49 protein-coding genes, 4 pseudogenes and 1 riboswitch (1 of these 54 running past the window's edge) are annotated in these 57,671 nt (G+C 35.6%); of the genes and pseudogenes, 45 read left to right on the forward strand and 8 right to left on the reverse strand.

Annotated features, from left to right (window positions below):
• From ACFCYJ_RS11095 to ACFCYJ_RS11135, 9 genes are all read left to right on the forward strand, one after another.
• Positions 1–447, forward strand: a 447-nt coding sequence (locus tag ACFCYJ_RS11095; RefSeq protein WP_376074040.1) for a hypothetical protein, incomplete at its 5' end; no start/stop codon positions are given.
• A gap of 347 nt (positions 448–794) precedes the next feature.
• Positions 795–1,055, forward strand: coding sequence for a helix-turn-helix domain-containing protein (locus ACFCYJ_RS11100; RefSeq protein ID WP_376074041.1), 261 nt, complete (start codon positions 795–797; stop codon positions 1,053–1,055).
• A gap of 206 nt (positions 1,056–1,261) precedes the next feature.
• Complete coding sequence (locus tag ACFCYJ_RS11105; protein WP_376074042.1) at positions 1,262–1,924, forward strand: RHS repeat-associated core domain-containing protein; 663 nt, start codon at positions 1,262–1,264, stop codon at positions 1,922–1,924.
• A gap of 973 nt (positions 1,925–2,897) precedes the next feature.
• Positions 2,898–3,053, forward strand: a complete 156-nt coding sequence (locus tag ACFCYJ_RS11110) for a hypothetical protein (protein ID WP_376074043.1) — start codon at positions 2,898–2,900, stop codon at positions 3,051–3,053.
• Positions 3,054–3,237: 184 nt separating this feature from the next.
• Positions 3,238–8,754, forward strand: a complete 5,517-nt coding sequence (locus tag ACFCYJ_RS11115; RefSeq protein WP_376074044.1) for a DUF6531 domain-containing protein — start codon at positions 3,238–3,240, stop codon at positions 8,752–8,754.
• Positions 8,755–8,758: 4 nt separating this feature from the next.
• On the forward strand, positions 8,759–9,415 hold the full coding sequence (locus ACFCYJ_RS11120) for a DUF1963 domain-containing protein (RefSeq protein ID WP_376074045.1): 657 nt from the start codon (positions 8,759–8,761) through the stop codon (positions 9,413–9,415).
• Positions 9,416–9,642: 227 nt separating this feature from the next.
• Positions 9,643–11,757 (forward strand): DUF4329 domain-containing protein, encoded by a 2,115-nt coding sequence (locus tag ACFCYJ_RS11125; RefSeq protein ID WP_376074046.1) that lies wholly within the window; start codon positions 9,643–9,645, stop codon positions 11,755–11,757.
• Between the two features lie 127 nt (positions 11,758–11,884).
• On the forward strand, positions 11,885–12,535 hold the full coding sequence (locus ACFCYJ_RS11130; protein ID WP_376074047.1) for a hypothetical protein: 651 nt from the start codon (positions 11,885–11,887) through the stop codon (positions 12,533–12,535).
• 360 nt (positions 12,536–12,895) lie between these two features.
• Positions 12,896–13,042, forward strand: a complete 147-nt coding sequence (locus tag ACFCYJ_RS11135) for a hypothetical protein (RefSeq protein WP_376074048.1) — start codon at positions 12,896–12,898, stop codon at positions 13,040–13,042.
• 136 nt (positions 13,043–13,178) lie between these two features.
• On the opposite strand, the gene ACFCYJ_RS11140 is transcribed toward ACFCYJ_RS11135, so the two are convergent.
• Both ACFCYJ_RS11140 and ACFCYJ_RS11145 read right to left on the reverse strand, forming a co-directional pair.
• Positions 13,179–13,892: a YwqG family protein gene (locus ACFCYJ_RS11140; RefSeq protein WP_376074049.1), complete on the reverse strand. Its 714-nt coding sequence runs from the start codon at positions 13,890–13,892 to the stop codon at positions 13,179–13,181.
• A gap of 196 nt (positions 13,893–14,088) precedes the next feature.
• Positions 14,089–15,321 (reverse strand): DUF418 domain-containing protein, encoded by a 1,233-nt coding sequence (locus ACFCYJ_RS11145; RefSeq protein ID WP_376074050.1) that lies wholly within the window; start codon positions 15,319–15,321, stop codon positions 14,089–14,091.
• A 327-nt stretch (positions 15,322–15,648) separates the two neighbouring features.
• Here ACFCYJ_RS11145 and ACFCYJ_RS11150 point away from each other — a divergent pair, with 327 nt between their 5' ends.
• The 18 genes from ACFCYJ_RS11150 to ACFCYJ_RS11235 all read left to right on the forward strand — a co-directional run bounded on the left by ACFCYJ_RS11150 (position 15,649) and on the right by ACFCYJ_RS11235 (position 30,802).
• On the forward strand, positions 15,649–16,074 hold the full coding sequence (locus ACFCYJ_RS11150) for a hypothetical protein (RefSeq protein ID WP_376074051.1): 426 nt from the start codon (positions 15,649–15,651) through the stop codon (positions 16,072–16,074).
• Between the two features lie 62 nt (positions 16,075–16,136).
• Positions 16,137–16,538, forward strand: coding sequence for a hypothetical protein (locus tag ACFCYJ_RS11155; RefSeq protein WP_376074052.1), 402 nt, complete (start codon positions 16,137–16,139; stop codon positions 16,536–16,538).
• A 68-nt stretch (positions 16,539–16,606) separates the two neighbouring features.
• Positions 16,607–16,975, forward strand: coding sequence for an SMI1/KNR4 family protein (locus ACFCYJ_RS11160; RefSeq protein ID WP_376074053.1), 369 nt, complete (start codon positions 16,607–16,609; stop codon positions 16,973–16,975).
• 218 nt (positions 16,976–17,193) lie between these two features.
• On the forward strand, positions 17,194–17,634 hold the full coding sequence (locus ACFCYJ_RS11165; protein ID WP_376074054.1) for a hypothetical protein: 441 nt from the start codon (positions 17,194–17,196) through the stop codon (positions 17,632–17,634).
• 79 nt (positions 17,635–17,713) lie between these two features.
• Complete coding sequence (locus tag ACFCYJ_RS11170) at positions 17,714–18,181, forward strand: hypothetical protein (RefSeq protein WP_376074055.1); 468 nt, start codon at positions 17,714–17,716, stop codon at positions 18,179–18,181.
• Positions 18,182–18,276: 95 nt separating this feature from the next.
• Entirely contained in the window at positions 18,277–18,567 is a 291-nt protein-coding gene (locus ACFCYJ_RS11175; protein WP_376074056.1) for a hypothetical protein, read from the forward strand.
• Between the two features lie 153 nt (positions 18,568–18,720).
• Positions 18,721–19,101: a hypothetical protein gene (locus ACFCYJ_RS11180; RefSeq protein WP_376074057.1), complete on the forward strand. Its 381-nt coding sequence runs from the start codon at positions 18,721–18,723 to the stop codon at positions 19,099–19,101.
• Positions 19,102–19,138: 37 nt separating this feature from the next.
• Positions 19,139–19,708 carry a suppressor of fused domain protein gene (locus tag ACFCYJ_RS11185; RefSeq protein ID WP_376074058.1) on the forward strand — a complete coding sequence of 190 codons (570 nt, stop codon included), beginning with the start codon at positions 19,139–19,141 and terminating at the stop codon, positions 19,706–19,708.
• A 201-nt stretch (positions 19,709–19,909) separates the two neighbouring features.
• Entirely contained in the window at positions 19,910–20,557 is a 648-nt protein-coding gene (locus ACFCYJ_RS11190) for an SMI1/KNR4 family protein (protein WP_376074059.1), read from the forward strand.
• Positions 20,558–20,874: 317 nt separating this feature from the next.
• Positions 20,875–21,036, forward strand: coding sequence for a competence pheromone ComX (gene comX, locus ACFCYJ_RS11195; RefSeq protein WP_376074060.1), 162 nt, complete (start codon positions 20,875–20,877; stop codon positions 21,034–21,036).
• Positions 21,027–23,363: an ATP-binding protein gene (locus ACFCYJ_RS11200; RefSeq protein ID WP_376074061.1), complete on the forward strand. Its 2,337-nt coding sequence runs from the start codon at positions 21,027–21,029 to the stop codon at positions 23,361–23,363. The genes comX and ACFCYJ_RS11200 overlap by 10 nt, the downstream gene beginning before the upstream one ends.
• A 182-nt stretch (positions 23,364–23,545) precedes the next feature.
• Positions 23,546–24,238 carry an endonuclease V gene (locus tag ACFCYJ_RS11205; protein WP_376074062.1) on the forward strand — a complete coding sequence of 231 codons (693 nt, stop codon included), beginning with the start codon at positions 23,546–23,548 and terminating at the stop codon, positions 24,236–24,238.
• A 28-nt stretch (positions 24,239–24,266) separates the two neighbouring features.
• Positions 24,267–25,565, forward strand: a complete 1,299-nt coding sequence (locus ACFCYJ_RS11210) for a serine hydrolase domain-containing protein (RefSeq protein ID WP_376074063.1) — start codon at positions 24,267–24,269, stop codon at positions 25,563–25,565.
• 638 nt (positions 25,566–26,203) lie between these two features.
• The gene (locus ACFCYJ_RS11215) at positions 26,204–29,074 is read left to right on the forward strand and encodes a hypothetical protein (protein WP_376074064.1); all 2,871 of its coding nucleotides are present in this window, start codon (positions 26,204–26,206) and stop codon (positions 29,072–29,074) included.
• A gap of 89 nt (positions 29,075–29,163) precedes the next feature.
• Entirely contained in the window at positions 29,164–29,418 is a 255-nt protein-coding gene (locus tag ACFCYJ_RS11220) for a hypothetical protein (RefSeq protein WP_376074065.1), read from the forward strand.
• A gap of 142 nt (positions 29,419–29,560) precedes the next feature.
• A complete protein-coding gene (locus ACFCYJ_RS11225; protein WP_376074066.1) occupies positions 29,561–29,812 on the forward strand; it encodes a hypothetical protein in 252 nt (83 codons plus the stop codon).
• A 13-nt stretch (positions 29,813–29,825) separates the two neighbouring features.
• Positions 29,826–30,305 carry a PH domain-containing protein gene (locus ACFCYJ_RS11230; protein ID WP_376074067.1) on the forward strand — a complete coding sequence of 160 codons (480 nt, stop codon included), beginning with the start codon at positions 29,826–29,828 and terminating at the stop codon, positions 30,303–30,305.
• A gap of 140 nt (positions 30,306–30,445) precedes the next feature.
• The gene (locus tag ACFCYJ_RS11235) at positions 30,446–30,802 is read left to right on the forward strand and encodes a YhjD family protein (protein ID WP_483869479.1); all 357 of its coding nucleotides are present in this window, start codon (positions 30,446–30,448) and stop codon (positions 30,800–30,802) included.
• Positions 30,803–30,827: 25 nt separating this feature from the next.
• Here ACFCYJ_RS11235 and ACFCYJ_RS11240 read toward each other — a convergent pair whose 3' ends face one another.
• Together ACFCYJ_RS11240 and ACFCYJ_RS11245 are read right to left on the reverse strand one after the other, a co-directional pair.
• On the reverse strand, positions 30,828–31,871 hold the full coding sequence (locus tag ACFCYJ_RS11240) for an Ig-like domain-containing protein (RefSeq protein ID WP_376074069.1): 1,044 nt from the start codon (positions 31,869–31,871) through the stop codon (positions 30,828–30,830).
• A gap of 143 nt (positions 31,872–32,014) precedes the next feature.
• Positions 32,015–32,527 carry a hypothetical protein gene (locus ACFCYJ_RS11245; protein ID WP_376074070.1) on the reverse strand — a complete coding sequence of 171 codons (513 nt, stop codon included), beginning with the start codon at positions 32,525–32,527 and terminating at the stop codon, positions 32,015–32,017.
• A gap of 95 nt (positions 32,528–32,622) precedes the next feature.
• Between ACFCYJ_RS11245 and ACFCYJ_RS11250 the strand changes: the two are divergent.
• Both ACFCYJ_RS11250 and ACFCYJ_RS11255 read left to right on the forward strand, forming a co-directional pair.
• Positions 32,623–33,165: pseudogene (locus ACFCYJ_RS11250) on the forward strand (zinc-binding metallopeptidase family protein); the annotation flags it as partial.
• 271 nt (positions 33,166–33,436) lie between these two features.
• Entirely contained in the window at positions 33,437–34,408 is a 972-nt protein-coding gene (locus ACFCYJ_RS11255; protein ID WP_376074071.1) for a glutaminase, read from the forward strand.
• A 192-nt stretch (positions 34,409–34,600) separates the two neighbouring features.
• Here ACFCYJ_RS11255 and ACFCYJ_RS11260 read toward each other — a convergent pair whose 3' ends face one another.
• Complete coding sequence (locus tag ACFCYJ_RS11260) at positions 34,601–35,953, reverse strand: amino acid permease (protein WP_376074072.1); 1,353 nt, start codon at positions 35,951–35,953, stop codon at positions 34,601–34,603.
• 162 nt (positions 35,954–36,115) lie between these two features.
• A riboswitch (glycine riboswitch) is annotated at positions 36,116–36,192 on the reverse strand.
• A 560-nt stretch (positions 36,193–36,752) separates the two neighbouring features.
• On the reverse strand, positions 36,753–37,136 hold the full coding sequence (locus tag ACFCYJ_RS11265; protein WP_376074129.1) for a rhodanese-like domain-containing protein: 384 nt from the start codon (positions 37,134–37,136) through the stop codon (positions 36,753–36,755).
• 564 nt (positions 37,137–37,700) lie between these two features.
• On the opposite strand from ACFCYJ_RS11265, the gene ACFCYJ_RS11270 reads away from it, so the two are divergent.
• From ACFCYJ_RS11270 to ACFCYJ_RS11325, 12 genes and pseudogenes are all read left to right on the forward strand, one after another.
• Positions 37,701–38,531: a lipoate--protein ligase family protein gene (locus tag ACFCYJ_RS11270; RefSeq protein WP_323647118.1), complete on the forward strand. Its 831-nt coding sequence runs from the start codon at positions 37,701–37,703 to the stop codon at positions 38,529–38,531.
• Between the two features lie 399 nt (positions 38,532–38,930).
• Positions 38,931–39,725 (forward strand): annotated as a pseudogene (locus ACFCYJ_RS11275) (ribonucleotide reductase N-terminal alpha domain-containing protein); the annotation flags it as partial.
• A 93-nt stretch (positions 39,726–39,818) separates the two neighbouring features.
• Positions 39,819–40,700 carry an endonuclease domain-containing protein gene (locus ACFCYJ_RS11280; RefSeq protein ID WP_376074073.1) on the forward strand — a complete coding sequence of 294 codons (882 nt, stop codon included), beginning with the start codon at positions 39,819–39,821 and terminating at the stop codon, positions 40,698–40,700.
• Positions 40,701–40,906: 206 nt separating this feature from the next.
• Positions 40,907–41,581: pseudogene (locus ACFCYJ_RS11285) on the forward strand (hypothetical protein); the annotation flags it as partial.
• 200 nt (positions 41,582–41,781) lie between these two features.
• Positions 41,782–42,738 carry a restriction endonuclease gene (locus tag ACFCYJ_RS11290; RefSeq protein WP_376074074.1) on the forward strand — a complete coding sequence of 319 codons (957 nt, stop codon included), beginning with the start codon at positions 41,782–41,784 and terminating at the stop codon, positions 42,736–42,738.
• A gap of 39 nt (positions 42,739–42,777) precedes the next feature.
• Positions 42,778–43,905, forward strand: a pseudogene (locus ACFCYJ_RS11295) (vitamin B12-dependent ribonucleotide reductase); the annotation flags it as partial.
• A 104-nt stretch (positions 43,906–44,009) separates the two neighbouring features.
• Positions 44,010–44,735, forward strand: a complete 726-nt coding sequence (locus tag ACFCYJ_RS11300; RefSeq protein WP_376074075.1) for a MutS-related protein — start codon at positions 44,010–44,012, stop codon at positions 44,733–44,735.
• A gap of 274 nt (positions 44,736–45,009) precedes the next feature.
• Positions 45,010–45,687, forward strand: coding sequence for a response regulator transcription factor (locus ACFCYJ_RS11305; protein ID WP_283871620.1), 678 nt, complete (start codon positions 45,010–45,012; stop codon positions 45,685–45,687).
• Positions 45,684–46,688 carry a sensor histidine kinase gene (locus ACFCYJ_RS11310; protein ID WP_376074076.1) on the forward strand — a complete coding sequence of 335 codons (1,005 nt, stop codon included), beginning with the start codon at positions 45,684–45,686 and terminating at the stop codon, positions 46,686–46,688. The genes ACFCYJ_RS11305 and ACFCYJ_RS11310 overlap by 4 nt, the downstream gene beginning before the upstream one ends.
• 83 nt (positions 46,689–46,771) lie before the next feature.
• Positions 46,772–47,494 (forward strand): ABC transporter ATP-binding protein, encoded by a 723-nt coding sequence (locus tag ACFCYJ_RS11315; RefSeq protein ID WP_483869480.1) that lies wholly within the window; start codon positions 46,772–46,774, stop codon positions 47,492–47,494.
• A complete protein-coding gene (locus ACFCYJ_RS11320) occupies positions 47,491–48,240 on the forward strand; it encodes an ABC transporter permease (RefSeq protein ID WP_376074078.1) in 750 nt (249 codons plus the stop codon). Before ACFCYJ_RS11315 ends, ACFCYJ_RS11320 begins: the two co-directional genes overlap by 4 nt.
• 86 nt (positions 48,241–48,326) lie before the next feature.
• The gene (locus tag ACFCYJ_RS11325; RefSeq protein WP_376074079.1) at positions 48,327–48,995 is read left to right on the forward strand and encodes an ABC transporter permease; all 669 of its coding nucleotides are present in this window, start codon (positions 48,327–48,329) and stop codon (positions 48,993–48,995) included.
• A gap of 1,279 nt (positions 48,996–50,274) precedes the next feature.
• Here the strand turns inward: ACFCYJ_RS11325 and ppsA are convergent.
• A complete protein-coding gene (ppsA, locus tag ACFCYJ_RS11330) occupies positions 50,275–52,875 on the reverse strand; it encodes a phosphoenolpyruvate synthase (protein ID WP_376074080.1) in 2,601 nt (866 codons plus the stop codon).
• A gap of 873 nt (positions 52,876–53,748) precedes the next feature.
• Between ppsA and ACFCYJ_RS11335 the strand changes: the two genes are divergently transcribed.
• Positions 53,749–54,654, forward strand: a complete 906-nt coding sequence (locus ACFCYJ_RS11335) for an NAD(P)H-dependent flavin oxidoreductase (RefSeq protein WP_376074081.1) — start codon at positions 53,749–53,751, stop codon at positions 54,652–54,654.
• Between the two features lie 56 nt (positions 54,655–54,710).
• Here the strand turns inward: ACFCYJ_RS11335 and ACFCYJ_RS11340 are convergent, their stop codons facing one another.
• Positions 54,711–55,682, reverse strand: coding sequence for a DUF1385 domain-containing protein (locus tag ACFCYJ_RS11340; protein ID WP_376074082.1), 972 nt, complete (start codon positions 55,680–55,682; stop codon positions 54,711–54,713).
• 131 nt (positions 55,683–55,813) lie between these two features.
• Between ACFCYJ_RS11340 and ACFCYJ_RS11345 the strand changes: the two genes are divergently transcribed.
• The 3 genes in view from ACFCYJ_RS11345 to ACFCYJ_RS11355 are tightly spaced (at most 60 nt apart) and all read left to right on the forward strand, a layout consistent with a single transcriptional unit that may run on beyond the window.
• On the forward strand, positions 55,814–56,239 hold the full coding sequence (locus tag ACFCYJ_RS11345; RefSeq protein ID WP_376074083.1) for a hypothetical protein: 426 nt from the start codon (positions 55,814–55,816) through the stop codon (positions 56,237–56,239).
• A 60-nt stretch (positions 56,240–56,299) separates the two neighbouring features.
• Entirely contained in the window at positions 56,300–56,734 is a 435-nt protein-coding gene (gene aroQ, locus ACFCYJ_RS11350) for a type II 3-dehydroquinate dehydratase (RefSeq protein WP_376074084.1), read from the forward strand.
• A gap of 2 nt (positions 56,735–56,736) precedes the next feature.
• Positions 56,737–57,671: the 5' portion of a M24 family metallopeptidase gene (locus tag ACFCYJ_RS11355; RefSeq protein WP_376074085.1), read on the forward strand. It continues 127 nt past the right edge of the window; 935 of the gene's 1,062 nt are visible here — the first part of the coding sequence; it begins with the start codon at positions 56,737–56,739; its stop codon lies beyond the right edge, outside the window.

Genomic DNA, 57,671 nt, shown 5'->3' on the forward strand with positions numbered 1-57,671 from the left:
CAGATATCTAAAGGTTGCATTATTCCAATATACGAAATTCCTGAACTTGATGATCACTATCAAATATTAATTAACTCTAATCAGGATAATTCTTTGATCCCTAAAGAAAATCACATCTTTATAACAAATCCATTTCCTCTACATGTTACTAGCGGAAATATTATTATATCAGATATTTCTGCTATAATTGATTGGGATAAAAATTATTACTTAAACTATGAAGAGATAAAAGATGAAAGCTACGACAATTGTAATAGTGTCCAGATGTCAAAGAACTATTACTCAGTTAGAATAACAGGTTACTGTGGGAATAATTTGAAATCAAATATAGAGTTTGGCTATATTTTAAATTTTAGTGCTACTGAAAAGCTACCACATTTTGATTTTACAAAGAGTATCGATGAATATAATTTTGTAGTTGACCCTGAGAATCGAATGATTGAATGATACTACTTTTTTGATTAGGGAATATAAAGTGGAAAGATAAAGGGAGTAATGTTTGTTAAAGAGGGAAGTACCCAAACAAGCGGAATTCATCGAAATGTGGAGTATTATTTAATAGACAATTCACTGTGATTTAAGATTAGTATTTATAATCAACTTTCTCTAAAAAAGGAATTTGATACATTACCTTACAGTACGAAGTTGAAACAGTTCAGTACTACAGCCTATTCTGTATATTTACTTGGCGTTAAAAGATTATTTATAGATACAAAAACATATGTAAAGAGGACGTCATGGTCCTGAACCCCTAAAGTTAGAGTCAAAAATCTAACTTTAGGGGTGTTTTTTATATGGTGAAATACAGTGAAGAATTCAAAATAAATGTGGTTAATGAATATTTGAAAGGTCCATTAGGTTATAAATTATTAGCGAAAAAATATGAAATTCCAAATAAGTCACAAATTGAGCGTTGGGTACGTACCTATAAAGAATTTGGAGAAGTTGAATTACGTAGAAAAGTAACAAAACAGGCTTACTCTGTTCAATTCAAGCGCAATGTATTACAGTTTATTAAACAAACAGGTGCTTCTTATCAAGATACAGCGATTTAATTTAACATGAATAATCCAGCGTTAATAGCGAACTGGAACAGTAAATTTTTGAAGGAAGGCAACCAAACACAATATCTCGTGAAGAACAGCTAGAACGTGAAAATGAGCTTCTCCGAAATGATTACGTTGGTACACCTATAGAAGCCTATAATGAAAATGGGGATAAAGTTTGGTCAGCAGAGCTCGGTATTTATGGTCGAGTAAAAGTGTTCGCTGATAATAAAAAAATAAGTGGCTATTCTTGTAAAGAAGAATTCGCAATTGACTTTATTCCATTTAGGTATCCAGGGCAATATCACGATATAGAAACTGGGTTATATTATAATAGATTTCGTTATTTTTCACCAGATGAGGGGATATATACGCAAGTCGATCCGTTGGATTGGCTGGTGAAAATCCGACGCTTTGGTGATCCTAATACATGGATAGATCCTATGGGGTTATCGCAAACTTATTGGTTAGAAAAGGCAATGCGAGCGGATGGAAGACCAATAACTCCTGGTAAGACTGCTCACCATAAAGTTCCTTTAAAAAGTAATGCTAAGTTAAATGGTGTTAAATATGGGGAACTTTCGCGGGACTTATTAGAAAGACATGGTTTAAATCCTGATATAGCTAAAAATGGAGCAAGACTATTGGGAACAGCACGATCTCAAAGAAGCTTATCAGTTCATCCAGGGAGAGATACAGCAAGAACACTTGGAAATTATCACGCAGGAAAACATATTCATAGTCCTCAAAACGATAAATATATTTATCAAATTTTAAGGAAGGCAGAAAAGAAAGGGTTAGATGTAGGAAGCGTTCTTTCTGATATAGGTAGAAGAATGGAAGAGGGAAGTTGGAAAAACACTGTGAAATGTCATTAGTTTAAATGGAGGGGTAGAATGAATTCAACATTACTTGAAATTCGAGGCGTATCTTTATAGTAAAAATATGAAAACACATGTATATGGTATTATTCCATGTACATGTGTTTTTTCTTGTTTTGAAGTTACTGTATCGTTACTTATTTCGGAACGATACAGTAACAATTATTAAATTATGTATAAATGCGAGTGTTAACAAAGTGAAAGCTAGTTATTTGATCACTTTAAACTCGGCAAGCGAGTGATTTTATTCATACTTAAACAAGTAAAATTGTACATAATGGTTTTTACATTTATATACATACTTTAAATTTTATTACCATTAACAGTAGCATACCTTCACCATCGTAGAAACATATTTTTACAACTATAACTCTTCTCTCCAACACGAATGCAATCTTAGTTTGACGCTAATTACATTTCATGTACCAAAGGATTAAAGTTTCACTTTATCCATTTCTCCCACAGTATATCTAACTACTAAAATTCAAATTTATCTAATATACAGGATTTTTTGTCTATTCTGAATAATAGTTCGTATGGATGTTGACTTTTTATCTATGGTTTATTAGCATATTTATGAAGAAAATAACCAATTAATGGTTTTAATTCCATATGTAATTAATTTAGGGATATTACTGAATTAATAAATTCAATAACAAAATGAGCGATAGTATTTAATAGGAATGCAAAAAATACAAGTTTATTAGATAAAAAGAATGAAAGGATAGAACATAATGAATTTCATGGATGAAGAGTTATCGAGATGACGAAACATGAAAAAGAGAAGAAACGAATAAAGAACATCGAACCCCAATTATTACATATGAGTTTACAGAAATGAGTTTTTATGAGGATTTAAATCCGGATGTATACCTTCAACATTTGACGTGTTTGGAACCTGAATAATGAATAAAAAATATCCATCTAGTCGTAGATACGATTATATCTATACAAACGAAAAATCTACGTCGTGTTGAAAATCACGGAACAACAGATAAAAGCAGAAGTAAAAGATTTCACACAGTCCATGATGAATATATTTCAAAAAACACAGCCAACTGCGAAAATGTTGGATATTGGCATTAATGAAATTAACGGTGTACAAATTGGTTATTTGATTTCATAACGCCAGTACTAGATAACAAGATTTATAATTTAATGTTTTTGTTTTAGGTAGGCGAGAAATGACGATGGGCTCGGTTAATTGTGTGAAAAAAGAGATGAATATTTGGAACCCCATTGCTTAAGGCATGTTGGAATTTAACTTACAAGGTTTTTAAAAGACGAGGTTGATTGAAAGGAGGTAAGTAATGAAATCGCTAGAAGAAAAGGAAGTACACATGGTTAGTACGTATGAGGATCTTGTGCTCGAATGGCCATATCCACTTATTCATTTAGAAAAGCTAACTATTAAACATAAGGGCAATGACCATGCGAGATTGCACTTTACGGGAATGATCGCTGAAGAGCAAGCGCAAAAGTATATTCAGCGCGTCAATCATACAGATGAAGTTATTGTGAAATTTGGACGAGACAGTGCCATATTGTTCTCAGGAAGAATTGAAAATGCGGAGTTGCAGGCATCACAAGGGGTGCACTATGTCTCCGTTGAGGCTGTATCATTTACAGCGAATATGGATATTGCAAAGCGCTCACGTTCTTTTCAAGATGCGAACATGACGTACGTGCAGTTAATAAAAAACATCGTGAGCGCCTATCCTAATGGGGATTACATCGACCAAGCTTCTAACGGTCAAGCCATTGGTAGTATTGCGATTCAATACTTAGAAACAGATTGGGAATTCATTAAAAGAATGGCCTCCCGTTTGCACGCTGTTGTTTTTCCTGATTTAAAAGGAAAAGGTGCTCGATTTTGGCTTGGTACACCTCAAAGTAGGAAAAGCATAACGATCGACCATCTGCCTTCTATAGTACGAATGGACGTTGATGCGTACCGGCTGATTACTGAAAACGATGGTACGGATGTGAGTGAGGCAGATTATACTTTTTGTGAGTTTGAAAGCACGGAGGCCCATGAGTTGGGCACGTTGGTGCAATTCAAGGGGAATTCCTATATCGTAACGGCTAGGGAAACCCATCTTGATGATGGCGTGTTGAAGTTCCAATATACTGCCCAACCAGAGAAAAGTATTCGTCAGCGGTTAGTACGTAATTTAGATCTCATTGGTGCAGCGTTTACAGGAAAGATCATTGATGTTACGCAAAACACCGTTAAAATTCATTTAGATATAGATAAAAGTCAGGATCAAGGAAAAGCGCATTGGTTTGCTTATTCAGCAGATGCCAATGGTGTTATGTATTTAATGCCTCAAATAGGTGCGCGTGCTCAATTGCATTTTCCAAGTGCAGTTGAAGAAGAAGCCATCGTAATCAGTTCGGTGCGTGTTAATCCTGCCACACCAGAGGGTGGACAAAAGCAGACGAAGAAAATGGCGGACACTACCGTTAAGTCATTGGCGACTAATGTTGGGAAAGATGTGACATTAGGTGTTGGAGATATTACTTTTAGTGCAGTAGATGGCGTATTGGACTTAAAGATGGATGATGGAGATGGTGTAACATTTCAAAGTAACAGTACCATCATGCTAGCGGCGGATGAAACACTCGAAATTAGTGGGATGAAAGAGCTAGCCGTAGAGGCGGAAGAATGGATTGCGATATCAGCGAAGGAGCAAAGTCATGTGATTATGGCCGCTGACACACAATTAATTAGTACGCTCATTGATCAAGAAGGTATAGAGAAGAAGAGCCAACCACCGAAATTAAATGAAGAAGCGATTGAAGCTACGACGAAAGTTGACTTAATCTTCCCGCAAAAGGCAGAAGAGAAGAAAGAGAAGAAAGGCTGGTTTAGTAGTTTAGTAGATGGCGTAAGTGCAGCATTGGATGTTGCTGGATTTATTCCTGTCATCGGTACATTTGCAGATATTGCGAATGCAGGAATTAGCTTGGCAAGAGGGAATTACATGGATGCAGCCATGAACATAGTAGGTGCGGTCCCAGTAGTTGGTGATGCAGCAAAGACAGCTTACAAGGTCAATAAAGCGTCAAAACTTGTAAAAACTGCTGATAAGGTAATGGATGCATCAAAAGCAGTAGCAAAAGGGATGAAGGCAGCTTATCCGAAAGTATCTAAAACCTTAGATGCAGTAAAGGGACTAGCGGAACTAGCTAACAAAGCATCTAAGGCTGTGAAGACGGCCGCAGATAAAGTCATTTCGTCGATGGATGAATTGCTCGCTGCATCGAAGGCAGTAGACGGAATGAAAGCTATGGCCAAAGCTGGGCTAACAAAATTTAATCATGGGGTATTAAAGAAATTTAATTGTACACAAGGTTTAAGTGAAAAATTCTGTAAATGGGGTTTTGAACCCGTTGATTTAATTACAGGGCGAATGGTTTATGAAGGCGTCGATTTTGAACTACCTGGGCCAATCCCCCTTTCATGGGAACGCGCATGGTACAGTGATAGTAGTCGGATAGGCTTGTCAGGTCATGGTATGCACTTTACATACGATCTAGCCTTAGAGATTTTTGAAGAAGAAGACTTGATTGGGATAGTTGTAACGGATGGTCGTGCGATAGGGTTTCCAATTTTACCAATAAACTTACCTTATTTTAACAAACGAGAAAGAATGACTTTAACAAATACAGGCGAGGAGTATCATTTATTTGAGCATGATACACGATTAATTTATGTATTTGAACAAACAACAGAAACAACATACCGATTAAAAGAAGTAAAAAATGAGCAAGAGCATCATATTCAATTTGCGTATAACCTTAAAGGGTTCCTATCTCAAGTAACAGACAGTGTTGGTAGAGTGCTCGAGGTTACGACTGATGAGGTAGGCAGAATGACAGAAGTTGCCTTACGTAACCAGATGAGCCGTGAAGTCTTAGTTCGCTATGTTTACAATGATGGACAAGATTTAATCGAAATCCAAGATGCGTTAGGGCAAAGTACACATATTAAATATGTTAATCACTTAATGATGCAAAAAACAGATCGCAATAAAAATAGCTTCTTCTGGCGCTATGATGGCCCAACTACAGGTGCACGAGTAATTAAAACATGGGGAGATGGCAATGTCCTTGCAGGTGAGATTTCCTATCACGAGGGCTATAACGAAATTACGAATAGCTTAGGCCATAAGAGTTATTATTATTTTAACGACGATAACATCTGTACGAAAATAGTTCATCCAGATGGAAGTGAAGTTAGCTATCAATATAACGGAGACTTTGAATTACTGCAAGAAGTAGATGAAGATAGTCGTGTGACCTCATATAGCTACGATGAGTGGGCAAATCCAGTGACGATTACTCTTGCAGATGGCAGTACCTTATCTGCTCAATATGATGAAAAAGATAGACTGATTCAGGCAGTTAACGCAGAGGGTGGCAGTCGTCAGTGGATTTACAATGGAGATGGGACATTACAGGCAAATGTTTTAGAAGATGGCACAAAGATTGAATTTTCCTACAATGAGCAAAATTTAATTAAAACAGTGACAAATGCACAAGGCCATATGGTAAGCTTAGCTTATGACGCTGATCTGAACCTGAGTCAAGTGACATTGCCAGACGGAACAAGTTCGGCCTGGACATATGATCGCCGTGGTAATTGCACAACAACGACAAATCCGCTAGGGACTATAGAGAAGTTCCGATATGATAACTTGAATCGCTTAGTACGGGCAAATCTTTCAGATGGTAACGACGTTCAGTTAAGGTATAATGCCTATGATGATATCGTTTTTGCGAAAGATGACCATACGCAAGTAGCCTTTGATTACACCATTCTTGGCAACTTGAAGGCTCGAGAACAAGGTGGAAAGAAAGTTGAATTCGCCTATGATACAGAAGAGCAGTTAACCGCTGTCATTAATGAAAAAGGCGAAACGTATCAATTTGAACGCGATACAAAAGGGAATATCCTCAAGGGAATTGGCTTTGATAAGATAACAAGAACGTATGAGCGAAGTCAGGCAGGATTGGTTCAGAAAATTCATCGTCCAGGTGATCGTTGGACAGCCTACCAACATGATGGTCTAGGAAATGTCATTCGAGCTGATTATTATGATGACACTTGGGAAACGTTTGGCTATGACAAAAATGGTTCGTTAATTGAGACTGAAAATGAGCATGTGACCGTAAAGCTGGAGCGGGACCCATCTGGACAAGTGATTAAGGAGTGGCAGAATGACAATTGGATTGCAAGTAGCTACGATGAATTAGGCAACCGTTCACAAATTACGAGTAGCTTAGGCGCAAAAATCGATGTCGCTCGTAATGAGATGGGAAAGGTGTCGCAAATCACGGCTTCTCGCTCAGAGCAAGAACACTGGACAGCTGCGATGCAGTACAATGAACTTGGTCAAGAGATTGAGAGAATCTTACCAGGGAATGTCATAAGCAAATGGCAATATGATACTACGGGTAGGCCGATGCATCACCGAATAAGTAGTCAAAACCGCGAAACACGAAGACGTGTGTATAATTGGGACGTCAATAACCGCTTACGAAGCATGGTAAACGAGTTAACGGGTGTAAAAGTTACCTATGGTTACGAAGAATTCAGTAACCTCGTTTGGTCTAATCAAGGCGGTCAATTTGACTTCTTACACCGCAGTGCCGATGATGTCGGTAATTTGTATGAAACGAAAGAAAAGACAGATCGTGTCTATGGTGCCGGAAGCAGATTACTTGAAACGAAAGAGGCAACATTCTCTTATGATGGTGAAGGGAATCTCATTCAGAAAATTGAAAAGAATGGTGATACGTGGAAGTACGAGTACTTTGGCAATGGCATGATGGCAAAAGTTATCAAACCAAACAACGCAGAAGTTACTTTCAAGTATGACTCTTTAGGTAGACGAATTGAGAAGAGTTCTGACGAGAAAACAACAAGTTTCGTTTGGGATGGGAATACTATCCTACATGAGTATTTTATGGATAATAATAATAATTTAGATAAATTTGAAGATCTAGTGGAGCATTCTTCACAGATTAACTCCGAAATACCAGATAATCTAGTCACATGGGTGTTTAATGATGGGTTCATACCTTCTGCTAAAATCACGAATGAAGGTAATTACAGTATTATTAGTGATTATCTTGGAACGCCTGTCGAATCCTTTGATGAAGAAGGTAATACGGTTTGGTCAGCTGAACTTGATGTTTATGGTCGAGTAAAGGAATTCACTGGTGATCGTGACTTTATTCCGTTCAGATACCAAGGGCAATATGCTGATGAAGAGACTGGACTGTACTATAATCGATTCCGCTATTACTCAGCAAGCGAGGGAATATATACTCAGATTGACCCAATTGGGCTTACGGGGAATAATCCTACACTTTATGGGTATGTAAATAATCCATTAGTTGAAGTTGATCCTTTTGGTTTAGCGAAGTTGTTTCAATTAGGTACTTATCGAAGCTTAAATGGTAAAAAAGATAAAGGCGATGGTTTACAGGCACATGAATTGATTAGGCATGAGTTTTTATATCAACAAGGATTGGCAAAGAAAAACGGAAGACTAGGAGGAAATCCATCTATAGCATTGGATAATCCACATCATACACAAGTCGGAGGAGCGCATTGGCATGAACGTCAAATCAGGTCTACGCTATATAATCTTGGAGAAAATGAATTTCATAAAAATATAAAGCGAGAGTTAGATATTACCCAGGGAGCATTAAGAAAAGCTGGAATACCAGCAAGTAGAGCAAGAGAACTTAGGAAAGAATCTGAGAAGTTTTACAAAAACCTTGTAAGAAAAAAATGTAGAGGATGGAGTTGACAATATGTCAGTTGAGATTATTTTTGAAAATGTTGGAAATGAATCCGTTGTACCACGAATTGGGGGATACAGTTTCTTACCTAAAAATATTGATTGGCCATTAAATCCAAATGGAGATAAATTAACACTCGTATTAAGTTTGCCCACGAATTTTCTTAATAAAACTCTAAATTTAAATTTACCAAATGAACGTATCCTATCGGTTTTTACAACGTATAAAAAAGATGATTACTTTTTAGATTTAATCACTTTTCATGGAGATAAAGAAGAGTTAAAAAACATTAAACAAGGATTTACAAGAGTTTTATTGCACGAAGTAGGTGATATTCGTAATGAATCAGATTTCCTAATACCAGCACAAGAGTTCATTTTGGGAGACGAGGTGGAAATAGAGGATTTAGAGTATTCGGAAGAACTAGATGAAGAAGATTTTGATGATATAGAGATTTACTGTGGTTCGTTAATAGGGTCAAAACCATCTCTGTTACAATTAGAAGACTTAGGTTTAGATAATTATCAATTTTGTATACAAATTTATGGCGGTGATTTTCCAGAAGGGTTTCATAATATATTTAGCTTAAGTGACTCGATCGGATATTTGTTTTTAAATAAAGATAATGACCAGAATGACCCAGGTGTTTTTTTTACACAATGTACTTAGAAAAAGGCTTTTAAAATAATATTGGCTTATTAATAAGCTTCCGAAACATATGTAAAGGGAACTTTCTTTACATATGTTTTTTGTGTATCTTTTGAGACAGCTTTTTTTACACCTGAAACTAAAACCATTATTTTTAAGCCTTTTTATATTAAAGATTTATAGATCATTAATGAAAGCTTGACAGGAAAAATCCGCTAGGGACCACAGAGAAATTCCGTTACGATAGTTTGAATCGTCTTGTACGTGCAAATCTATCAGATGGAAACGACGTTCAATTAAAGTACAATGCCTATGATGATGTAATTTTTGCTAAAGATAACCATACGCAAGTAGCCTTTGATTACACCATGTTTGGCAGTTTGATATCTCGAGAACAAGGTGGAAAGAAAGTTAAATTCGCCTATGATACAGAGGAGCAGTTAACCGCTGTCATCAATGAAAAAGGCGAAACGTATCAGTTTGAACGCGATACGAAAGGGAATATCATTAAGGAAATCGGCTTTGATGAGATAGAAAGAACGTATGAGCGAAGTCTGGCAGGGTTGGTTCAGAGAATTCAACGACCTGGTGATCGTTGGACAGCATATCGACATGATAATCTAGGAAATGTCATTCGGGCTGATTATTATGATGACACTTGGGAAACGTTTGGCTATGACAAAAATGGTTCGTTAATTGAGACTGAAAATGAGCATGTGGCCGTAAAGCTAGAGCTAGACCCAACTGGACAAGTGATCAAGGAATGGCAAAATGACCATTGGATTACAAGTGGCTATGATGAAATAGGCAATCGTTCACAAATTACGAGTAGCTTAGGTGCAAAAATCGATGTCGCTCGTAATGAAATGGGCAATGTGTCACAAATCACAGCCTCTCGCTCAGAGCAAGAACAATGGACAGCATCCATGCAGTACAATGAACTCGGTCAAGAAATTGAGAGAATCTTACCAGGGGATGTCATCAGTAAATGGCAGTATGACGTAACGGGTAGACCAACACACCATCGAGTAAGTAGTCAAAACCGCGATACACGAAGAAGAGTATATAATTGGGACGCCAATCATCGCTTACGAAGCATGGTAAATGAGTTAACAGGTGTAAAAGTTACCTATGGTTACGATGAATTCAGTAACCTCGTTTGGTCCAATCAAGGCGGTCAATTTGACTTCTTACACCGCAGTGTTGATGATGTCGGGAATTTGTATGAAACAAAAGAAAAGACAGATCGTGTCTACGGTGCAGGAAGCAGATTGCTTGAAACTAGAGAAGCAACATTCTCTTATGATGATGAAGGTAATTTGATTCAGAAAGTTGAGAAGAACGGTGATACGTGGAAATACGAATATAACGGCAATTGCATGATGTCGAAGGTCATCAAACCAGACAGAGCAGAAGTTACTTTCAAGTATGACTCGCTAGGTAGACGGATAGAGAAAAGTTCAGACGATAAAACTATGAGTTTCGTATGGGATGGGAATACTATCCTTCATGAGTATTTCTTGCGGAATAATTCAGATATATTTGAAAATCTAGTGGAATATTCTTCACAGAACAAGTCTGAGATACCAGATAATCTAGTCACATGGGTGTTTAATGATGGGTTTATCCCTACAGCTAAAATGACGAATGAAGGTAATTACAGTATTATTAGTGATTATCTTGGAACGCCTGTAGAGGCATATGATGAACAAGGTAATAGGGTTTGGTCAGCAGAACTTGATATCTACGGTAGAGAGAATGAATTTACAGGTGAGAAAGACTTTGTTCCATTCCGATATCAAGGACAGTATGAAGATGTAGAAATAGGATTGTATTATAATCGATTCCGGTATTACGACCCAGAACAAGGGAATTATACTCAAATAGACCCGATTGGACTTGCGGGTGGAAATCCTACACTTTATGGATATGTAAAAGATACTAATAGTTGGATTGATTCACTTGGTTTAAGAAGTAAAGTTTTTGGGGTTTATAAAACAAAGGATGAAGCTGCAATAGCTGTTTTAACTAATGCTAATAGAAGATCAATCCAGAAGGATCTAGAATTCGGAGGATTAATTTACGAAAAAAATGGGAAATTCTATCCTACTAGACCGATTCAGGGAACAGAAGCTGGTTTTAGACCTGCATCTGCTAAACACTTAGTCCCTAAAGACGCTACAATAGTCGGAGATTATCACACGCATGGAGCAGAAAATCTAAAATATGATAGTAATGTATTTTCAGATGCAGATAAACGGATACATGCTATGGCACCTAATGGCCATACTTCATATTTAGGTACACCAAGTGATGGGCTCAAAAAAATGGAAAATGGAGTTGTGTCTTGCCTGAAAAGGTAAAAGGGTTTTGTGGTTTTTTTGGATTTTTCAGATTTTATAGTTCGTGTTGTAACTATTACTTTTTTATTTGTGAATGACAAAACATGACTAACTAAGAAATAGTCTATCAGGGGAGGTAAAAAAACTTATGCCATTATGGGAAGACTTTAAATGTGTCAAAACTCCAAATGAAGGAAGTCATGAATGGTTACAAATAATAAATAATTCAAAGCATTATTATGTTGAAATAGAAAATAAAGAACTAGTTATCTCTAGGTATCGTGAAAAGCAACTTAAACAATACGAGTATTCAGGTTTGAAAATAGTTGGTACTGATTATGGAGAATGGGGAGGGGATTTAAAAGTTATTTATCCTGATTGTACAGAAATATTATTAAAAAAAGGTAATATAAAATCTATATTTGAATATAATGGAGACTTATTTTTTCTAGAGGGATTAGAACATATGTATGAAAATATAGGATATTTATATCAGCTAGTATATGATGGGGATTACATTTCTTATAAGGAGTGTATTGACTTAAAAGAGTGCCCGAATGCTTTTTATATATACAATAGTCACCTGTATATAATTTCAAGTGAAAACTTATTTGAAATATCTAGTGAAGATGATTTATTTAAAAAGAATATTATTTTCGAGGGTTTGCCATTTAGTGCATTTGTACCTAATTCACTTGTTGTATACAAAGAATATTTTGTTATTGGAATGAGGGGAGGATTAGGTAAAATAGATTATGTGAATACTAATAATTTGAAGTATATGCAATTGAAAAAATAATGTATTTAATGTCTTACATTGATATCATTTTTTCAAATAACTTGTATAAAGAAAGCTATTGTAGATCAATTAGAGTAGTATAACTCCTGATATTTAGGGATCTATGCTACTTTTTTATCTTAAACAATATTGGTGCAAATTTTAGCGATTCGACTAGCCCTAATGTTTTATCGAACAGTTAAAGAATAACCCAAACTATTAAAAACAGGTAGAACCAATAAGACTTGTGAAATTAACAGATCTTCCACCGAAAGTTCAAGATAGATTATTAAAACAAGGGGCCGGAGTGAACGATGTTTTCTCAGTAGATAATAGAAGACTACATGCTGCTAGAGAGGCTAATTCAAAGGTGTCAGGAATTTGTATGAAACAAAAGAAAAGACAGATCGTGTCTATGGTGCCGGAAGTAGATTGCTTGAAACAAGAGAGGCCACATTCTCTTATGATGAGGAAGGGAATCTGATTCAAAAAGTCGAAAAGAATGGTTGGAGACAGGAGGTGTTGTAGTTCTTGTGAAAAGAGTTCTAATTCTTCAGAAGGCAAGAAATTCATGGGAAACGTCATCCTTTCAAATATTTTTGACTCTTACGATTGAGGCATATTTACACGCGAAGGCGCCACTGCCTTAGTTATACGATTTCTATTACAAACTGTAAAGATAATAATAAAGTTTAGAAAAATCCTTTGCGATTAGATTATCTCGCTCTATAAAAAATTGTAATGTGCCAGAGTCTGCTATCATGGCATATGTCTTTTGGGCATCACCCTCCATATCTAATTGAAACAGCAGCTCAGCCTTGCCATTATTCTTCTCATCAAAACTATTTTTATCCATAAATGCATAGCCACCTATTTTCGTACCACTACCATCTGTTTGATCAAAATACTTTGAATATGCAGAGTTCTCCATTGGTAAGTCATAATGAACGGAGCGAGGATCTGTGTATGGTACTAGCTCTTCTCGTAATGATGCCTTAAATGCATAAGGGCCACCAAAGATAATTGGTTCACATAGCTCATACTCCATTTCCTCATCAGAAAAAGGCTCTATATCATGAGAGGGCTCAAAGTCCGCATAATACCGACAATAATAACCATCCTCGCAAACGCCATAATCCTCATCTGCCAACACAAAAAACTGTAGAAGCCCTTGCTGTGGATAATCTTCCAAGAAAGGTAGCTGAGAAAAATTAAGCTGTGCCAAAAACATATAAGGTGTGCCACTACTATGTACAGGAAAGTTATCACCTAACTTACAATAAGGCTGTCCACCTAATTTACTATCCGTATAAGTAACTGACTCCTCTACTGCTTGTAAAGCTATTGCCTGCTTTAATGAATGCGCATTATTTATCAATCCTTTCTTGCTACTATAAATGACCTTTCTAATTATACATACTTTAAATGAGTGAAAATTCCTGTTAATTCCCATTAAGTGAAATAAAAAGACAGGCTTGATGGAACAGAGGGGCTGTCAACTGGCAGCCCCTTAGTTCAGTTTATCGAAAAGAATCCTTAATTTATCGAGAACTCACAGTTGATCAGCACCTAAGTTATGCATTTTTAGATTCCTTGTTAATACCTAAATAAGTGAATGACCTCCAAACATATTCTAGTGGCCCGAAGCGGAATTTGGATAACCAAAGCTTACTAAAAATCACTTGGAAAACAAAAATGACAATGGCAATGATAATAGCTGTCGTTAAGTGGAGTTTTCCGTATACGCCGAATGCAAATGGTCCAAATAAAAATGTACATATAATAGATTGGCCGATATAGTTTGTGAATGCCATTCTTCCTGGGAACGCTAACCACTGTAAAACTTTCTTCCCTTTCACCGTTTGATAAATAAAGATTAAGCTAATGGCATAAAAGATTGTTAGGAGTGGCGAACTAATATATTGGACAGCAGAAAAATTTTCTGAAAAGAAAGGTAAGATCCAGCCTAATGTCCCACCAAAAATCAATGTTAGTAACCATGTAATGAAAAATTCTTTTCGGTATTCTTCAAAACGATGAAGCCATTTTTTCTTCGCAACAGCTGCTCCGAATAAGAACATTAGTAAGTACGGAAGATTTGAAAATAAATAAAATATAGGGTTGCCTAGAAAAAGAATATATAGCCCATTACGCATTGTATAAAAAGTTCTTTCCATAAAATTAGCATCCATTAATTCTTGAATATTTCCATTTTGATGAGCATCGATCGTAACTTGCATGAGCTGACGACTTTCCTCTGACATAGGCATTGACATTGTCGTAGTAGAATCGGAAGATAGAGCTCCAAACGTTAATGATCCCAAAAGTAAGCTATATAAAGTTAAGCTAATGATTAACATAGCGTTGGGTTTTAACTTATGCATGAGAAGGAGTAATAATCCTAAAATTGCATAGTCTGTTAAAATATCTCCAAACCAAATGAAATAGGCATGGATACAACCGAAAATAAATAACGCAATAAGTCGTCTAGAATAAATTCCCCAAAAATTTAGTTGCTTTGCGGCAGCTCTTTCCTGCATGATGACCATGCCAAAACCGAATAGCATGGAAAAGAGCATGACAAATTTTCCATCGACAAACATAGTAAGAATAGTTTTAACTGTATAATCGGCGTCATTCCAAAAAGAAGTCCATTCATTTTTAAAACTTAAATCTTCCTGCATATAGGCGGGGTAAAGGAACCAAACAATATTGGCTAATATGATTCCTAATAATGCGAACCCCCTTAATACATCGAGTGTTTCAATCCGCTCTTTTGCAGATATGGGTAAGAGCTTTTGTTTCATATAATCATCCTTTACATTATTGTTCTGTTCTTTCAACAAGTCTATTGAAAAAACTTTCTTAATGAGACTTTAAATGATAATTATCAGGATTTTATAAGGAAAACTAAAGTATCGTAATTTTATGTGAAATATTTCTGTAGAAGAAATTCATTCTTTTTTATGCATGAACTATTAATTATTGGAATTAGCAGAGAGAAGGAAGTAGGAAAAAGAGTGTATCATAATGAAAGGATATGTTAAGTTAGATATTCCTGGAATATATATGGAAGATAAATTAATGAAATTTTATGTAGACAATGATTCAGCTTTATAAGAGGTGAAACTACAATGAAAATTAGGTTAGAAAACTGCATTCTTTCGTTAAAATTTATAGAAGCGAAAGCTTTAGTGGATGGTTTGACTAAAGATGAATTTGAGGATTATATATTGGAGTTGTGTTATAAATCAGAAAGTATTATATATTATTCTTTTGTTTTAGATTTATTAAAATGTAGGGAAACAGCTTTCCTTCACTATATAGCTTCAATTATTTTATCTCACCCATTATGTCATTTAGAGGGGGCTTATCAGGCAGCATTTTATCACGCTAAAAAGGCAATCGACTGGGATGGAGATGATGTAGAGCTTAAAGAATTTTTATTATTTTTTAATGCTATACCTGATAAATTATTAAATGATCAAGAGGCTAAAATACTGGCTGAAAAAGTCTTGAAAATAAAACCAGATAGTGAGGTTGCAAAAAAGCACAGATAATAGGAGCTTGATTGGTTTTGGTTATATCTTAGACTACCAAATGAAAAGAAGGTTAGAGCATAGTGCATTTAAAAAACAAAGAACTAATTAAACAGAGATTAGACGGTGCTTGGGTTTATGAGAGAATCGTAAAGATTGAATATAATGTTGAAAATGATGTTGAAGATAACTATGTTGGAACACTGGATCTTACCTTTCATATTACCTTTATAGAAACAAAAGAACCTTTCAAAATAAGGATTAGATATTATCATGTTGACGATTTAACGATAAGAAAAGCAACAACTTTTCCACTGTCTAGGGATTTAATTGTTCATGATATGAAAGAGCAAGGTTTGGTGAGCAGCCAGCGTTATCATGTACATGATGATAGTGGATATGGTGAAAATGATGGATTCGAATTTATTGAATTTTATTGTACGTCTATGGAAGTCATTGCGGTAGAAGAATTTTACGAGATTTGAATAGAAAGAATGGTTATGAATGGCGTGAATTACCAAAAATTAAACCATCCTTAGGGAGGTAATGTAATATGACATATGATGAAGTGGAAGCGGTTTTATCTCAAGTGTTGGATAGAGAATGGGATAAATTAGATCCACCTTCCTTAAATGATTGGGAAAAAGTAGAAAAAAGATTTAATTGCAGATTTGGGGATGAATTTACATATTTTTTTAACTTAATTTCTAAATATGTATTACCAGGCATTTTAAACGTATCAACAGGAAAAAATAATGGGAATGATTTAATTACGTTTGTGTATGATTATGAGATTAATAATGGCAATTGGAATGCAAATATGATTCCATTCCTCGAGATTGGTAACGGTGATTATTTTTGTATAAATGCAAAATACGGCCCAGTATCACCTGTATATTACAATTCTAGTGAAGATTTTTAATATTGAGGAATACAATACAAGCTTTGAAGAATGGATAAACAACTTACCTCAGTTTTTAGATGGATAAATATTGATAGCCTTGATAAAAGTTTCATTGAAGTTTCTTCTTCTGCTAATAATTATTTGTATTACATAAAAGAGATAAACCTCTCCAACTTTGAATTAGAATAATCAATAGCTGATTGAGGGCTCTGAAAATTTTAATAGAAAGGAATTATATGAAAAATCTTAAGAAAGTTGAACTTTCTCAACTAAGTGATATTCGAGTTGATTATTATTTTGGGGTTTCAGAAGAATTGGAAATATTAGTAATAAAGTATTCTGGAACATACGGGTTCGGATCTGCTGGAAATACTGATGCTATTTATATGAATGCTATGGGAAAGGCAGCAATGGAAGTATGGGATCCTGGTGCCATTATTATTGATCTACAAGATTTAAATTATGAATGGGGAGATATGCTAGACTATGTGTTTAATATTAGTGCAGATAAATACCCTAATGAGGCATTACCATTAGCTGTTATTGTTGGAACGGGCTGTGAAGAGGCAGTTAGAACATTATTATTAGGAATTGATAGTAAAGAACCCATAGATAAAATTGGATGGATATTTAAAGATCTCGAAGCGGCTTGTAAATATATTAATAAGAAATTCTAATTCGAGGGAAATTTATAAATGCAAAGCTGTCCAGAGTAAAGCAAAACTGAGAGAATTTATCCTAGTTTCTGTAAAGGAAGTGAGTAGAGTTATTGATAACAATTTACCTATTGTTCCTTGGGTAGGACTTGGAGGGATTAAGCTTTATAGTCATATAAGCCAGTTCTACGATTTAATTGTTAATATGGATGAGAAGTCAAGGTTGTTTACAAAGTTTTTTATTAGATACGAAATTAAAGATTCTGTAGACTTGTGGTTCAATTTGATGAATGGGAAGCTCTTTAAGATAACGGCATTGAAAGATTACAAAGGGTTATTATTTAACAAGATACATATTGGGATGCATATTGATGAGGTGCTCAAAATAGAGCCGAGTTTTCAATATCATGATTTTGAAGAAGTCTATGTTAGTTCAAATGGTATATATATTGAAACTGATCCAATTGAGCATACCGTATTGTGGATGTCGGTATTTGTTAAAGAAATAGATAATGATGATTTGAGAGAGGGAATTGGTAAAGAGTGCTTATGGAGAATTTGTCGGTAAAAACGAGAAACATACTACTACAGGCAGGCTGGAATCCAAATAATAAGATTGACGTAACTAAATCTGTAATTTTTCGGAATTGATGGGATATCTTAGTGTGTGATTCTGTGATTGATGTATTAACCGTTTTTGGTGGGATGACATATAAATTTAAACACCCTGACGGAAGTATAGAAACATTTCATTTTAGCCCTGAAGAAACAGTAGGGAATTATTATGAAAAAGTAGACTTTGAGGAATTTGAGGCGCGGATAAATGAGCCTTTTGTTGTAGTAGGTGAAGCGTTTCGTGGTTATTTAATTATGTTTATCGCTCAATCGGACAGGTGTTTGGTAAAAATGCAAGCTCATTATATAAATTCGGCGACAATATTTTTGAAGCATTAGTTACTCTTTGTTTATTTAAAATACCGGAAGAAATCAATTAAAATAGGTGATATTTACAACTTGGTCTAATCGGAATTCAGGATGAAAGTGCTGTTATTGAAGATATAGGGAATCTTTAATTATAAACAATGGTCAAAGGAGTAAACAATGCAAATGACAAAAGAGTGGTATGAAGAAACAGTAATTCCAAAAAAGATTCCCAATTTCAGTTCAACGAATGTTAACTATATTACAGGTTTCAATTATTATATAGGATACAATTCATATTATGATGAAGTTTCCTATTTAGAAGTAGTTTTTTTAGTAGAGATGGATAGAAGTAAGTATACGTTGAAGATGAAATTTAATGATGTTTCTTCTCTTGATTTAATAGGATTCGGAAATAGTTATAACCAATTAATGGGCTTTACAATTCATAATTTAAGTAACAATGGTTTTGAATTAGATAATAAATATTTAGTAGAAGATTATGAAAACAACATTATTAAATTTTACTGCGCTAATTTTGAAGTGCTGTCTTTAGTTGAAATTTAAGCGGAAATAATATAGAAGGAACTAAAGGAGAAATTAGATGATTAACTATGGAACTCTTTACTTCGATCATTACACTAAATTTTTAGGAAAGCCAATCGATCGGGAGGTGTATAAAGATAGTGAAAAAATGCCAAGTATCCAAATTTTGAAGTATGAAAATGTCTTTGAAGAATGCTTGGTTTATACCACACTTGGTTTGAGTAAATTTACCGAAATAACGGGCGATTATATTGAGATTTCTATGGTAGTTGATGGAGCGTTTAATAGTTCGGGCTATATTCTTGCAAATACGTTATTTTACTGTGTCCAAAATCAAATGCAGATAGGGAGAGGCTTAGCAATAAGTGGAATAGAGAACATTGATGCTGCTTTTGTTCATAAATATAATAAAAGTGCTGTCTATTTTACTGAGCTGTATGCTTTTCCAGAAGAATATAGTACGGCCCATACAGACTCTAACGAAAGGGATGGAAAACTGCTGTTAGCATTTTTCATTTCGCAGTCCGAATATGATTATTTTGCAAAACATGGAGCAGAGAAATTTGAGGATATGTTAGAAGAAGGGAACGTGGATCCATTTAACGTTAAAAGAGCTTCGGTGGTTTAATAGGGAGTGTCTGCCCGCTAAATAGATTAATAGACTTAATATATACATAAAAAGGTAAATATATATGAATCTAAAAGAAGTTAAAAAAATTCACCAGACAGATTAGCAACAGAAACGATAGCATTGATTTTTCAAAAAACTTTAATTGAATTTGAGAAGGGAATAGTAATCCAGCAGATATAGATTACAAGGTGGTGAACAATGTTTAATTTAAATAATATTTCTGATTTAATTAAAAATGCCCCAGCAAGTGAGAATGAAATTCGTAGTCTAGAAGATAAAATGAATATTAGACTACCTGTTACATATAGAAGCTTACTAAAAAACACTAATGGCTTTTCCATTGCTGGTGGTGTGTTGATTTATGGTACTGAGGATCTTATGGAGAGAAACGAAACTTGGGAAGTAAATGAGTATGCAAAAGGTTTCGTTGCTATTGGCGATGATGGTGGCGGCAATGTCTTTTTAATGGAACTAAATGATGAAGAGAGTAAGATATTCGTCTTGGATTGCGGAGATATGAATCCACAAAATGCAACTATTATTGCCGTAGAATTTAACAGTTGGGTTGATAGCGGTTGTGTTAGTGAGTTAGAGGAAGGGGAGTTAGATAACCCTATTGAAACTTGTAGCATTGTGTTAACAGCTTTACCCATTGGCGGATTAAAAGATTTAGTCAAAATAAAAAATGTTTTGCACATAAAGATATCTGCTTTTGATTTACTAAAATGTTCTAAAACACTTCCTTGTGAACTTGTTAATGAATACCCTTACTATCAAGCGATAAGGCAAATCGAATCATTGGGGGAAATTGGACAAGGACTAAAAGTAGTTTCTTTAAAAAGATAAATTATAAAACATTAGCGTGTTTCGACTTTTAAAGAGTAGAAGGAATACGCTTTTTTATTTTAAATTTTGAAATGATATTTAGGTATGGAAGTTTAAAATAGTGTTAAAGATAAATATTTTAAAAATTGGTACATTGTGTGAAAGTGCTACGTAATCTATTGTTTATTTAGCGAATTGTAGAAAATATTGTTGATTAAAAGTAAAACGATAGTATAATGGAGGTGTAGTTACATTTTTGGTTATTAATCCCTTGGTAATGATTGCCAATAGCACTCCGGAAAGTGTAACTAAAAAAAATAATGAAATGGGGAGATTTTATGATTAACATGATTCAATATTTGGAGCAAAATCCGTCGTTGGTAACTTTGTTAAAAGAAAAAAAAGCTTCTCTATTTGGCGTTACAGAACTTGAACAAAAGGCAATTCTAGAATCTTTTGATGTAGAGCTGCTGCGTGTAGATCTTCGCCTTTGGTACTAAGTAATATTAAAAGTAAGTGGTTTTTGCTTGTAATAAGTATTTATTTAATAATTGGTTTTTATTTACTTTATGTAACTTATAGCAAGTCTTTTATAAATATTGAGGTTAAGGAAGAAAATGGAGAATGGTTAGTGGTAGATTCATATTACAGAGATTGGGCTACTAAACAACAAATTGAAGCCGGAGATATTATTTTAAATGTAGATGGAACAGAGATCAATAATATTTCTAATATAAAGTATGACTTCGTATTACGAGCAGCAAATGACTTAACGATAAAGAAACCCAATGGTAACTTAATTTATGTACACATAAAGCCACAAGATATTCCCCAACAATTTTATTATGTTCTAATAGCACCAACTTGTTACTATTTTTTAACGCTAATAATTTCTCTATATTTATATTTTAAACAAAAAGATAATCCTTTAGTGAATTTACTTATATTTTTTATTCTAACTGTCTCATTGGCTTATGTTAGTATAGGAGTGTCAGGTAGATTGGATAATATCGGTACTATTGTAAACCGAAGTAGTATGCTATTGTGCCTAGTCCTATTAATTCACTTTCTAAAGAAATACTTTTTGTTTTTGAATTTAAAATGGATATTTATTAACAATATTAAAATATTTTATATACTTCCTTTGATTGCTGTTTTTTTAAGTATTTGTAGTATATTATATCCTTTTACCAATCCTATATTCTCTAGTTTAACTTTATGTATATTTTTCACTTTGCTAATTGTAATTCTAGGTATATTGGGAATAAGTTACTTTAAATTTAAAACACCACAGTTAAAAATCTTATTGAGTAGTATCATCATCCCGTTTCTACCATTTCTGTTCCTATATGCGCTGCCAAAAATATTTTTCAATAAACAAATACTCTCGGCCGATATAGCTTCCTTATTCTTGATATTCATACCATACAGCTTTATATGTACACAGCTTACTGAACGTATATTTGATATGGAGTACTTTATTACCCGTTTACGTCATTATTTTAATTTTTCATTTGTTTTTACCATTTGGCTGTTAATGGGTCTTTATTGGCTAACTGATTTATCTATTTCAAGCATGGCGAAAATTTTCTTTTTTACGTTCTTTTCTTTAATCGCACTTTTCTATATTAAAGAGAAAATAGATTATCATAAGCGAAAAATTCTTTTTTCAACAAAAGGGGATTATATCCATCGATTGTATACGACAGTTGATAGTATTGGAAGGGTCGTAAAGATTGAAGACTTGCTTGAGAGATTTGTCCAAGAAATTGCTTTACACCTTGAGATTAAACATGTTTACGTATTAACCTACGATTTGCAAAGACATCAAGTTACTTCCACAAGCACATCAAAAGAATTTACTCAAAATCAATTGAACGAAATACAGCTTGAGCAACTCCGATTGGGAGATATAAAGAAGACAGAGCATTTTTATATTGCTTTTATCCACCAAGATGTGAATTATAAAAGAATACTAGTCGTAGACCACAATAAATCTATTTATCTAAAGGATGAGGAATTATTATGGCTTGAATTATTGCTTTTATATGTAAATAATTTTATAGAAAATACGAAAATGGTGGAAGATCTATTAGAACAGTTAAAGCATATGAAAGAGGCTGATAAAAGTCAGTTACCGTGGCTCAATAAGCTACTTTGGCTACGATTTGAAAAAGAAAAATACCAATTAGCTCAAGAGCTTCATGATACCGTTTTACAAGAGCAGCTCCATATTGCTAGAGAGATGGATGTATTTATCCATGCGAAGAAAAAGACGGATATTCAATCGGGTCTTACTAAGATTCATGAACACATGATTACATCTTTAAATGATTTAAGAGGCTACTGTGAAAATTTAAAGCCGCCATTATTAGATACATTAGGCTTAAATGCTGCGCTTGAGAAGCTTATTCAAAAAGTTCATAAGCGTGCTGATTTTGTTTTAATTTACACAATTGATCGTCTATATTTAGAGGATGAGCGTTTAAACTTGATGATTTATCGGCTCTTCCAAGAGTTGTTAAACAATGCGTTAAAACATTCGTATGCCAACACTGTCGAAATTCATCTGTTAGAAACAGAAGAGGGCTTTGAAATTATTTATTCTGATGATGGTGTGGGATGTGAAATGGATGACATCATTCTTGCTGAGTCAATGGGCATCAGGGGAATGCAAGATAGGGTACAGGCCTTTCATGGTCAGTTTTCTATCAACACCAATGTAGGAGAAGGAATGTCCATTCGAATTAAAGTAATTGAAAGGAATTTTACTCATTCCTATGACTACGATACGTATCATAAAAGGCCAACTCCTAGTAGAGGATAAGAGATGAATAGAAAGAAAGACATGAGCTATTTTCGTACCTCCTAATCTTTTCGTATTGTGCAAAATTCACAGTACGTGTATGGATTGGAGGTTTTTGTGTTGGATTACAATATATCCCTTGATAAATACCGTTATTTATGTATCATGATAGTATATTTATATATAGAGGAGAAGATATCTTCATGGAAATGGAAGAAATGATCCTAAATTATACATCGCAACAAAATGAATTAAGGAAGCGTATTTCCCTACAAAACAATTTTTCAGCTAATCAAATTAAACTCGTTGCAGGAGTAGATATTGCCTATTGGGTTGAAAATAATAAAGAATATGGAGCTTGTTGCATTCAAGTTATTGATTTTAATTCCAAAAAGATCGTTGAACAAATTGAGTACATAAATGAAATTACAATTCCATATATTTCTGGGTTTTTAGCCTTTCGTGAATTGCCTCTTGTATTAGAGGCTGTAAAAAAGTTGAGAACGAATCCAGACCTTTATATGTTTGATGGAAATGGTTATTTGCATAGTCGTCATATGGGCATTGCTACACATGCCTCATTCTTCTTGGAAAAACCGACAATTGGTGTTGCCAAAACTTATTATAAAATAGAGAACACAGATTTTATAATGCCAGAAAATATAGCTGGGGCGTTTACTGATATTGTGATTGATGAGGTAGTATATGGTCGTGCTTTAAGAAGTAGAAAGGATGTTAAACCGATATTTGTTTCATGTGGTAACGAGATTGATTTAGATACGGCTACTAATATAACGATGTATTTTATTGAAAAAGATAGCCGTTTACCAATCCCTACAAGATATGCGGATTTGGCAACTCATCAGGCAAGGAAAATCCATCAATATAAAGTATGATAAATCATTCTAGTAAGGAGAAACTCACATGCCAATAAAGGAACGATTAAATAATTGGGTAGATTCTTATAATCGAAACGGTTATTTGAATGGTACTATTTTAATTGCATCTAATGAGAATATTCTTTTAAACAGAGGATTTGGTATGGCGAATTGGGAGCATAGCGTTCCAAATGTGCCAACAACAAAATTTCGTATAGGGTCACTCACGAAAGCATTTACAGCTATGGCTATACTTCAATTGCATGAGAAGCAAAAATTGAATATAGACGATTACGTAGGAAAATATCTACATGATTATCCGAATGGTCAACAAATAACAATTTATAATTGCTTAACTAATAGTTCTGGGATACCTAATTATACAAATTTTTCTGATTTTTGGTTTCATACAATGAGATTGCCATCAACGTTAGATCAGCTAATTGATTCCTTTAAAGGTAGGGCATTAGAGTTTCAACCTGGTAGTAAATTTGGCTATTCAAATTCAGCGTATGCGTTGTTAACAGCCATTATTGAAAAAGTTTCAGACATGTCTTATGCAGATTACATACAGCGGCATATATGCCATCCATTAGGTATGTATCATACAGGCTGTGATGATGGAGTAAAGGTGATTCCAGGTTTAGCATCTGGCTATTCATTTTGGGAAGAGCCAATTCATGCAGCGTATGCCGATTTGTCATTTCCATTAGGTTCCTATGGTTTATATTCGACAACAGAGGACCTATTTATTTGGGATCAGGCCTTAAAATCTTCCGAAATCCTTCATAAGGAATTAACAGAGAAAATGTTGACTCCAAATCTTGGGTCTTATGCGTGTGGTTGGATGGTCTCTGAATTAATGGAGAAAAAATGTGTGCATCATTTTGGTGATATTAGCGGTTTTTCAAGTGATTTTCTTAGATTTGTAGATGACCAAGTTACGATTATCTTTTTAAGCAATATGAATGTTTCACCTGTCATGCATTTAAGTAGAGAGATTGCAAAAATCGTTTTTGATAAAAATGTATCTTCACCGGCACCTAGAGTTCCGATAGCATTCACAAAGAGAGAATCTATCGTCGGACAATATGTAATAGAAAATGAAGACAAAGTACTTACCATTACTATTAAAAATAAAGAACTTTATCTAACAGTCCCTAAGATGTATGGAGCTTTATATAAATTTAAGCTTATACCATTTAGTCATGACTCTACGAAAACAGCTTTTTTAACCGAGATGATTTATGAACGATTGATATTTTTTTATTCAATATCAGGCGAAGTAGAGCGTGTGCATTACGTCGATTGTTATGAAAAAACTTATATGCTTTATAAGCAATAGAATGGAGCATCAATATTATATTTTGAAACTTAGAAAGAGGCATCCCAAATCATTAGTTGAGATGCCTCTTTGATTTTATTCATTAAATGCGCTTAGCGTGAGCACGAAGATACTTTTCAACATCATTGTAAAGTTCTGCTTGGTTTGCGTATTTTACGTAGCCACTCTAAAGGTTTATAAAGATCCTCCGTAGTACCACCAATCCCCTTATTTTCTTGTTAATATCCTAATAAACAGTTGTATTATGATATATTTCCTGAAACTAGAAACATATAATTTGCTCCGTAAATGCCTTGTTCAGGTTAGTTATTTGAATCAGTTTTATAAATCACATTTTTCAAAATCCCAGAATCCCTAGTCTCTTTGTTTGAAGATGTCTATTGCTTGTCGCATAGGAGCTTGTTTTTATACTAAAGGGACTAAAAATATGAAATTTGCTAAAATAAATGACATTTGCTGAATAAAAATATGAACTGAAAAACTTAGGTAGTATAAAAATTTATATAAAATCAAAATATTATTATTTTTTGCATTGAAATAGGAGGAAATACACTTTTTAGAATTAATCTATAAAATGAAGAGAATTATTAAAAATGTAGCCGATATAATTCAATAGATGATAGAGGAGGTATGGAAATTTGAATAAAAAATTACTTTTCACAGCTGCAGCTATCCCAGCAGCTCTATTTGTACCAACAGTTGCAGGAGCGGCAGGAGCTGATACAGTTACAGTTACAGGGAAAAATACAGTAAATGAAACATTAAAAGCTTCTATCGAAAACTTACCAGCAAACTCAATTGTTAAAGGTTATCAATGGTACTATGTAGATGGCTCTAATGATTCAACGAATAAACCAATCTCTGGTGCCACAACAGCGTCATTTACAGTACCAGTAGAAGCAGCAGGCAAAGCAGTTTTCGTGGAAGCGACTACAACAAATGGCGATAAGTATAAGAGTGAACCCTGTTCGATTAATGAACTAAAACTTTCAATAACTAAGCCAAGAATAGATAGTAGTTCAAATTATGCAGTACCTGGTGAATCAGTACAAGTAGGAGGAGCAATTGTAACCGATGATGCTGGGGCAAAATTACAAAGCAATCAAATTACATACAGCTATCAATGGTTTTATAAAGTTGGTGAATCCTTCACAATAATTGATGGAGCTACTAAGGACACATACAGAATTCCTAATAATGCTTTAACAGATGGCATTACAGATATAATGGTCAAAGTACAGGCAAAGGTAGGAACTTCTTTGGTAGAATCTGTTGAGTCTGATGTGATAACAATATCTAATGAACCATCCGATTCAATGATTGAAGAAATTAAAACTTTATTAATAAATGACAACAAATATAATGTAACAAGTTTAGAATCTTTTAAGGCAAAAGTAACGGAATTAGAAAGTAAATATCAGGGACTATCTGCTGCAGCAAAGGCGAATGTGAAAAATTATGATGTATTAAAGAGAGCGACTGCAGATGTAGATTTAATAAGCAAGTTAAATGAGAAAGTAGATAAAGTTAATGAAGTGAATGAAAAAGATCTGTCAAAATATTTAAAAGAAATTGAAGAGGCCTATGATAAGTTTGATTTATTACAACGTAGCTTAGATCTAAACGATGCCTTATACAATAGCATTAAAGACATTTTGAAAGATCCTACAGATATCGAAGACTTTAAAGAAGTTAGAAGACTAAATCAAGAGATTGTTGCACTATTAGACTATAAAAGTTCATTTGTTACGTATGTACCTACTAGCATCGAATCTTTAAAATCAGCAGTAGAAACAATTGAAAAGGATATAGCGAAATTATCTCAAAATTACCGAGCGACTGTTCAAAATCAAGCAATTTTAAGTGATGCTAAGTCGGATATCAAAAAGATTGAACAATTTATTAAACTTTTCGATAAGTTGTCAGAAAAAGATTCAACTAGCAAACAGGTGACTACAGCAAAATCTATACGTACGGCTTTTGAAAAGTTAACTTATAAACAACTTAAGCTTGTACCAGAAAAATATATGAATACATTACTTAAAGCTGAAAACGCAGAAAACAATCAAATAGACAACTTAAATAGAGAGATTGACAGTTATGTCGGCGATGTGGATGACAGTTACCCTATAGATCCATCAAAAGATTCTTGGCAAGGACATGTCAGTAATGTAAACCGTATTATTAATGAATATAAGGGTTTAACGAAAAATTCAGCGGCTAAAGTTGTCGGATATGATAGCTTGGTAACTTTACAAAAGGATTTTAAAGCAGCTGAAAAAATCATTAAGGACATGGACGCTTATCAAAAGCTTTCAGAAACGCCGGGGGTAGCTGAGAGTAAGTTAAAAACGAACTACACGAATGTATTGAAAGCTTACAATAAGTTAACTAGTTTACAACAATCGCTTGTTTATAATGCTAACGATTTTTTATTAAATACACCGACTATTACAGTTGATTTAAATGGTAAGGAACCTGCTGATAAAGCTGCTGCATTGGCTTTGAAAGCCGAAGTTGAGAAGCTTGCTAATGTAACGAAATATACATTTGCACAATTCGAAAGTGCTGTAAATGCAGCAACGACAAAATATAAAAACCTATCTTCCGGTGGACGAAAGTACGTCACAAACTATTATTTATTAACAGCTGCGAGTAAAGATCTTTCTGGTGTTAAGTCATTCCATAAAAAAGTGCAAACTGCCCGAGAAGAAACCGATGCAGCGAAACAAGCGAAAAAAATTCAAACCGTACAAACTGCATATGCTAAGCTGCCAGCAAATCAACAGCATTTAGCCAAACAGCAATATGAAGATTTGCTCAATAATCGTCTAGAAGACGGTAATGCACCAGATATCACAACATTAAATAATGAAATTGCAAAAATGGTCTCAAATGATAATGATTCGTATACAGTATCAATAGAAAAGATTAATGAGCTTTCAACTCAATATAAAAAGCTAAGCTCTAGTGATAAAAAACGTATTACGAATGCGTCGATCTTAACAACAGCGGTTTCCGATGTGAAAAAAGTAGAATCATTTATGAAGACGTATGAAAAATCATTTACTAGTAACCCAACAACTGTTATTAAAGCTTTTAATAAGCTAACTTCAAAACAAATGAGTTTAATTAGTCCAGAAATACGACAATCCATTATTGATAAAGATCAAGGTCAACAACAGTCTAATGAAAGTGCTTTGAAATTAGTTGAATCCATTAATTCACTGATTGTAAATGGTGAATATATTGATGACTTGGAAACGAAAGTAAAAGAAATCCGAACAGCATATGATGGCCTTAGTTCTTCGGAAAAGAGCGTCGTGAAAAATTATTCTAAACTAACACAAGCCGAGAGTGACTTGAAAAAAGTAGCCGATGTACATGCTCTTTATGTACCTGCGACAGAAGATAATGAAGCAGCTCGTAAAACTTGGCAAACTGCCTATGGTAAGCTCTCGAAAAAATTAGAAATTTTATATAAGAAAATGTATGCAAACGATTTATAAAATCGTTTAAAAGCCAAACCCCGAATAACGAAATTATTCGGGGTTTTAATGTGCGCGCCATGCATGAGGATGTCAATAAAAATTAAAAGTTGGGTGATAAAACGAGAAAGTTTATCGATAAAATTCAAAAGTTGGGTGATAAAACGAGAAAGTGTTCCGATAAAATTCGAAAGTTGAATGACAGTAAGTTTGATAACGCCTTCATGACCAACACCCTGCCGCTGCCACTTCGCTTTCGCGCAAAAAAACACCCTACCGCTTCGCACGTTGCCCTGACGCTCCCAAGAAAGCGCCCCACTGAAAACGACACCCTTAATTTCATTAATACAATTATTTTTCAGTAAAAAAAGCCTTTTGGTTAAATTTATCTTTTATATTTGTGTAGAATATCAATTCTTCGATATACTATTTATAGTTAATCTGTATAATAATTGAGGATTTTTTGTCATAACAAAAGTAGTTTGACATAGAAGGTAGGAACTAAAGATGTATAAAATAGGTGTTGTTGGCCCAATAAAATCAGTAGAAAAAATTATCGAGTTAGCACATGAAATCGAACAAGATATGGAGGTTATTTCATATATTTATTCGATTGCTACAGAAACGAAACATCTTGTGGAAACCTATAATCAAGAGGTTGATTTTTGGCTATTTTCGGGATACATACCTTATAAAATTGCTAGTCAGACAAGAGTCTCACAGGATAAGCTAGCACATATCATCTTTTCTGACTATTAGGAGCGATGAAGCGATGGTTAAAGCTTTAAATTGTCCAAACTGTGCTGCAACATTTGATCCAACGGAAAATGTTTGCGAGTACTGTGGTAGTTATATTATTACATCAAAGGCGAAACAAATCACTTTTGATTCCGATGAATATAAACTAGCAAATAAAAAAATCTTCTTTCACGAAATTGAAATGAATACAAATGAATTCCCTATACGCTCAGGGGTAGCGAATATGTATTACAGTGCAACTAAATCTGATGGAGGCCGTTTGTTGTTAACAAATCAACGTCTGATTTTTTGCGCTCACGCTTTTAATATTAATCCTAACTTATATTGGGAAATATATTTGGATGAAGTAGATCAAGTTAAACTAGGGTTAAATCTTTTCATCACACAAAGAATTCATGTTTTTGATGAAGAAGAGAATGAAACAACATTTATCGTTTATGGTGGGAAGCATTGGCTAAATGAATTAGATCATGCTTTAAACAGGATTAAATAGGGAACACGACATGCAAGGGACTAGATACTTAAATGAGCGCCTAGTCTTTTTTATTTCCAAAAACTTCCCTTTGCCAAAACACGAACGTCTGTTCTAAAATAATGCAAACGAATGTTCTTTTCTAAGGAGCGAGAGGTTGTATGATAAGTTTCGAGCAAAGGCGACTAATGCACAAATATGTGGTTTATGATATGGCCGTTCAATCATTGCAACGCGACTACAAAGTAATAGAAAACCTTAAATTGAGCAAAGTATATTTGCCAATCCTTGATAAGCTTTTAGATGATATTTCACAAGAATGTTACAATGCTAAAAGGCTGTTGGCCAAAGATAAAATAAGAGTCGTCCGGTGGGAAAAGGTCGATGAAAACTTTAGCGATTTAATTATTGCCACAGCTGGTGAAGACCAAGTGTTTACTTATGCTAATATGGCATTAAAAACACAGGTTGAAAAATTATTATTAAGTCACCAAAATAAAGACCAGGTGCTCAATTGAAAGTGAGTACCTGGTCATTTTTTGTTTAATATTCTCTTACTTCAAATGAAGCGATTTTATCATGAACAATATATTCCGTTACTTTTTTATAAGGTGAAATTGTTTTTGAAAATTTGAATGTTGATGTACCTTGTGCACTTTCAAACCATTTCAAATAGTTATTTATAACTATATTAGTAACGTCATATTCTTTTGTAATACCGTTTACTAATGTGATACTTAAAATCGCATTTGACAATTCATTGTTTGGTTTCTTAACAATTACTGTACTAGTGGCTGTAATATCAGTACCTTCAATCTTCGCAGTAATAATTGCTTCACCTTCGTGAAGGGCCGTAACATTACCATCCTGATCTACAGTAGCAATTGATTCATCACTTGATGACCAGATTACTTTTGCAGTATCAGGTGTAACTGTAGCTATTAACTTATCTTGGCTACTTTCTAGAAGTTCTAGTGCATTCCTATCTAAAGTTATAGATTCAGTAGAATCTATGTTAATTAACTCTCCATCTATATCAATAGCGTCTAATATTAAATACTTAGTAGTTTTATTTTTAATAACTACTTCATGTATTTTATCTTCTAGACCAACTTCTTCATAGATTAAAGTTTGTCTTTGTTGTTTATTGCTGTAAGCAGAATAAGTTTCGATGATTTTCCCATCTATTATAACTTCTATATTTGAAGAAGAAGTATTCCATGCTGGAGAGATAATTCTTAATTTCGTTCCTTTAAAGTTAAAGGTAAAGTAGGAATCAATAGCAGCTTGAGTATTATAAGTAGTAAAATGCTGGGTTTTATTATAATCACTATGTCCAGAAACTATATCCCACGATCCAATATATTTAATGATTGGATTACTATCATCATATCTTTTCCATCCTTTTTCAGGTTTAAGTAACTGATCTCCTATTTTCGCACTATTCTCAGGAGTGTTATTTAAATTAGATACTCCTTCTTCATAGTCAACTCCTTCTGCTGCCGATGCACTTCCGATACTAAAGCTAACTAGTACTAACAGCATTAACGCTAAATAAATAAAACTTTTTTTAAACATATTAACCATTATGTATCCTCCTTAAAATTGTAAAAGGTCATTTCTTTAATTAACCTCCAAAGATAACTTTAACTACTTAGGGACTTTTTTACTATAATAAAAATCGATTATTTTTGATAATAAAAAAGCCACCCGTATGGGTAGCTAAATTATTACTTCAACCTTTCTGTTATAACTGCTACAGGGAAATAATACATACCGATTTCATTTGATTCTTTTTCAGATATATCCATAGATACTGTTCCAACACCAACATATTCAATCGTTAATGTGTTCCAGCCTTCTTCATTTAGCAACGCATCAGACACTTGACTATACTTAGACACTGCGATGTCTTTTGGTGGTAAATTGAATTTATTTGGCGCTAAGTCTATTACTGCTTTAATCTCACCATTTTCAATGGTTAAACTAATTAATTTGTCATTCTCACCCATACCATCATACTCGACTATTTCTTTTACTTCATTTACCGTAATTTCTTTTTCAGATTTGTCTTCAGTATCCTCTTTCGCTTTCAGTTCAGCTAGAGCTTTTTCCTCAGCATCTTTTTGTTCGCTAGATTTAGGGTACTCAATAGATTTATTTTCAGGAATAGGCTTTTCAGCTTCTCCACATGCAGCAAGTAGTAATGCTGACATAGCTCCTATGTAGAATAATTTTTTCATTTCAAAATCCTCCCTTACATTTCCAATTACTATTCTAGGAAATTTGGAGGGAAAAGTACATATAAAAAACAGATAACCTAATAAGAAATTATGCAGCTACTTTTAAGTTTACGGGAAAAAGTGCACATGCAGCAGCAGCACCACATTTGGGACGGAGTGCATTAGATACAGTTGAGCTCATGAATGTTGGGGTAGATGAACAGCATGCCCAAGCTATTTTTAATACATTTACTCCGGAAATTCAGGTATCATCGTTAATGGGTCTAAAAAAAGAAGATGTTGTTCAGCTACAAGGTAAAGTTATTGCGAACCAAATCCCAAGTGTCCTACCTGAATTTATAATGGATGGATCAACGGACGTTGGGGATGTGAACTGGAATGTCCCAACTGTTCAATGTACAACTGTATGTATGGCACTAGGTACACCACTTCATACTTGGCAAGTTGTATCACAGGGTGTTATGCCAATAGCGCATAAGGGGATGTTACAAGCAGCGAAAATAATGGCTTGCACGGCTGTGAATCTAATCGATAATCCAGCACTTATTGAAGAAGCTAAAAAAGAATGGGAAGAACGTCTAGATGGGGAGACTTATGTTTCGCTAATTCCAGAAGGTACTAAGCCTCCAAAACTTTAACTTCTTTCAGCAAATGAAAGTAAAGTCAGCTTCAGAAGTCTCCCACCTCTATAGGTGTGAGATGAAAATGCCTGAGTGACCAACATCGTGTTGGCCTAAAGCCTCCGGACGCAATTATGCCGAGGCATAATTGATAAAAATATACCAAATAGAGTCTTTGTAGGGTAAACTATGGAGGCTCTGTTTTTGCCTATTATTCATTTTTTTTAGTAAAGTGTACTTAAAGACGAGCTATGGCGTAAGATGCCATTTTTTGAAAGGAGATTACAAAATGCCGACAGAACATAACAATCATAATAATAATCAACTTGCGGCAGAATGGGTGGAACAGTTTCGTCCTTTTGCTAAAGAGGGACAATGCGCAAGTTATATTCCTGCTTTAGCTGAAAAAGATCCAAATCAATTAGCAATTTCGATTATCGGTACTAATAATGACGAAATGAAAGCCGGAGATACAACGGAACTATTTACTCTGCAAAGTGTTTCAAAGGTCGTTACATTTATTTTAGCGTGTATGGATCGGGGGTTACCCTATGTTTTAGAGCGAGTAGATGTTGAACCTACAGGTGATACCTTTAATTCCATCATTCGTCTTGAAAGCCATCAGCCTGGAAAACCTTTTAATCCAATGATTAATGCAGGAGCTATTACAGTATCGTCTATGCTTTCCGGAAATTCACCGCAAGAGAAGGTGTCAAAAATCCTTTCTTTTTTAGAACAAATGGTTGGTAAGAAATTAAAGGTTAATGATGAGGTTTATCAATCTGAGTGGCAAACTGCAAATCGAAATCGTTCATTAGCCTATTATTTAATGGATTCTGGCTTTTTAGACTGTTCTGTAGAGGAGGCATTGGAGGTTTACTTGAAACAATGTGCAATTGAAGTAAATGTTTCGGATTTAGCGATGATTGGTTTAGTAATCGCCAATGATGGTTATCATCCTCTAACAAAAACACAGCTTTTTCCTAAGCAAGTAGCAAAATTAGCAAAGGCATTGATGGTTACTTGCGGTATGTATAATGCTTCTGGTAAATTTGCTGCATTTATCGGGTTACCCGCTAAAAGTGGCGTTTCCGGAGCGATTTTGGTGGCTGTGCCAAGTCATGCAGGCTTAGACTCACCTTTTCCTGTAGGATGCGGTATTGGCATATACGGACCAGCAATTGATGACATCGGGAATAGCGTAGCCGGAGTGAATTTACTTAAGTATATCGCTACCGAGTGGAATATGAATATTTTTTAACTTCATTCAGCGGGTGTGGCGGATGTCACGGATTCAATCAAATGAAAGATGACTTCAGTAAATGGAGTCATCTTTTTTACTTTTTTCAGCGGATTTCTATACATCCGCCAAGGATTATACCGTTCATTTGCTATAAAAAAGCCCTGAATAGCTTCACTTTGCTTAAAGTGTCACTATCCAGGGCGATACAACTTAGCGTATTGCTTTCTTTCTTTTCATCTTATAAATAATCAGCAGCAAAATAAACCAAATTGGTGTCAATAGTAATGCGGTACGTGTTGCCTCTGAAATGAACATTACTACTAATAAAAATGCAAAGAAGACAAGTACTAAATAGTTCACGAACGGAGTGAAAGGTGCCTTGAAAATTGATGCTTCATGAAGTGCACGATTTTTACGTTTATAGATGATATGAGAGATTAATATAATACTCCACACCCAGATAAAGCAAATGGCACTAATTGTTGTAACAACACTAAAGGCGTTTTCAGGCATTAATTTACTTAGTAATGCACCAACGGATACAACAATTGCAGACACAACAAGTGCGTTACTTGGTACACTGTTTTTATTGAGCTTTGCAAACGTTGGTGAAGCTTGTTTGTTGTTTCCAAGATTAAAAAGCATGCGGCTTGTAGAAAATAAACCACTATTACCAGCTGAAGCTGCAGATGTTAGAACGACAAAATTAATAATACCCGCAGCAATTGGAATACCAGCTAGTGTAAATACTTGTACAAATGGACTACTAGAGGCAGACATTTCATTCCAAGGATTAATGCATAAAATAACAAATAATGCCCCTACGTAGAATAATAAAATGCGTAATGGAATTTTGTTAATGGCAGAAGGAATATTTTTTTTAGGATTGGCTGTTTCCGCAGCAGAAACCCCTACTAACTCGACACCAACAAAAGCGAAAACAACCATTTGGAATGCCATTAGGAATCCGTGAAGGCCATTCGGGAATAACCCGCCATGTGCCCAAAGATTTTCAACAGAAACTGTGCCAGAGCTTGTTTGAAAACCTGTAAATAACATGAATAGTCCAATCACAATCAGTGCCACAATTGTTATGACTTTTATAAGTGCAAACCAAAATTCTAGTTCGCCAAATAGTTTTACAGTTAATAAATTCAACATTAATAACAGTACTAAACAGCCAATTGCAGGCACCCATTGTGGTATATCAAACCAATATTGTACATAAACGCCGACAGCAATAATATCTGCCATAGCGGTCATAATCCAGCAGAACCAGTATGTCCAGCCGGTGATGTAACCTGCCCAAGGTCCTATGTATTCGGATGCAAAATCAGTAAATGATGTATAGCCAGCATTTGATAATAACAGTTCGCCTAACGCCCGCATGACGAAAAATAAGGCGGTTCCGACAATTAGATAGGCAAAGATGATGGAAGGTCCAGCTAAAGCAATGGCTTTACCGGAGCCTAAAAATAAACCTGTACCGATTGTTCCGCCAATGGCAATGAGCTGCACATGGCGATTTTTTAAATCACGTTTTAATTGTTGTTGTTGTTCCACGTTGCTCCCCCTCAAAGATACGTAAAAACTATGACTGGAAATAAAAAAGAGACTAGTAGTGACACTAGTCCCGTAAACGACAGAATAACAAATACCGATTGCGAATGTTGTATGCAAAAAAAGAAAACATTCGTGTGGTATAGCTTTCATGATGAAAGTTGATATTACTCCTCTGTCCTTTTGCCTGAGATAGTGAACCCTTCGGCGACGCAAAATGCGCTCTCTCCAGAACTGCTCCTGCTATAGTTTTATCCATAGCATTCATAGCTTGTATTGTATGTCTTAATGACATTGTTTTAAGATATTATACATCCTATCAGTGCTACCATAATTATTCAAGGATAAATTTCAGTCAGTATCGAAAAAAAAGAAGATTGGAGTTCGTCTAGGTAAAAACTTTACGAAAAATAGTATTTTTAGACATACGTTAAAATATGGATAATATTTAATGTTTGGTATAAAGGGGTAAAAGAGGCGAGGAACGAGTGAGGGATACGGTTAGAATTTTGGTAATGGAAAGTGAATGTGGTGTGGGCAGTATATTGCCTCTCGTTCTACTTTTTTCTGTCCCATGTATGATCAAGAACTTGGAGAGCAAGAAATAAGTTGTCAGACGTTAAACAATAAATATAATATAGTAGAAACTCAGAATTTTTTGCAAAAAAGAAACCATCTCATAGTCATTTGAGATGGTTTCTCTTTGTGTTAAACAAAGTGAAGTAGAGATATATTAATTTACTTAGTTTCCGTGAGTAAATTTATATATAGTAGTCACTAATGCCTTAACGATTTTTTACTATTATTTTTTTGTCTTTATTTTACCTGTCCAAGTACGGAAGCCACCTTGAAGTTGGTAAATTTGGTTGTAGCCACGTTTTTTAAGAAATAAAGCAGCACGTGAGCTACGGCCTGTATTTTGACAGTATAAATATACTGGTAAATCTGGGCGAATTTCTTTGTGACGTTGACGTAGAGTTGTTGAAGGAACATTTCGTGCGCCTAGAATGTGGCCTGCATCAAATTCTTTTTGCTCACGTACATCGATAAGCTGTGCTTTACGATAGCCTTCAATAAATTGTTCTTGTGTTAGGTTTGTTACGGCCTTTTTTAGTCGTAGGGCATTGATGCCGATATATGCAATTACGACTACTAAAATTACACCGATTGTGATAAGTATGTTCAACAAAATTTCTTACCCCTTTCTATCTTCTTTATTATTATAAAAGATGCGCTAGCGATAGTCCAATGAGTTTGATAAAATTAATTAGATTGTGGCTAGAATTAATCTATCTTTATTTATGGATGTTATTAGTGAAAGGTCACAGAATCATTCCACTACATTCATAGACTTGGGTGGATGATTACTTCAATAAAGAATAGAACTAAACGCAGAGTGTCAAAATTTTGAGAAGTATTGTTTTTTGCTCATCATCTAGAGAAGGATGACATTTGTTAAAACGTATGCCATATATAGGTTGATTGGAGTGAAGGCAGGGCGACTCCTTGGGGATCAGCGATAGAGGAACGAAGGGTAAAAGCATCACATCCTGTGATAACGCCTTCGTGACCAACCTCATGTCGCTGTCGCTACGTTAGCACTACCCTTTCGCACAAAAAACATCTGTTGGCCCGACGCCCCCAGGAAAGCGCCCAGCCGGAACGGAAATCAACCCCACGTTATGGTGATGAGACTTATTTTTGTACACGTTAGCTAATGTTCAATTAAATATTTGTAGGAGATGAAAATATGACAACTTGGTATTTTCTAAATTCAGGGAAATGTAGCCCTTCTTTTAATATGGCTTTAGATGAGGCATTACTTGATTGGCATAGTGAAGGTTTAATTCCACCAGTCATTCGTTTTTATGAGTGGGAGCCAGCAACACTTTCGATTGGCTATTTTCAGCAGGCGAAAAGAGATATTAATTTCGAGGCTGTGCAAGAACAAGGTTTAGGCTTTGTTCGTCGACCAACAGGTGGTAGAGCCGTTTTACATGAACATGAGTTGACATATAGCGTCATTGTTTCAGAAAGCTATCCAGATATGCCTGAATCAGTGACAGAGGCATATAGAGTGTTAAGTGAAGGGATATTGCAAGGTTTTCATAATCTAGGTATGGATGCTTATTTTAGTGTGCCTAATACCGAAGAACAAAGAGCGGATTTAAAGAAACCTAAAAGTGCAGTTTGCTTTGATGCGCCAAGCTGGTATGAGCTTGTAGTAGAAGGTAAAAAAGTAGCAGGTAGTGCACAAACTCGTCAAAAAGGTGTTATTTTACAGCACGGAGCCATTTTACTAGATTTAGATCAAGAGAAATTATTGTCTGTTTTCAATTTTTCAAGTGAAGAGGCGAAGGCACGTATGCGTAGAAAGATGCCTGAGAAAGCGGTTGCTATCAATAACCTTGTTAAAGAACCCGTGACTATTGAACAATGTGTGACAGCTTTTAGAGATGGTTTTGCAAAATCGTTGCAAATTGATTTAAAACCATTTACACTTTCTGAGGAGCAATTAGAATATGTGCATGCACTTGAAGAAAAAAAATATGCATGTGATGATTGGAACTTCAAAAAATAACAAGAAATAGTATTAAATATTGTTTTGTTAGTAAGCGATAAAAGGATTTTTTTTGTTGATATTTTGCTTATAAATGCCTGTTTTTAGCTGATTGTAGTGAAGGGCTACTTGACTCCCGCAGGAAAGCAGTAGCCCGTAACGTAAATCGACATCTTCTAATAAAAGTTGAATGGATAAAAATGGTTGATCGGCATTCCTGAAATAGTATAAGAAAAATATTTTTTATCGTTCAACCCTTGTAATAACAAGTGGTTCGGATTCTATTCGAAATTGCAAGTGTTGAATTAAAAAACTATATATAGTATCTTTTTTAAAGAAACATACACAATATGTAGTGTTTAACGACACGTGATATTGTGTATTTATTATTGTAATGCAGAAAACAAGGGAGGCAAAACGATGGTACTTACAAATCATCAACCCGAAGTAAACAAATTTGAACAGTTAAACAAAGATATTGAACAATTTCCACAGGTTCATCCTGTAACACCTGATATGCACATTACGCATAAAGGTGTATCAAGACTTGTGATGATCGATCGCTACTCGTTTAAGGATACGGAGAAGAAAACGTTAAAAGCTGGTGATTTCGTCGTATTAACAGTGAAGTCAGATCCAAAATTCCCTGCACGTGGTTTAGGGACAATCCAAAAGCTTGATATGTCTACGAAAACAGCAGAAATTTTGATTCAGGAAGATTACCGTAGTGCTTTAGATGATCCGAAAGAACAAGAAACGGGTGTGATAACGCGTTCAATTGACGTGCTAGAAAAGCCTCTTGAAATATTTTATGAACAAATCGCAAAACGAAATGCAACAGGACTTGCTGCTGTTGAAAAAACACTAGAGAAACGCCAAGAATGGTTTGAAAAGTTTTATGAGCAGTTAGTATCATTAAAATTCATTCCAGCTGGACGAGTTATTTACGGAGCAGGATCTGAAACAGATGTAACTTTCTTCAACTGTTATGTAATGCCATTTGTAGCAGATTCACGTGAAGGAATTAGTGATCACCGTAAGCAAGTAATGGAAATTATGAGCCGCGGTGGTGGTGTAGGGACAAATGGTTCGACATTGCGTCCACGTAACACTTTAGCACGTGGTGTAAATGGTAAATCATCTGGTTCCGTGTCATGGTTAGATGATATTGCGAAGCTGACTCATCTTGTTGAACAAGGTGGTAGCCGCAGAGGTAAGCATAATCTAGGTGCTTCTGCGTAAACAAACCTCGTGAATTGCTGGGAACTCTTTAACGGAAATATTGTCACTTTAATCGAGGTGGGAAATATGGATGTTTATGATGCGAAACAGCCACAGACATGTTTAATATGTGGTTTTACAATAAATCATAATAAACAAGGATGGTTTACGTCTCATTTGAAAAATGAGCATAATTTAACATTAGATAATTATTTAATATCTTATTTTTATCCAGTAGAAATGGTGACCTGCCAATATATTTTATGTAATAAAAAAGTTAAATTGAGGCGAGGTATTCCCAATCAATTTTGTAGTAGTAGCTGTAGAGGAAAAGGTGAGCCTTTAACTTGTGTAATTTGTGGAAAACTATTCGATGAAAAACATCGGCAGACTAAAACTTGTAGTAAAGAGTGTGCGAGTAGGCTTCGATCACAAAATACAGGAAAATGGCATAATGAAATGTCGGATGAACAAAAGAAGATTCATTTTGAAAATATCATTTCTAAAACAGCTAAAACTAGAAAAACAAATGGAACTCCTTCATGGAATAGCGGTAAGACAGGGGTTTATAGTAAAGAAACCATCGAAAAGATTCGACAAGCTGCATTAAAGCAAATAGAGAGGGAAACATTTAGAAAAACTAGTATTGAAAGAGCTTTAGAGCATTTCTTAGTTGAACAATCAATTCCCTACAAATATTCCTTCATCTTTGAAGGAGCACAATTTGATTTTCTACTATTAGGGACAAATATTCTAATTGAGTGTGATGGCGATTTTTGGCATGGGAATCCAAAATTTTATACCTCTTTTTATGAAGTTCAAAAGAGGATAAAAGCCAGGGATATTGAAAAAAATCGAATTGCAGCGGCTCACGGGTACACTTTACTCCGTTTCTGGGAAGATGAGATAAAAAATGATTTTGAAAATGTTAAAAAACGCATTATAAATGCACTGCTAGCTACAACGTAACTGGAAACGGTAAGCGTGAATGCTTAAAAATAGCAGTGGGATAAAGACAATCAGCAGCCAAGCCTCTTTCAGAGAGGAAGGTTCAACGACCATCGAAAGCACGCTAAGTTAGCGGAAGTGAGTAGAGTAGGAGTGAAGCCACTCCGAAGTGCGAGGACATCTAATAGATGTAAGATATGGTCTCAACTTCTATGGTGACATAGAGAGTGGGTGTAGCGAACCCGCGTAAGAAATCGGCCCAAATGATTATGCTGGCGGATTGGCATCCTGATATCGTGGAATTTATTATTTCGAAAATGCAAAATCCACGTATTCTTCGATACCTAATCGAAAATACAACGGATAATTCAATTATTCGTCTAGCAAAAGAAAAATTAAACTTTAAGCCTCTTTCATCTCAAGAGGAAGCTATGTACCAAGGTATTGTTAACTATAAAGGTATCGAAGGCTTAGGCGGTTTTGATACGGCTATTATTCGTGAAGCAGAAAACAAACTTCGTGATGGTGGTACTTATACTGTTCACAATCAAGAGTTTTTAACTGGTGCAAATATTTCTGTAACATTAACAAAAGAATTTATGCAAGCTGTAGAAAATGACGCTGACTTTGAGCTTCGTTTCCCAGCTGTTGAAGAATATACAAAAGAAGAAATGGCTATTTACAACAGTGAATGGCATAAAGTTGGAGATGTGCGCGAATGGGAGAAAATGGGCTATAAAGTACGCACTTACCGCACGATTAAAGCGAAGGAATTATGGAATTTAATCAACGTTTGTGCAACATACTCTGCAGAGCCAGGTATTTTCTTCATCGACAACGCCAATGACATGACAAATGCAAAAGCTTATGGTCAAAGCGTTGTTGCGACAAATCCGTGTGGTGGACTTCGCCTCACGTTAAAAATTGCGGGATAAAGCGGGAAGGCTGAGATGCTAATCCGAACCGAAGGCTAAAGGTAAAACTTAAGTCAGGGGCAACGCATACCCGGTGATCCTACCTAGTAGACTATAATCCGGGCACGAGACCGCAACATTACACAATATAATAAATACTAGCCTAATTAAAGTAAGGCTGTGATCAAATGAACAGAGGTTATGCAGGTTTTTATAAATCATATTATTTAAGAAGTTCATATGAGTATGCATACGCCAAATTTCTAGATTATCATTCCATTTCTTGGGGCTATGAAGACAAAGTATTTAATATAGGATTTAAATTTTATAAACCTGATTTTTTCTTCTATAATGATAACGGTGATATTATAAAGATTGTTGAAATTAAGTCTCGCGATATTATAGCGAAAGAAAAAGCTCTTGAAGCTTTAAAGGCTATTGAAACAACTTATGATATTGATTGCGAATTAATTTCTTATGAAGAATTGCTCGAAATGTATAAGCTTGTACCATTTTCGTTAACTTCTACGATAACAGAATGGATAGAATCTAAAAATACGACAATAAACAAAGCTAGTTATGGTAAGTATAATGGCCATTTCAATCAGCGACATAATGAGCAAACTAAAAAAATAATTGGACAGCATACAAAGCGATTGTGGGAATCTAATAGTCCAGCAAAAGCAAGGATGATTGAAGGTTTAAGAAAATCTGGCCTGGCTCAAAAGGGTAAGCAAAAGAAACCTAGGGAACAAAGAATCTGTAAGAGTTGTGGGAGCAACTTTGAAGTGATTGTTTCTTCATCAAAATTGTTTTGTACTCAATCATGTGCTGGATATTCAAATATTCAAGTTGCCACACAAACTTATGTTGATAAGCGAGCGAAAATTCATCAAGAAATTAAACGGACAGTAATTCAATGGGCAATCGATAATGAAGAAATTATAACTGCAATCCCCTTTAATAAAATAAAATCAACTCTCCAACCATTAATCGAAAAGATTTATCAAGAATTTGGGGTTAAAGATTTTAGAGTGATTTCAAAATCAATTTTTGGGGAAGATAGAGGAAGAAAAGAACTACTTAGGTTTATGAAAAAGTGTGTAATGAAAATGTATGCTGAACTTACAGGAATTGAACTGTAAGAACTAGAGGATAAAAAGCCTTTAGGATAACAATAATTGGAACAACCACTTGCACCATATTCTGTGTGTAACTTAGCAGCTGTGAACTTGGCGCAGTTTGCAAATAAAGAAGATCAAACAATTGATTTCGAAGCACTACGTGAAACAGTTCGTGTTGGTGTTCGTATGCAGGATAATGTTATTGATGCAACACCATACTTCTTAGAAGAAAACCGTGTACAAGCTCTTGGTGAGCGTCGTGTTGGCTTAGGCGTAATGGGCTTAGCGGACTTACTAATTTATTGTGAGAAAGAATATGGCTCAGAAGCTGGTAATGAGCTAGTCGATGAAATCTTTAAAACGATTGCTGAAACTGCGTATGAGGCGTCAACAGAGCTTGCCAAAGAACGCGGTAGCTTCCCATTCCTTGTAGGAGCAACTGAGGAAGAGACAGCACGTTTACGTAAAGCATTTACTGAAACAGGCTTTATGCAAAAAATGCCTGCACACATTAAAGAGCAAATTTTAGCAACAGGTATTCGCAACTCGCATTTACTGACAGTAGCTCCAACTGGTTCTACTGGTACGATGGTTGGCGTGGCAACTGGTCTTGAGCCATACTTCTCGTTCACATATTACCGCTCAGGTCGTCTAGGTAAATTCATCGAGGTAAAAGCAGAAATCGTACAAGAATATTTAGAACGTCATCCAGAAGCAAATGAGAATGACCTTCCTGAATGGTTCGTTACGGCGATGGAGTTAAAACCAGAGGCGCATGCTGATGTACAATGTATCATCCAAAAATGGATTGATTCATCTATTTCAAAAACTGTAAACGCACCAAAAGGTTATACAGTACAACAAGTTGAACAAGTATATGAGCGCTTATATAAAGGCGGCGCTAAAGGTGGTACGGTCTATGTAGATGGTAGCCGTGATTCACAAGTACTGACACTAAAAGCTGAAGAAAATGATATGGATCAACTATCATTCGAGGAAGAATTAGTAGAAGTACCAACGAAGCGTCCGGTTGTATTAGTAGATACGATTCAAGCGTTAGAATCGACAACAGTTATCGGTTCGGATGTAGGGAATACTTGCCCTGTATGCCGCAAAGGAACTGTAGAGGAAATCGGTGGCTGTAATACTTGTACAAACTGTGCTGCACAGTTAAAATGTGGCCTATAAAATAATGAAAAAGTGTCTATTGTAGATTTGAAATAAAATCGCGACGTTTATAAAAAAGTTGCGACCCTTTACCCCTTTGGATATGATTATCTAAAGGGGTGTTTTTGTGTAGAAAAGAAAAAGAACATCTAAAATCGATAAGTGGATTAAAGAGGGACGAGGAACGGGTAGATGGAGAATCCAGTAATATTAATTGTTATAGTTGCAATTTTTCTCATTATATATCACTTTTTAACAAGAAATCGAAAGAAGCTATAGCCATTAATGCTATTTTGGCCCAAACTACTAACACTGTTTTGGCAAAAATATGGACCATGAAACCAAGTTATCTTGTCACATCTATGGCAATTCAGGATAGTGTATTGGAGGGGGATAGTTATTTTATTGCCGAAATTAAATCCTTAAAAAGGATAATTAGACTTAGTAAAGAAAAGAAACCGAAAATCTCATTTATTGACGAGATTTTGAAAGGAACAAATACGATTGAAAGAATTTCAGCATCAGCTACAATCGTGGAATGGCTATCTGTAAATCAAGGCATGACTATCATTGTTGCACATGATATTGAGCTTACAGAAATTGCAGGTGAGTTGTATAGCAATTATCATTTCAGGGAAACGATTGAAAATGGAAAAGTATTATTTGATTATAAAGTTCATGACGGACCTTCAATGACAAGGAACGCCATTAAACTGTTGGAGGTTCTTGCATATCCTGAAAGTGTAACTACCCAGGCGAATCAATTGGCACAGCATTTCACTGAAGTACGTGAATGGCAAAAGATCAGCAAAAATTTGAAACAATCAAGTTGTGGAAGGTTACGGCAATAAAATGATCAAACTTTTTTAATAAAAAATGTACACTAATTCATAAGAAAAGAATCCATTTTTTGTCTTTTTTATTTGTTTGTATGGAATTTATTGGGAGTAAATTTGCTCGTTATGAGTAAGATAGATAAAATACAAGACTTCGCTAATTCAAACAGCAGTTATCTCAAATAAATCATGATAATGAATATAATTATTTAAGAGCTTTTGATAATTATATCAAACACATAAAGACTATAATAGTATCAAATTTTTGAAATTTAGAGAGGGATGTTACTTGAAAAGAAGTGTATTATATATTGAAGATAATGAGAAAATAGGCAGTTGGGTAAAAGAAGAATTGGAACAGCGAGGGTTTTCAGTTCAATGGCTGCTTTCAGGTGAAGGAGCCGAAAGAGAAGTAAATCAGCATGAATTAGTTATTTTGGATATCATGCTACCCGGGTTAGACGGATTTACTGTGGGAAAACGATTAAAGAAGGCAGCTCCTGCCGTTCCTATATTGCTGTTATCTGCTCGAACATCGATAGAAGATAAAGTAGATGGTTTAAAATTTGCTGATGACTATTTAACGAAACCCTTCCATACGGATGAATTAGTTGCAAGATTAGAAGTATTAATCCGTCGAAGTGGTGGAACACATTCCGAGCGCATTTCATTAGGAAATGATATTGAAGTAGATCCAGAAGTTCAAATGGTATACGACAAACGCACAGGTGAAGAAATTATATTAACAGGTAAACAACATCAAATATTAATGTACTTCTTACGCCATCCTAATCAGGTTTTACCCAAAGAACAAATCTATGAAGCCATTTGGCAAGAAGCTTATATTACTGGTGATAAAACAATAATGGTGCATATCCATCGATTGCGTCAAAAGTTGGAACGTCATCCAGATTCCCCAGGAATTATTGAAACGTTGAAGGGAATAGGCTATCGGGTGAAACTATGAAACAGAATAGATCATTATTTCGTCGTTTTCTAAAAGTGCATTTTCTATTTATCTTTTTTCCTCTTCTTGTGCTTATTTTCTTCACTTCGTTCGTTCCTGTTAGCAATGAAAAAGAAATGAATATGTTAAATCTGTTTTACTTTACCGTACTTTTGTTTGGTTTTATTATTGTCGCATTTGTTGTAATATCTTGGCTGTTCTTCTTGAGACTTCGTAAACGTCTCACCCGCTTACAGGAAGTCATGTCATTTTCAGCTAATAATAATTCATTTCCTAAACCAATATCTGTTCAAACGGATCGTATGGATGAAATAGACCAGTTAGGAAGTTCTTTTAATTGGATGATTCAGCAGCTTGAAGACAGTAGAAGGCGAGAATATGAAGAGGAATTATTACGCCATCGACTCATCGCGAATTTATCTCACGACTTACGAACGCCACTTACCATTTTGAGAGGACGTATCACCAGATTAAATAAAGAATCAATGAGTTTTGAAGGGCAAGACTCATTAGCGGAGATGAACCATACGATTACAAGAGTCGGAGATCTAATGGATGATTTACTTTCCTATACATTGCTTACATCAGGGAAACATCCTTTTCATCCCACTTCAACAGATATTGTACGATTAGTAAGAGCATCTGTCGCTGAGTGGTATCCTGCATTTGAAGAAAAAGAAATTCAGTTAGATGTTGATTTACCGACAGAGAAGACTTTTTATTGGGAAGCAGATCCTAAATGGATGACACGAGTTCTGGATAATTTATTTCAGAATATTCATCGCCATGCAGCAGAGGGAAAATATACAAACATTGTGGTTGATGTAGAAAAAGAACAGATCATTGTTGCAGACAGAGGTCCAGGTATGGATAACTCTTCCTATGAGGGTGGGGCGGGGATTGGTTTATCGGCTTCAAATTATATGTTGAAAAAAATGAAGCTGAAAGCTGACTTTACATCAAATGAAAATGGTACAAGAGTAGCTATTGGTAGAGCTTAACCTAAAGTTAACCCAGAAGTAAACAACAAGATAACCGAGATGTAACTTTGCTTTTTTATAATTAGAACCATAACAGAAAGGGAGTGTTGTGGTTGCTTACAATTAATAACTTAGTCAAACATCGCGGAACTCAAGAAATCTTATCAGGTATCAGTTTTAAAGCTAGACCAGGTAGAGTAACTGGTTTTTTAGGTCCAAATGGGGCAGGGAAAAGTTCAACACTTCGCATCCTGCTTGGATTAGATCGTGCCACCTCAGGGAGTGCACTAATTAATGGAAAGCCATTTGCAGAATTACATAATCCTCTAGCAACCGTAGGTGCCGCACTTGATGGATTTGGAGCTCATCGTATGCGAACAGGACGAGCACATTTGCGTTGGATTGCTCGTGCCTCAGGATTATCTCGCTCACGTGTCGAGGAAGTTCTGGAAATAGTAGGTCTTACGAATGTAGCTGGTAAAAGAATTGGGAATTATTCCCTGGGTATGGGGAGAAGACTTGGAATGGCAGCGGCACTACTTGGGGATCCAAAAATATTGGTTTTAGATGAACCTGTAAACGGGCTCGACCCAGAAGGAATTCGGTGGATTCGGACATTTTTACGTGAACGCGCTGAGTCTGGAAACACGGTGTTACTATCCAGTCATCTAATGGGAGAGCTTGAAGAGACTATTGATGATGTGGTGATTATTAATCATGGAAAAATCGTTGCAAATGGAACATTGAAAGAAGTAATAGGGAATCATTCCACGCTGGAGGAAGCCTTTTTTGCCCTGACATCTGAAAATGCAGGTGATGTTGTATGAGAGCATTCAACGCAGAACTATCTAAATTGTTCTCCCTGCCGGGTATTTGGCTTGCCTTTCTTATTGGAGCAATTGCCCCAGCGGTCATTGCTGCCTTGGACAGTACAGCACAAAAAGAGGAGATTATAGCTGGAGTTAGCACACGTCTATCGGAAGTTGGCTATATTGGTTTAGGTCTTGGTGTGCAAGGTGTCATTATTCTTGGTGTGCTTGCTGTCAGCAGTGAGTATTTGACAGAGAGCAGTGAATCTGGTGGAGGGAATCAGATTACAACGAGTTTAACCGTTGTTTCATCCCGTTTCCACTTTTTGCTGGCAAAAGCAAGTGCAGTGACAGTGATCAGCATACTGCTTTCCATTGTTGCTATTCTAACAACTGTGTCAGCAACAAATCTTATTCTTGGTGAATACGCCCCTGCATTTGAAGCATCTAGACTGATCGGCGCGGTTTGTTACTGGATATTTACTGCTCTTTTAGCATTTGGGATTACGGTTCTAACTAAGAATGGCATTATCCCGCTTGCTGTGCTCATGATAAATTCATCTGTTGTGACAGTCTCTTACCTCCTTACTAAGGTTACAAAATTAGCGTTTTACTTACCAGATAAGGCTGGCTCTGACATGTTTATGTTTACGAGCGACAGTTTTCACACCCCATTCACAGGTGGTTTAATCATGTTTGCTTGGGTAGCTGTTCTTTTCATTGTCGCAGCCATTGTATTCCATAGGAGGGACGTTACATCATGAGTGTCTCTTCTAGTAGAAAGATAACACTAATCCTTGGTGCTGAACTGGAAAAATTAGTTACATTACCATTGGTATGGCTCACTCTTATGGGGACATTCATTCTAAATTTAGTTTTAGCAGCAGCTTTTACTTCTGCTGGTCTACAAGGGGCAGCAGGAACGCAAAGTATACTGAAAATAGGACTTGCTTCTATGGGATATCTTCAAGCAGGGTTCATTATTCTAGGTATCTTAGCTACTTGTTCAGAGTATACGGGTGGACAGATTCGAACTACTTTAACTACGATCCCTTGGCGTGAGTTTCAACTATCCACGAAGCATTTAGCTTTGGCAATTGTAACCATTCCTATGGCGTTTATTATTGCTGCATCAGGTGTACTATATGCTTTTATTATGATGAGAGACACAGCATTAGTGATTGAAATAGACGCTATGATAAAAACTTTAGTAGGTGCAACCGGCTATCTAACATTAACCACCCTTCTCAGTGCAGCTGTAGGTGCTTTACTCAGACGAACCACCCCTGCTTTAGTGGTCCTGCTTGGTTATTACTTCATTGTCAGTCCATTGGCGAGAGATTTATTACCTCGTATTAAAAATTATTTTCCGGATACGGCAGGATCTTATATGTATATGCCGCCTTCTTCTAATGAAATAAATGCACTTTCACCAATGCAAGGGACAGGTATTTTAATAGTATGGACACTGATTTTTATTACAGTAGCTATTGTATTTTACCGTAAACGAGATGCCTAAGTTTAGGGTTTCATCATTGAGATAAAATAAGGAAATGAATTATAGAGATGGAGAAACAATCTTCCTTCCTTTCATTAGATTTCTTACTGCCATTTGCCAACGAAGTTAAATAGTCTTGAACCTCTAAGACTATTAGTAATTTAAAATATCTCGGTTTATCGAATATTATAGTTTTAGACGAATCTTTGGAGCCGATTTCAGGGATAAAAGGGCTTCAAGAGTTAGATATCTCAAATTAATTTTCAACTGAAGAATACGCAAGATTGTCTGTTAACCTTCCTAATACTAAGTGCAGTCATTTTCAACCATATATAAAACTAACAAGCCCTTTAGACGATAAAGACGTGATGGTTGTAGGTAAGCGAAAACCCTTTTTAAATTCGAAAGTTGATGTAAAGAGGTTACAAAAATACGAAGAGCATTTTAAAGTATTACAAAGAAATTATATATAGCAGTTGTTCAACGGGTGCTTTAGTTCAATAAGAATTAAACAACTTTATTAATGATTTATAAGTACAAAGACCTTTTAAATGTATAGAAATTAAATAACTTTAAAGAGCCTTACTACACACTAAATTGTAGCAAGGCTATTATATTTTCATAACAAAATTAAACAAATTTATTATCGGTTTACAGCTTTGATTTTAGATTTGACGAATGGTTTGTTAAGAGGCGTAACACCAATAATGAAGTGGATTTAATTGTTGGATGTGCTGAATTGAAAAATGGGTTAGAACCCCATGAGTTTTATAGAATATTTGATGTAAAAGCATGTTCATATCTGGATTACATAAAATATCAAGCTGAGTTCAATAATAGGACTCAGAAAATATCAATGAACTTTTATGCTATGGAAGGTCAAATAGTAGCTTACGATAATAAGGATCTCAAGTGATTACGCATTCATAAAAATTTCCGTAATCGGGCACGATTTGTGGAACAACTTAGATAGGAAATGATCAATTTTTTATAAAAATTGAACAATACTTCACAAAGAAAGAGCCCATTTTGATCTTTTTTTCAAAATAGGTACTTCTTATTTATCTTAAAATACGGGTTTGTGAGGTATTTTTGATCAAACTTTCTTTCATATCAACATCTATCTCGTCAAAAGACGGATAGGCACTTTGTTTATCTTCATTTAGACAAACGCTAGCTACGGAAGTATCCTACCTTTGAGGGGGGCCTAAGCACAAAGCCGATTCCGGACGCAATTATGCCGAGGCATAATTGATTGCCGTCCGTTAAGACAGAGGCTCTTACTTGACGTATTCAGTTATTACAATATTTCAATATATCCTTCTGTTCCGTGTACGCGAATTTGTTGCCCGTCTTCTATCAGTTTGATGGCATTTTCCACCCCAACAACTGCTGGTAAGCCATATTCACGCGCGATAACTGCTCCATGGGTCATCAGTCCACCAACTTCGGTGACTAGACCTTTTATGGATACAAACAATGGTGTCCAGCTAGGGTCGGTAAAGGACGTGACTAATATATCTCCATCTTCTAAATCAGCATCTTCTATGTTTAAGATGACACGAGCCCGTCCCTCTATAACTCCGGAAGAAACCGGGAGCCCTACTATAGCTTTGGCTGGGAGATTTTCTCGTTTGTATTCACCTACAATGATTTCACCATCAGACGTGATAACACGTGGGGGAGTAAGTTTTTTATATAATTTGTACTCGTCTTTTCGTTCGCTGATGATCTGGTAATCTAGTTTATTGGTGTGTACGATTTCGCGAAGTTCTTCAAAAGTGAGATAGTAGATATCTTCTTTTTCATGAATAACGTTGGCTTGTACGAGTTGTTCGGCTTCTTTCAGTAAAGCCTGCTTATAAACGAAGTAGCGATTAATCATGCCGTATTTTGGATATTCACGATAGCCGATGAAATTCCGAATTAGGTCGATCATTCGTTTTGTTTCTTTGGCTTTTTGTTCACCATCTGGTAATTGCTTCAATCGCTCTAATAATCCTTGTTCTTTTTTCAAAGCTTCCTGTCGCCCTTGCTCAAATTTTCGATTGCTGGCATTAGGCTGCAAGTTTTTGATATTGTTAAGAATCATAGGGACAAGTGTAATTGGTTTTTCACTCCAACGAGTTTTCGTAATATCGATTTCTCCAGCACATCGCATTCCGTATTTGTTGAGAAAAACATAGAAAGCGTCTCTAACTTCCTGTCCACCATCAAACTTAACTAGTTCATCCAAAAAGTTATCATCTTTTGCGTGTTGTAAATATGCAATTACTTCTGGATAAGGACGAATCATATCTGCGACATCCAAAAGTGCTAGACCCATTTCTGAAGTAATATTGTTTGGTACAGATTGAGAAAGCGTGTCTGCTACGTTTTTTTCACCTAACCATTCGTTCATTTTTTCATTGATCCATATTGAAGCATTTATAGCAGCCATAAATACAGCAGAACTTTGTGGGTCAGATAAAAACTTCTTTAATTCCTGAATATCTTCTAGAATAAAATCAAATACATCTATTCCTGATTTCGTTTGGATGTTTTGTTTTAACTCTTCTATGGATGTTTGATTACGCTTAATCAATTCAGAAACGATTGATGGATTGTTTTCGATTTGTGCTAGCGTATCTATATTGCCTCTGTTGGGACTCGGTGCTTTAATATCATTAGGTAACGATTTTATAAAATCTCCACGCTCAATGATGTTCATGAGTGCGTCTTTCATGAGCGGATCGTGTTGTCCCATAGCATTTAATAAATTGTTTCTACTGACCGGTGAAGCCAGTTGATGCGTGACATCAACAAACAACCTTCCGCCTGCTTTACGCATGGGCGCAGAAGTCGTTAACAGGAAAAAAGACAGTCCCAATGGTTTCATGGGATCGGTCATCATTTGTTGATGACCGACAGATATATAGACGTGGTTTTCTTGATCATTCGCTTTAGGGATGGGGAAAAGAGTCGTGATTGGGCGACTCTGGACAATATAAAATGTATCATCAACCAAACACCATTCGATATCTTGTGGGCAACCAAAATAAGCTTCGATCTGTCTTCCGATGCGTGCTAGTTGTAAAATCTGTTGATCGGTAAGTGTTTGTGTCTTTTGCTGATTCGAATCGATCTGTTGTGTCTCTGTTCCTCCTCCTTTTTGACCATAGATAGCTAATTTCTTGGTCGCTATCATTTTATCGACAATTTTATCTTCCTGTACTTTATAACAATCGGCAGAGACCAAGCCGGAGACCAGTGCTTCTCCGAGTCCAAAACTGGCATTGATTGATAGTAGCTTTCGGTTAGAAGTAATCGGATCAGCGGTAAATAAAATCCCTGATGCCTGTGGGAAAACCATCCGTTGTATGATAACGGATAAATACACTTGACTGTGGTCAAATCCATTTTGCATACGGTAGATTACCGCGCGATCCGTAAATAGGGAAGCCCAACATTTGCGAATATGCTGCAAGATGGATTCTTTGCCGATGATATTTAAATAGGTGTCTTGTTGACCAGCAAAAGAGGCATGTGGTAAATCTTCAGCTGTCGCACTAGAACGCACTGCATAAGCATGGTCATCACCTAGCTGAGAGAGTGTGTGAGCAACTGCATTTACAACATTGGAAGGAATTTCTACTTCCATAATGATTTGTCGAATCTTCCTGCTGATTTCACCAACTTGATCTCGATCCTCTGCTTTTAGCGTTGAGAGTTGGTCCAACAATACTTGAAACGTTTCGTTTTGTTCGATGGCTTTTTGATAACCCGCTGTTGTAACACAAAATCCTTCTGGTACTTGTATTCCTTCAATTTTTGATAATTCCCCTAAATTTGACCCTTTTCCACCAACGAGCAAAAGCTGTGTTTTATCCATTTCCTGAAAACCAAGAACTAAAGAACTCATTCTGCATCTCTCCTAACCATGATATTGAGAAAAAATATTTGACAAGAGCTTACCAGTGCGATATAATTAAATTATAAAATAGGATTATTATGCACTTTTGATAGATAGCAATTGTAATATAATTATATCTTCGTGTCTGTTTTTGTGCAATAATAAAGAACTTGGTGAAAATATCCAATTCTCTTCTTGATTTCCCTCTTCCGCTAATCACATCAAAAACCTGATTTAATCCGGCTCAATACATAGTTAATCCCGGCATGCCTAAGATACTTTTTAACTCTTCAGCGGTATTTTCTTTCCTATTTCGCTAAATTAATTCCTTCACGTTGACGTATTCGAATTAGATCACGTCTAACGGATTTACTCTACCCATAACCGTCATTAAAAATTGCCTATACGGATTATCTTGCCACCAACGGGTGCTTATGTTGAATTACGCTTAAGCAATGTTCTTCAACAAAACCACATAATAAAAATAATATGATATCCATTAAAGGGCGCGATTGTGAAGGACGCAGGTAGAAAATGATCAAACTTTTTTATAAAACTGATAATTAATTCTTGGATAAGAATCCATTTTGATCTATCTTTGTTCAAAATGGATTCTTTTTATTTATCGTAAAATACTGGTTGTGGGGTATTTTTGATCGAACTTTATTTCAAAGTAACCATCTATCTCGTTAACAAGACGGATAGGCACTTTTTTATCTTCATTTAGACAAACCCTAGCTACGGAAGTCTCCCACCTTTGAGAGGGGAGATGGGTCCCTGTTATTTCAACGTAAGATGAGAGGGCAGAACTAAAATTTAAATTTTTTTAGTAGGATTTTCAGGAAATCTCTCGAAATATTTAAGTATAAAGGGGGAGTGTGTATGTCTAGTTTACCAATTATAGTAGCGCCGATGTTTTTAGTTTCTAACCCTAAGATGGTTATTGAAGCTAGTAGAGCAGGGGCTATCGGTTCTTTTCCATTATTAAATGCAAGACCCGCTGCAACATGTGCTGAGTGGCTTGAAGAAATAAAAGAGGCACTACCGACTGAGCAATGGGCAGTTAACTTAATATGTCATCCTGTAGCGAATACACGATTTGAGGAAGATTTACAGTTAATTGAACAATTCCAGCCACCGATTGTCATTACTTCACTCGGTAATCCAAAGAGAGTTATAGACATTGTGCACGGTTATGAAGGAAAGGTCTATGCAGATGTTGCGAACGTCAAGCATGCAGAAAAGTCTGCTGCCACAGGTGTAGACGGACTAATTCTTGTTTGTGCGGGTGCTGGTGGGCATGGCGGGCAACTGAACCCATTTGGCTTTGTATCTGCGGTAAAGAAATTCTTTACGGGGACAATCATTTTATCAGGCTCCATCTCTAGCGGTGCAGAAGTATTAGCTACTCAAATAATGGGAGCAGACTATGCTTATATGGGTACTCGCTTTTTAGCTTGTGATGAAGGGAATGCACCTGAGGAGTACAAAAATATGGTGATTGACAGTGATACCTCTGATATTTTATATACCGATGCTTTTAGCGGTGTCCATGTGAATGTGTTAATTCCATCCTTATTGAAGGAAGGTATTGATCCTGCAACATTGAAGCCAAGAGAGGACATTGATTTAACACATCTCGTGAATGTCAAGGCATGGCGAGATATTTGGTCAGCGGGTCATGGTATCACAAATGTTATCAAGCGAGAATCGATTCGTGAAATACTCATGACATTGCAAGAGGAATACGAGCAGGCAAAGCAACATGTAGTGTCTGTACAACCGTAATAAAAATAGGGGCAGTCCAAGATGATGAGTTATCAGATGGACTTGCCCCTTAATTTTTAATCATGATTCAAAGTAGCTGCGATTTCTGGTTGTTGCTCAACTTGAAGCAGCATATTGAAGGATGCGATGGCTACTTCTACTTGGTCGTCTTTAGGCTCACGTGTTGTCAGTAATTGTAGCCATAAGCCTGGATAGCCAAGGAAGCGTAATACGGGAATATTACGGCACGCATTTGTAGCTTGAAGTACTTCAAACGATATCCCAAGAACAACTGGAATTAATAGAATACGGTCTAAAATACGTAACCAAAGCGGATCAGTTGGCACGAAGAAATATAAAAACATGCCGACAAACACAGTGAACAGCATAAAACTACTACCACAACGATAGTGTAAGCGTGATTGTGCTTGCACATTTTCCACTGTTACGTCCATACCAGCTTCATAACAATTTATAACCTTATGTTCTGCACCATGATATTGGAATACTCGTTTAATAAGTGGCGTTAAAGATATAAAATATAGATAGGTAAGTAGTAAAAGTAGCTTAATGCCACTTTCAAGTAAAATTTGGCCAGTTTTGCCTTCAATCCATTTAGAGAAAAAATCCGCAATAAATACTGGAATTAATGTAAAGGCAAACTTACCAAATAAAAAGGACAGGATACCTACAACTGCAACCCCTAAAATCATTTGCAGTCTCGAGCCTTCCTCTTTATGATCTTCTTCTTCGCCAGGTGTAACGTCGTAACGGTCCCCTGAAAATTGCATATGGCGAGAGCCTAAACCAGCTGATTCAATCAGCGCTACTACGCCTCGTACCAATGGAATTTTTTTTAACTTTTGTAAAATAGGATTTTGAACTTTTTTAAAATGATAATAATCAATGGAATCATCGTTACGGCGAATAGCAGTAATTGTATGTTCCTTTCCTCCGAACATTACACCCTCTAATTGTGCTTGTCCCCCGTAAACAGGTGAATTGCTCAAGGCTAACACCACTCTCTTTATATATTTCAACTGTACCATTGTACTAAATTTAGTGAAAAACCTCTATAGTTACGCATAGTAAAATTTCTATATGGCTACACTAATCGTACAATTTAGGAAATGATTAACGTTAGAAAATAAAATCGTGGTACAAGTTAGGAGGATTTTGCTTGAAAGTAGCTAGTATAACATCGCTCGTCAGTGCACTAGTTTTAGCATTGTGTTTAAAGGGGCTTCAATACTTTCATCTCATTAAATGGAATCCAATAGGTTTTTATAAGAAGTGGGATTTATTCGAAGGCAGCTCAAAACTATTTCAATGGAGCTTTTTCATCCTAGTTATATTCATGATTGGATTTTTACTATACATTACGTTGAGATATGTTTATATTATCCCAGCTGTGCTATCTTCTTTTTTGCTCGGCCTTTTTTTGTCCATCACATTAGAATGGATTGTTCTTGATTTGCCTTTACAATCTTCTTCCTTTAAAAAACTATCGATTCCTTTCATAGTCATTGTTATTTGTCTATTACGTTTCTTGCTTGAAACTGCAAATTTTCATCAGAAGGAGCACTCAGCACAAAAAGGAAATTAGTTGCTGTATGCGCCTTGTATGATAAAATAATGGCAAGTACATAGAAAGAGGCGAATATGCGTGAAGTTATTATGTTTGAATGGACCTAATTTAAATCGACTAGGTAAGCGAGAGCCACATATTTATGGTTATGAGACATTGGAAGATGTGAAAAACAATGTTCAGAATCTTGCGGCGTCTTTAGGTGCCACTGTCGAGTTTCGTCAATCTAATCATGAAGGGGAACTTGTTGATTGGGTGCATGAGGCAGAGGACGAAAAATATGATGGTATTATCTTTAATCCCGGTGCATATACCCATACAAGCATAGCTTTACATGATGCAATTGCAGGAATTTCTGTGCCGGTTATAGAAGTACATATTTCAAATATCCATAAACGTGAGGCTTTCCGTCATCATTCTTATCTCGCTCCGGCATGCCTTGGTCAAATCTCTGGACTAGGTACGAAAGGCTATGAACTGGCACTACGCACATTTATTGAGAGGGAGAATTGATTATGTTGAAATTACAAAAGCTACGTAAGACACTTCAGGAACAAAATCTCGATGGCATTTTAATTACGAACGGATACAACCGTCGTTATATGACTGGTTTTACAGGGACAGCGGGCGTAGCAATCGTGTCTCAAAATGATGCTGTGTTTATCACGGATTTTCGTTACACAGAGCAAGCAGCCGCACAAGTCCAAGATTTCCGAATTGTCAAGCATGAGGCAACGATCATTGAAGAAATTGCAACACAAGTAAAAAACATGGGTATCAAATTATTGGGCTTTGAGAAAGATACTGTTAGCTATGGCACATATGAGCTATATAAAAATAAAATTCAAGCAGATTTAGTACCGATTTCTGGGCTAATTGAAAAAATTCGCTTGATTAAGACGCAACAAGAGATTAATATTATTAAGGTTGCGTGTGAAATTGCTGATCACGCATTTACACATATCTTAAACTTCATCAAGCCGGGTAAAACAGAGCTTGAGGTTTCGAATGAATTAGAATTTTTCATGCGTAAACAAGGAGCAACTCAGTCCTCGTTTGATACAATTGTTGCGTCTGGTCTTCGTTCAGCTTTACCACATGGCGTAGCAACGAATAAAGTGATTGAAAAAGGCGATTTTGTCACATTAGACTATGGCGCACTGTACAATGGCTATATCTCGGATATTACACGTACTGTGGCAGTTGGCGAGCCATCTGAAAAATTAGTGGATATGTACAACGCAGTACTTGCTTCCCAGCTTTTAGCACTTGAAAAGGTTGGTCCTGGCTTAACAGGGATTCAAGCAGATGCGATTGCACGTAACTACTTAACAGAAAAAGGCTATGGCGAGGCATTTGGTCATTCATTAGGACACGGAATTGGTCTTGAAGTACATGAAGGCCCTGGCTTATCAATGCGTTCAGAAGCGATTCTAGAGCCAGGTATGGC

It is taken from the genome of Lysinibacillus sp. NPDC056232, from assembly GCF_042267565.1.
Classification (GTDB): domain Bacteria; phylum Bacillota; class Bacilli; order Bacillales_A; family Planococcaceae; genus Lysinibacillus.

Coding starts and splice junctions, on each gene's coding strand:
- ACFCYJ_RS11100 (WP_376074041.1), top strand. CDS start 795: ATGGTGAAATACAGTGAAGAATTCAAAATAAATGTGGTTAATGAATAT.
- ACFCYJ_RS11115 (WP_376074044.1), top strand. CDS start 3,238: ATGAAATCGCTAGAAGAAAAGGAAGTACACATGGTTAGTACGTATGAG.
- ACFCYJ_RS11120 (WP_376074045.1), top strand. CDS start 8,759: ATGTCAGTTGAGATTATTTTTGAAAATGTTGGAAATGAATCCGTTGTA.
- ACFCYJ_RS11130 (WP_376074047.1), top strand. CDS start 11,885: ATGCCATTATGGGAAGACTTTAAATGTGTCAAAACTCCAAATGAAGGA.
- ACFCYJ_RS11145 (WP_376074050.1), bottom strand. CDS start 15,321: ATGAAACAAAAGCTCTTACCCATATCTGCAAAAGAGCGGATTGAAACA.
- ACFCYJ_RS11150 (WP_376074051.1), top strand. CDS start 15,649: ATGAAAATTAGGTTAGAAAACTGCATTCTTTCGTTAAAATTTATAGAA.
- ACFCYJ_RS11160 (WP_376074053.1), top strand. CDS start 16,607: ATGACATATGATGAAGTGGAAGCGGTTTTATCTCAAGTGTTGGATAGA.
- ACFCYJ_RS11165 (WP_376074054.1), top strand. CDS start 17,194: ATGAAAAATCTTAAGAAAGTTGAACTTTCTCAACTAAGTGATATTCGA.
- ACFCYJ_RS11180 (WP_376074057.1), top strand. CDS start 18,721: ATGACAAAAGAGTGGTATGAAGAAACAGTAATTCCAAAAAAGATTCCC.
- ACFCYJ_RS11185 (WP_376074058.1), top strand. CDS start 19,139: ATGATTAACTATGGAACTCTTTACTTCGATCATTACACTAAATTTTTA.
- ACFCYJ_RS11190 (WP_376074059.1), top strand. CDS start 19,910: ATGTTTAATTTAAATAATATTTCTGATTTAATTAAAAATGCCCCAGCA.
- comX (WP_376074060.1), top strand. CDS start 20,875: ATGATTAACATGATTCAATATTTGGAGCAAAATCCGTCGTTGGTAACT.
- ACFCYJ_RS11205 (WP_376074062.1), top strand. CDS start 23,546: ATGGAAATGGAAGAAATGATCCTAAATTATACATCGCAACAAAATGAA.
- ACFCYJ_RS11210 (WP_376074063.1), top strand. CDS start 24,267: ATGCCAATAAAGGAACGATTAAATAATTGGGTAGATTCTTATAATCGA.
- ACFCYJ_RS11225 (WP_376074066.1), top strand. CDS start 29,561: ATGTATAAAATAGGTGTTGTTGGCCCAATAAAATCAGTAGAAAAAATT.
- ACFCYJ_RS11230 (WP_376074067.1), top strand. CDS start 29,826: ATGGTTAAAGCTTTAAATTGTCCAAACTGTGCTGCAACATTTGATCCA.
- ACFCYJ_RS11235 (WP_483869479.1), top strand. CDS start 30,446: ATGATAAGTTTCGAGCAAAGGCGACTAATGCACAAATATGTGGTTTAT.
- ACFCYJ_RS11240 (WP_376074069.1), bottom strand. CDS start 31,871: ATGGTTAATATGTTTAAAAAAAGTTTTATTTATTTAGCGTTAATGCTG.
- ACFCYJ_RS11245 (WP_376074070.1), bottom strand. CDS start 32,527: ATGAAAAAATTATTCTACATAGGAGCTATGTCAGCATTACTACTTGCT.
- ACFCYJ_RS11255 (WP_376074071.1), top strand. CDS start 33,437: ATGCCGACAGAACATAACAATCATAATAATAATCAACTTGCGGCAGAA.
- ACFCYJ_RS11270 (WP_323647118.1), top strand. CDS start 37,701: ATGACAACTTGGTATTTTCTAAATTCAGGGAAATGTAGCCCTTCTTTT.
- ACFCYJ_RS11280 (WP_376074073.1), top strand. CDS start 39,819: ATGGATGTTTATGATGCGAAACAGCCACAGACATGTTTAATATGTGGT.
- ACFCYJ_RS11290 (WP_376074074.1), top strand. CDS start 41,782: ATGAACAGAGGTTATGCAGGTTTTTATAAATCATATTATTTAAGAAGT.
- ACFCYJ_RS11310 (WP_376074076.1), top strand. CDS start 45,684: ATGAAACAGAATAGATCATTATTTCGTCGTTTTCTAAAAGTGCATTTT.
- ACFCYJ_RS11320 (WP_376074078.1), top strand. CDS start 47,491: ATGAGAGCATTCAACGCAGAACTATCTAAATTGTTCTCCCTGCCGGGT.
- ACFCYJ_RS11325 (WP_376074079.1), top strand. CDS start 48,327: ATGGGGACATTCATTCTAAATTTAGTTTTAGCAGCAGCTTTTACTTCT.
- ppsA (WP_376074080.1), bottom strand. CDS start 52,875: ATGAGTTCTTTAGTTCTTGGTTTTCAGGAAATGGATAAAACACAGCTT.
- ACFCYJ_RS11335 (WP_376074081.1), top strand. CDS start 53,749: ATGTCTAGTTTACCAATTATAGTAGCGCCGATGTTTTTAGTTTCTAAC.
- ACFCYJ_RS11340 (WP_376074082.1), bottom strand. CDS start 55,682: ATGGTACAGTTGAAATATATAAAGAGAGTGGTGTTAGCCTTGAGCAAT.